The organism is Enterovibrio sp. FF113, from assembly GCF_041439165.1.
Classification (GTDB): domain Bacteria; phylum Pseudomonadota; class Gammaproteobacteria; order Enterobacterales; family Vibrionaceae; genus Enterovibrio; species Enterovibrio norvegicus_A.
Window position 1 is genome coordinate 1 of sequence record NZ_JBGONO010000009.1, and the last position, 57,671, is coordinate 57,671.

The following is a 57,671-nucleotide window of genomic DNA, read 5'->3' on the forward strand; positions in this document are numbered from 1 at the left end:
AAAACGCCACCCTTGATAGGGCCAAACACGATGCCCGCAACAATGGTGAAAGCACTACCCGGCAACAGGAATACACAGGCAAACACGAATGCACCGACAAACACGACGTAACCCATTGCACCAAAGCCCGCGATCCAATCTTGCAGGCTCTTGATGTCAGTGATGATTTCAAGAATGCCTGTTTGCTTTGCCACGAAAATAATCGCTGCGATCGCCAGCGCGAACAAACCAATTTTTACAAATTTCATTATATGTTACCCAATAAAAACGAATTCGACAGTGTCTTGCCAAAGAAGGCAAAACCTTGGCTAGATCAAGCTTCTCGCCAACATCATCAACACGCGGGGGAACGCAAAGTGATTGATGATGTTAACGCGCTAGACTGGCCAATAATTAACGTGACTGATAGTTACAGTGACACGCACTTGATCAGCGCCGCTTTGGACTTATAACGGTTGAACCATGCTTTCACTGGGCTTGCCAATACGTTGACAGGTGCGGGTGAGTCTTTCATCACAACAGGACCAAACATCAGATCCAGAATGTGCCATGAGTTTTGACCAACACCCATCATGGATGCGCGACATGCTGCGCAGTAAACCACAACGTGATCGCTTTGGAACTCATCAACACGGCGCTGAACAACGCGGTTCGCCACGCCTGGGTTCGCTGGAACCACCATGCCACCGAAACCACAGCAACGTGTGTTTTCGCGAGTGAATTCAGGTTCAACAGTTTTATAGCCCAGCTCGTTCAGGATCCAACGGATACCGTCTTGAAGTTCGCTTTCGTAACGGGTAGAGCAAGAGTCGTGAATGGTAAATACCACATCACTGTCGTTTGCTTTACCAACCAACTCAGGTGGAAGACCGATTTCTGGTAGCAGTTTCCAAAGCGACAATGGCTTTTGCTTGCCACCCGATTTTTTGATCATGCCGTAGCAGCTCTGGCACGCCACGATAACTTGTTCTGCTTCAAGTTTGTCAAAGTCAGCCTGTAGCTGACCGTAACGCTCTTTGAACTTGTCAGCCTGACCAATTGCCGCAGTAGGTTTACCGCAACATTTCTGCACGGCACCCATTTCTGGGAATACATTTTTCAGGTGTGCAGCAATCGCAGCAACGCCTTCTGGTGAGTAGGATGGCAGGCTGCATCCTGGCATAAATACTTTATTGGTCATTTTGTCGTTACCGCGCGTTTAGCCATAGTGAAGAGTTTCGAGAAGCCCAGCTTCTGGTGCATGTTGATCGCCTTGTGGCCTTTCATTGGTGATTCGCCATTGTTCGCATTCACGAAATCAACACGCGCACCAAGGAAGATTTCCTTCATTGGGTAATCTTTCGGGCAGACGATGGTGCACTGGTCGCAAGCGTTACAAGAGTAAGCCAGCAGCGGATCCATCTCTTTCTTGTTAACGAAGTCACCGAACAGCGTCTTCGGACAATCACCGAAGTCGTTCATCATGACGCACTCGCTCATACACAGTTTGCAACTACATTGCAGACAGCGCGTAGACTCTTGCTTCACTTGCTCTTGGGTAAAGCCGAAGTCAACTTGTGCGAAGTCGCGTTTGCGTTCTTCCGCATCGCGCAGTTCGCCATGCAGACGTGGAACATCTACAGTGCCTTTTGGTAGTGGAACGTCCAGACGAGATGCGTAGCTGTACTCATCTTGGAAATCACGACCTTCTTCTAAAGGACGACCTGCGAATTGGCGCTCAATGCTCATTGCCGCTTTACGGCCCAGCGCCATCGCTTCAATCACGATGTTACCGCCACAGGCATCGCCCGCTACATACACACCCGCCACTGAGGTTGCCATCGTATTCTTATTAACCACGTAACGACCGCCACGGGTTTGCTCAAGCGCACCATCAGTGATGTCGGCAACAATTTGACCGGTTGCGAATAACACGGTGTCGACGTCAATAACACGGGTTTCGTCTGCGTAGCTCGGTGCAAAATTACCGTTTGCGTCGAGAATAGAAAGTACACGCTTCAGTGTGATAGAGAACACTTTGCCGTCTTTCTCTTCGATAGAGATTGGGCCCCAACCTGCGTTGAATGACACGCCTTCTTCCAGCGATTCTTCAATTTCAACGTGGCTTGCTGGCAGGTTTTCCATACTCTCCAGTGAACACTGGTGCACTTCATCTGCACCGATGCGCCATGAAGAGCGCGCACAGTCCATCGCAACGTCGCCGCCACCAATCACCATTACACGCTTACCAGCACGCGGGAACGCACGGGTTTCAGAGACCTCTTTCAAGTATTCAACCGCTGAGAACACACCTTCTGCTTTGTGACCCGGCAGAGGAATGATTGAACCAATGTGCGCGCCGTGCGCCAGAACAACGGCATCATGGGTATTGCGCAGTTCTTCGAAAGTGATGTCTTTGCCGATTTCCACACCGAATTTGGTTTCAATGCCCAGCATATCTAGGTAGCTGTATTCGAAATCGATCACATTACGTGGCAGACGGTATTCTGGGATACCGACACGCATCATGCCGCCGTATACGCTCAGTTTTTCAAAAATGGTGACACTGTGACCTTTACGACGCAGCTCGATTGCCGCTTGTGCGCCCGCAGGGCCCGCACCGATGATCGCGATTTTCTTACCCGTTGGGTTAAGAACGGCAAGATCCCAGTTTTCTTTGTTATCCATTTTTTCAGCAACGAAGCGCTTAATGCCCGCCACGCTGATTGCTTGACCGTATTCTGTGTTACGACGACATGCCGCTTCACATGGGTGCGCACAAATGCGGCCCAGTGTTTGTGGCAAAAACAATTTTCCGCGAATGGTATCAAGTGCTTCTTGATACTTACCTTCACCGGCCAGACGCACATACTGTTTAACATCAGTGTGCATTGGACATGCTGTTTGACATGCTGGATCTGCATCGCCCATACAGCCATCTACTACGCGTTGTGCCGCGTCATAGAGTTTTTGGCTAAAGATTACATTGCTCATTATTTTTATGCTTCCAGTAGAAGTTGAATTCTTTTTGTATCCGTTACATGACGCAGGGGTCAGCAACACACCGACCCACCGTCTTACTCATTCGCAATTAGCTTTTGCCGTTTTGTACCGGCACGTCAGCGCGTGATTGCTCGTAGTGGGCGTAGCTGTATTCAATCCAAGAACCGTCGTAGTTGTAGATACCTTCTGCACCCAGTACTTCTTCCAGTACCATTTGAGTGTGTGCAGAACGAACACCAGACTGGCAGTAAGCAATGACTTTCTTGCCTTTGATCACGTCGCCATAAAGTGCTGTTAGCTCTTCAGCGCTTTTCAGCGTGCTGTCTTCGTTCAGGGCTTTGGTCCAGTTGATATGAACACTGCCAGGAATCGTGCCAGGACCGAATGCACCCGATACGGTGGTAGAACCATCAAATTCTTGAGCGCCGCGCGTATCTAGGATCACCCAGTCTTCAGAAGATTGTGCATCGATCACCATCTCTAGTGTGGCTAATCCGTTCTCTACTGCTTGCGGTGCAGGCGCTTCGTAATTGCTTGCCGTCACGGTCGGGTTAGCATTGCCCGTTGGGTAGCCTTCGCCAATCCATGCGTTCAAACCACCGTCTAGATAGCGAACATCGTCATGGCCTAGATTTTTGATTTGCCAGAAAAGGCGAGCAGCATCGTGGTGAGAGTTAGCAGCGTAAACAATGATGGTTGAAGAAGGCGTCGCGCCGTACTGGCTTAGCAGCGTTTCCATTTCATCGACAGAATTGCGCATGCCGTCAAATGCATAGGCGCCGTCTGCTGCAGAGTAGTCATTACGCCACATAGAGAAAGAGCCTTCGATTGGCGCATCAGGTTTCATTGGGTTAAGTGCACCAATGACCACAACATCTGCACCCGTGCCCATGATGCTTTTCAGATCTTGCGCAGAAATAAAGGCTTCAGGGTTAGCATACGCATTGAATTTTTCGTTCAATACGTCTGCACTTACGGTGACGGCTTGTGCGCCGAACATTGAGGTATATCCTACGTAGCCTGCTGCCATTGCAGTAGCGAGCACACCCATTGCAATTGTCGATTTCTTCATCACATCATTCCAATATTGTTTAAATTTTTTCGCTCATCACTGAGCAGATTGAAATCGGTGACATGAAGCTTTACTGGGAGGCTGAGTTATTGTTTTTTAGTGCCACACGTTGAAAAGCATCACGCTATAAATTATTTAGTTGGCCGCTAAGAGCCAGTAGCACGGATTGTGCGTTTTTGAAGGGCTGACGGATATTGTGGTAAACCACAATATCGACACTAATTTGATCTAAAACAACATAAAGAAAGCGGTTATTTCAGGTATCATCCCCGCCAATCGAGTTTGCCCTTTAACGGTCCTCCCTTTTGTCTGGATATTTAGTGCGCCTGATGCCCCTGTTTAGCATCAAGGCCGTTTTACTTTTCGTCGTCAGTTTTAGCTGTTTTTGCGCCTGTCCGGTGCGAGCTAATGTTATTCAGCATTATGATGTTGGCGTACTTGCGTTGCGTGGAGACGACCATGCCAAAGCCGCGTGGCTTCCAACGTTGAAATGGCTCGAATCTCAAATTCCAAATACAACATTTGATATCCACACGTACGATTTCGACCAGTTAGATGATGCTTTTCGACACAATCAACTCGACTTTCTGCTGACCAGCCCAGGACAGGCGACCAAGATTGCCCGCCAATATCCGCTTAACTGGCTCGCCACGCAGAAAACTGCCTACAGCAGTAATGCAACCCATTCCATCGCCTCGGTGGTCGTCGTGCACGACGACTCGCCTTATAAAACATTGAGGGATATTGAGCATGCGTCAGTCGCAGCAGTCTCTGAAAAAGCATTTGGCGGATTTTTGGCACTGCGGTATGAGCTGGATAAAAGAGGTTTGTTCAGTCGGGCTTTCTACAAAAACATCACGTTTACGGGGCCACCAACAGACAAACTGCTGCTCGATGTGCTGGATAAGAAACTGGATGTGGCGATTGTGCCTGCCTGTACGCTGGAAAGTATGGCCAAAGAAGGCTTACTAAAACGTCATCAACTTCGTGTGCTGGACCGTAAACACCCTCATGATTCGGTATGCGCTGTCACAACGGCGCTTTATCCAAACTGGACACTGACCAAAACGGAACGCGCATCGAACGAGATCGGTAAAAAAGTCACTCAGGCCTTATTGTCACTCCCTGAATATTCAAAAGCGGCAGCCGCGGCAGGTAACATTGGCTGGACACTGCCCGCCAGTTCGATGCGCGTAGACAAAGTGTTTCAACACCTTGACATGCACCCGCTGCAAGAAAGCTGGCAACAGGGCCTATTCAAGTGGCTGACCAAAAACCAACTCATCACCTTTGCCATCGTGATTTTTCTTGTTCTGCTCAACGTGTACCACTTCTGGCTTGAATACCATTTCAACCGCAGCAAGAAGGACTTGGAACGCACATTGTTTGATCTCAAAGAAAAGAACACCATGCTGGAACATGCCCAGCGCACCATGATTGTCGGCGAGCTAGGCAGCAGCATTGCACACGAAATTAATCAGCCATTAAGTACCATCAAGAACTATTCCGAAGGCATTCAACGGCGGTTAGATCAAGGTATGACCGCGGAAGAGCTCGCGCCATTTCTGGGCAAGATCCACCAGCAAGTGGGCGTGGCCAGTGACATTGTTCAGCGCTTAAGAAGCTTAATAAAACGCACTCCGAGCGAGCGGGTTATCTGTGACCCAGCAGCCTTTATCAGTGAATCGTTAGAGCTTATCGAGTTTGATTTTCAAGCACTGAAAATTGGCTTGAAGTTCACGGTTGAAGGCACGCCAATACAAGGCGAATTTGATTACATTGGCATGCAACAAGTCATGCTCAATGTACTACGAAATGCCAAAGAAGCGTGTCTTGCTAATCTGGATTGGGAACAGCGGCCAATGGTCAGCGTCGAGCTTCTCTATGGCGAAAATGACATTGTTATTCGCGTTGAAGATAATGGCGTGGGCCTGGAAGCCTGTGAGAAAACGGTAAAAGAACCCTTCTTCACCACCAAGCAGGACGGTCTTGGACTTGGACTGGCAATCTGCCGTGATGTCATTGAATCACACCATGGGCATTTGATGATCCAACCTGCCCGCCCGAATGGCTGCGAAGTCACCGTGGTCATCCCCCTCAAGAGAGAACAAGCATGATGAATTCCAACACCGGCCCCGTTTATGTAGTGGATGACGAAAACGCGGTACGAGAGTCGCTGGTTTTTATGTTGGAAACTTACGGCTTAACGATTCAAGATTTCAGCTCAGGGCAAGCCTTTCTCGAACAGGTTGATATTCATCAGCCCGGTTGCATTGTGCTGGACAGCCGCATGCCTGAAATGCGCGGGCAAGAACTGCAAACCTTATTGAACGAGGCACGAAGTCCGCTTTCCATCATCTTCTTAACGGGACATGGCGATGTACCGATGGCAGTCGATGCACTCAAAGATGGCGCGGTCGATTTCTTTCAAAAACCCGTCGATGGCGACAAACTGGCCAAAGCCATCGACAAGGCGCTGACACACTCGTTTAAGCGCGAAGGTCACGTTAACGTTGAGAAGAAATACAACAGCCTGACTGAGCGCGAAAAACAGGTGCTGAAAGAGGTGCTAAAAGGCCAAACCAACCAGCAAATGGCGAAGACGCTGTGCGTTTCACTGCGCACCATTGAGGTTCACCGCGCCAACATGATGAAGAAATTCGAAGCCTCCAATGTCGCTGATTTGGTGCTGAGGCTGAGTACGCTTATTCAGCAGAGCAAGCTGTAACCACAGCTAAATGATTGTCGCTCACTGAAGCAATCAAAACATCATCAATGCTTAGTGTTCATCAGTCGAAAAAGCACGTCATTCCTCCCAACACTAATGGCAGATTTTCCAGTAAATAAAAATGAACGAACCGAGAGGAAACTATGGATGGCATTTGTATTAACCAATTCCCCTGAAAACCCACTCCCATATTGAGAATATTGTTAATAAAGAAAATCTCTGAAATATCACACTAAAAACGACGACTAATAAAAATCAATTCAGACTGAGTAAACGTTATTCACGTTGCACACCCCGCAAAACAAGCATTATTATTGACTAGTTACTATGCTATTAATAGAATTCAAGCTTGAAACATCATCTAAACATTCTTTGAGAATAAAATGAACGAAATTATAAAAACAATGATTCAGTACCGAACCGTACTGGCTATTGCTTTGTCTACGTTGGTTACTCTGTTCACTCTTTATTACAAAAGAGAGGCATTCGCGCTTTGGCTTAAGTCTCTTTGGTACAGACTCCCTCTTATCGGAGTAAATAATAGATTATCAAAACGACTAGGATTGAATGACCAGAATTGGTTCAATTCAGAAACTGAAGTATGCAGCGCATTTCTAAAGAATTATGTTGAAAATGAGGCTGATGAAGAGCACTACCAGCAAGCAAGTGTCTATCTAGATAAAGTTGGAGACAAAGGCGTCAACCCATTAAAATGGTACCACTGGTTGGGTCTGTCCATACTCGTATTGATCGAAGCTGCAGGTTTTGCTTATGTACTAGCAGGATTTACTCTTCAAGATGCGAGCGAATCTCTTCAAAAAGAAGCTGCTGTAGCCATTGCACTTATCATCAGTGCTCTGCTTGTTGCTCTCACCCATACTATGGGCGGCGAAATTTATCGTAACCAACAAATCGATAAGGTTCGTTTACGCTGGCAAAATTCTGAAAACAAAACAAACATTATCGAACCAGATAATACTGTAAGCCTTAAATCTCGCCGCAATCATATTGATGACAACGAGCCAGGCTGGCAACAAATGGCAAACCGATTAGACAAAGTAAATGCTCAATTTTCTAAATCTTGGGCATTAACTATTATCACGTTGTCCTTTATCGCTATCGTCGCTGTTGGTGCAACTTATGTTCGTGGTCAAGTTCTCGAGAAGCTTGCTATTGAAGAAGTTCAAGGTGCTTCTGAGAACACAGATATTGCAGTGTTTGACAATCCGTTTGCTGCAGTACCAAAAGAAGGAAGAGATGCAAATGAAGAAGCATCTAAGATTGCAGAAGACGAAAAGCGCGATGCACATAAAAAAGCCGGGTGGACTACTTTTGTCATCCTAGCCGTTATTTTCGTTGCTATGCAGTTCTACAGTATCTACCTAGGTTTCAAAACGACATTTTCAGGAAGGGAATCAAAGGAAGCTTACAACTACATTAATGAGTTCGACAATGTTACTAACTTCATTAATTACTATGCTGCTCGTCAAGAAGCTGTAGCAAGAGCGGCTCAACGTGTCTTGTCAGATCTCCAAGCAAAGATAGCGAATTTTTCCCAGAAAAACTCAGGGGAACAACGTGTACTTTCTGCTGCCACTAATTCTACCAATAGAAACTTCACAAGTTTCTTACGCCTAGAAGCAGAACAAACCAAGGTTCAACCCCAGCCTGCAGTGAAAACTCAAACACCACAAGCTTCTTCGCAGATTCAAGCACAGTCATTAACATCATCTGCAGTGCTCACTGATGAAATCATTCAACGAGTGAAGCAGGGAGATATTTTAGGTTTAGATGACGCAACCGTTGTAGCTGCAATGAAAGCAATCAAGGAACAAGCGTCTGAGGAAACTTCAGAGCAACGCTTAGCCCGACTGCAAGCATCGCTAGGACAGTAATATGGTAATCAAAACGCTATTGATTGCTGCAAGTTTGATGTCATCGGCGGCCTTAGCCTTCACAGATAGGAATGATATTCCTAGCTGCAGCCAAGGCCTACCTGATGATCTAGTCACTACCACGGCTGAACGTGAGTTATTTGTGATTATAGATAGAACGATGTCAGCCAGTCTGAATGACCGAATCATGCAAGAAACCTATGGGCAGATTTCTCGTTTTATCCGACCAGGCGACAGCATTCAGATTATTCAGTTTTCGTCCTACAACAAAGATGGATTTACCAGTATTGCTCTTAAAGGCAAAACTGATATGCCTTTGTCTAAAGACAGTCGCGACGAAGTCCGAAAATCCCAATTAGCTAAGTTTGACAAGTGCTTGAAAGATCAAAAACGTTATTTCCTAGCTAAGACTGGTTTTGCACTCAAAGATTCTTTTTCAGCGCAAGAAAATACTGATTTTACTGAAGTGCTTGCTGCACTTAGAGACATCAGCACCCAGATTGTCAAAAACTCTAACGCAAAAGACAAAGTAGTCTTACTCATTAGCGATATGCTTGAAAACTCCGCGTCAACATCTTTTTACCAACGCGGAAGTGTTAGAACAATTGACCCTAAAAAAGAAATTGACCAAGTTATTGATCGAAGTGAGCTGGGCGATTTCGCTGGAGCTCGAGTTTACGTCATGGGTGCAGGCTTACTTCCGGGAGGACAAAGCTATGTCTCCTCTACAAAGATGAACGCCATCGAAAGATTTTGGAGCGGCTACTTTTCTGAAAGTAATTCTGATCTAAGAGGCTTCGGTAAGCCTTTACTTCTGACACAATTTCAATAGCTACAAAGAAGCCTACGCCTGTAGGCTTCTTTAATTTTCTCTACCTAAGAAATTCACAAGCTACATTTTGGGATTCAACATGCTTTCAATGAAAAGATCGATAGTTCTAGCCTTGTTTTCCATCCTCTCCGTTGGTTGTGCAGGGACACCAGGCGAAGGAGAAGCGTCAAAAAATACTGGTTCATCATATTCTAACGAACAGATCTTCTTTGCTTATCAAAACACACTTGATCTAAAGCAGGAAAAATTATACGTAGAAGAAAATGGAACAAAACGCTTCGTCGGAACAAGAACAACAGCCCACTCGATCTTCAAGCCAAGCAGTACTGATCTTAAAAACAAAGACAGCGTACAGAGCTTTTTCTACCATAGAGGCCTAAATGCTAGGTCTGCAACTACATGGCTAACCGTTGTAGGACATACTGACTCTAGCGGCAATTCAGAAACCAATTTCAAGCTTTCCAAAAAACGAGCATTCGAAATTGCGTCACTGACTATCCAAGCGGGGCCAAATCTAAAGCACTACTATCAATTTGGGGATTATCTTCCAGCCTACCCGAACAATACTAAGCAAGGGCGTGCAAAAAACCGCAGGATCGAACTGCTTGAGTTTAACAGTGAAGATGACCTAAACCTCTACATGAACCAGTATTACTTTGCACCTTTCGATACAGAATTAGCTGCAAGAAAAAAACAAGTGGAGAAGCAAGATGCAGCGAAAGCGTCTTCATCTAAATCAAGTGAAGACAAAAATCTGAACAAAAAAGTAAAACGAAGAACCGGCCAATTTATTAATTTTGCGGGCACACCTTTTGGCTCAAGCAGCAACGACATTATTGCTGTACTTCAACCATTGCAAAAGTCTTCATTCAACATATTCAAAAAGGCGGTCGCTGCGGACGTGTCAAACGCTTGTTTAAACGATACCCCACCTAGTGAAACGAAAGATATAATATTGAAGACCAGTGAGTATTACCCTCTGATGAACAGAACATCATGGTGGGCAATAGTCAATGGTCATGGTGTATTGGTCACTCCCGTTGGAGTAGCAAAAGACGACGCTGAACCTGTCTCTTCGCCTACTATTTATGTATATAAAGACTACCAACCAGACGCCAAACCCACACACAAGTACCCTGCCGATGTGGTCGTTTATGAAGGTAAGGACCATCTTCTATATCGTGTCTTTCCAAGAGACATTTCTCAATCAATGCAATGTATTGATATTTTGTTATCCAAAAAAGCCATGGCGCAGCCTCCTCAAGCTACTCGAGGAAAAATCTACTACGACACGAAAACTGGAATACGCGTAGCCAACTACTTACCAATCAAAGGGTGATTTCGGCAGGAATGAAAAATTCGAAGCCTCCAATGTCGCTGATTTGGTGCTGAGGCTGAGTACGCTTATTCAGCAGAGCAAGCTGTAAGGGGGAAGACGAAGCCTGTCACCCCCCGTGCATGTCAGGTAATTAATGGCATCTGCTGCCATGTTCTTTCATGCAGCAATTCGCAGCCCGTTTCGGTGATCACAATATTGTCTTCATGCACCATCATTCGGTTCGGCGCAAACGCCATGCCCGGTTCGAGCGTGAGTACCATTCCCGGTTTTAGCACCACATCACCATTGGGCACATGGGACGGCCATTCCGTGAGTTGCATGCCCAAACCGTGCCCCATTCGTCCAACATCGTTTCCGAGCGCGCCTGCTTTTTCAAGCTCCGACCACATGGCTTGCCATACATCGCCGGTGGTCGACCCTGGCGCAGCGGCACGTAACCCCGCTTCCGTTGCGGCATACACCGCATCGTAAGCTTGCACCGTATCGTCGGCGACATACCCGAACGCATAGTTTCGGTCAAAATCACTGAAGTAACCGTCAAAGTTTGCACCCGTATCAATGATCAACACATCACCGTCGACCAACGCGCGATCGGTTGGCCCCATGATGATATTGTCATACCCGCCCTGCCCTGATGCCGAAATCAAATAGGGGCAATTGTCAGCGCCCAAACGCAGCATTTCTAGATGCATGGCTTTGCACGCCTGCCGCTCCGTCATGCCAATAGCAAGATGGTGACGCAAGTAGTCAAACCCTGCAGCAGCTACCCGACACGCAAAGCGGATTTTATCTATCTCTGCCAATGATTTGATACTGCGGATCTCTCGCACCATTAAGGATGCGTCCACCAACTCATGATGCGCCAACACCTTCTGTAACATCGCGAAATTCGCCGCGGGCATACGCAGAGATGTTTCGGGGCCTAACATCGCGCCAATACGGCGATAACGCGTACTGACTTCAACCAAGGTCGCTGCAAGTAATGAAATTCCATCATCTTCAGGTCTTGGTGAAGGCCAACTGCGCACGTCATCAATCCACGTTAAATCAAACCCTGCCACGCCTATCTCCGGCACAACCGCAATAGGTTTGCCCTCGGCTGGCACGACAAGAAACCACGGGCGGGTTGGGCTTTCCCAAAACTGCGATTTAAAGCCGCTGAAATAGCGAAACTCCGGCTCAGTGGTAAAGAACACCGCGTCTATTTGCTGCAATCGCATATGTTGCTGCAATTGCTGCGTGCGGTATTCGTATTCCGCCAACGTAAACCCGCGTGCAGGCGCAACCAATGGCAGTGTGGTCATGTTAATCATCCTTTATCAACACTCGGTGCCAACTGGCTATGGCACGTCAAAAACAGCTTCATCAAATAAGATTCCGTTAAAAGAAAACACCATCATGGAAATAATATGTCTCTTGGCATTAACGCAATGCCCGGGAAGAAAATCAGCAGCGCTGACATAAACAACAAGATCACGAAGAACGGCAAGGCACCTCTGATCACGTCCAAGTAAGGTCGTTCAAAAATAGCGATGGCGGTGAAGATGTCACAGCCAAACGGCGGTGTTGCCGAGCCAATGGCCATTTGCAAGGTGATCAACACACCAACAAGGATAGGATCAAGCCCTGCCGCATAAACGATAGGCATAAAGATCGGCGTCAAAATCAGTAACACCACAAGCGAATCGACAAACATGCAACCGACGAAGAAGGCCAACGCAATCACAAACAGGATGTACTCCGGCGATGCGTTATCTAGATCCAACGGTGCCAAAAGCTCTTGAGGGATTTGTTCAAAGGAAATGTACCAAGAGAACGCTTGACCAACACCCACCAGCACAAACACCACCGCAGTAATCAGCCCAGTGCTCAGCGCGGCATCGCAAATATCTTTCACGCCCAATTTTCGATAGAACACGCATTCCACAATAATGGCGTAAAGCACGGCAAAAGACGCCGCTTCAGTGGGAGTGACGATGCCTGAGTAAATACCACCAATGATGAGTGCGGGAAAACCCAGCGGCAATATGGCTTTTTTGATCGCTACGATTTTTTCTGCGTAATTGGTTTCTTCAACCAAACTGATGCTGTCGCTGTGCTTCACACTGTATACGTAACTGTAGATGGCAAAGAAACAGGTCAACACGACACCGGGCCCAATCCCCGCAATGAATAATTCACCGACACTCGCGTTAGCCAATGTGCCATAAAGGATTAAGCCAATGCTCGGTGGAATTAAAAACGCGATGTCACTGGCATTGATGATCAGCGCCATCACAAAGCTGTCTTTATAGCCCGCTTGCAGCAGTTTCGGGCGCATGATTTGCCCAACAGACACCACGGTAGCTTGGGTTGAACCTGAGACTGAACCAAACAAGGTACAGCTGATACAGGTTGTGATCGGTAAGCCGCCACGAAGGTGCCCAACAAACGCTTGAATCAACCCTAAAAGATTATGCGCTGTATGGCCTCGCGTCATAATATCCGCGGCCAAAATGAACATGGGGACAGCGATTAAGGCGTTGGGAGAAATGCCCGTGACCATTTGTTGGATGAGCACTTCTGGGTCGACTTGAGAGAAATGAATCAAGCCAATCAAGGCACCGACCGCCAAAGGTACAACCATCGGAAAACTGAGGAATAACAAAATGATCATCACGGAAACGAGGGTAAACGTGATCACATAGATATCGAGTTCACCCGCGATAATGTCTGAAAAAAATTGCATCACATCATTCATCACAACACCCCTGATAGGTCTTTTTGATCTTCGGTGACATCAAAGGAAAGATAGATTTCTTTGTGGAGCAAGTTCATCACGAAGCTCATCGCATACTGCAACCCCGCCATGGCAAAGCCAACCGGAATAATGGCGTAGATATAGTAAACGGGCATTTGAAGCGCGGGACTCAGCCGGTTAATACTTTTCAATTCGAGGACATAAAACACCGAAAGATAGGCGAGATAGAAAAGCAACAGTGACGTACAAAAGGCAATCACTGTGGTGAGGACTTTCTGTACCGGTCGGCTCAGCGAATCATAAATTGCGGTCATCCGGATATTGCGCCCTTTGCGAACGGCATAGGCAAAACCAATGAAGGTGACGCCAACAATCAAGAATTGGTTTAGTTCTTCAGAAAAGAAGATACTCTTATTGAATGCATAACGGCCAATGGCATTCGCCGTTGAATTCACCATCATGGCGAGAATGCCTGTCATGATCAAAAAGCGCTCAAGCTTCTCAGTCATCTCGCTGATCTTCTTCAACAGGTTTTTCATAGAATGTCCTACAAACGAGTTAGCAAGTCTGTTCAGCAATCTGTAGTGAAGGCTAAACGCTCCTTTTACTAACAACGCTAGTTACATGACTGACCCACCAGACGATGCGAACAACCTGCCGCATCGTCTGATGGAGAGATGGCACTATTGCGCTGCTGACGCTGCTTTCACTTCGCTCAGTAAGCTTTGCAGAATATTCTCCGCACCTTCGCGCGCGGCGGCTTTTTGATCGTCAGGATACGCATTCGCCACCACGTCATAGTACGTCGCATGCAGATTCTCACTCAGTGCTTTAAAACGATTACGTTCTTCGTCAGTCAACACCACCACTTGCATTTCAGGACGTTCTTTGAGGATTTTTTCCATGTTTTCGCTGTTGATGCGAATTTGGTATTCATAAGCGGCTTGATCGGCGGCCTTAATCGCTTTTCTCACCATGGCTTGTTTTTCAGCAGACAATTCACTGAACCATTTGCTGTTTGTCGACACCGTGCTGACGTAAGGTTGCTGCCCTGGGAACATCAAATAATCTTGCACTTCATGCCATTTGGCGTTGTAGATGAAGTAAATAGGGTTAACCATGCCATCAATGGTTTTGAGCTGAAGCGAACCGTACACTTCACCCCACGACAAAGGCGTCGGGGTGGCACCAAACGTCTTGTAGGTTTCAACAGGAATTGTCGATGTGAACGTTCGGATTTTCTGATCAGAGAAATCTTCGGGTGAACGAATCGCTTTGTTAGCCCCCCAGACCATTTCCCCTTCAGACATCATCGATAGCAGCTTCAAATTAACCTTTTCAAACTTAGGGGCCAATTCGTTGTAGATCGTTGGGCTTTCAGTCAGCACTTTGTGTGTCACTTTTTCGTCTGTACCCAACACATATGGCAAGCTTACCGCCTGCACTTCGGGCACGTAAGAACCCAAGTGACCAGACCCTACAGACACAAACTGAATAGTGCCTTTTGCTGCTAGCTCAACAATATCGTTTTCTGTGCCAAGCTGACCGTAATAGTAAATACGCACGCGGATATCGCCATCCGACTCTTTTTTCATCACCTCGGCAAATTTTTGCGCATAGATATCTTGCACGTCAGTTTTGTCTTCTTCCGACGCAAACTTCCATGTCTCAGCCTGTGCACCGAACATCATTCCTAAACTTAATAGTGCTACGCCAAATCGCTTCATTACTTCCATCCTTCTATGTCGCTATCCGAGAAACACCTTAATACCGGACGCCGTCATGGCATTCACTCAAGTACTTAGGTGGTGAACTTGCACTGTGTCAGACACAGCCTGTTGCCTGATTCAATCGACCGTGAGTTGGGTTAAACGATCGTTAACCAGTTGGATCCAATATCGTGCTCCCAATGCCAGAATGCGGTCATTGAAATCGTATTTGGGATTATGCAGCGCACACCCACCGACCGATTCAACGCCATTACCGAGCAATACATAACAGCCAGGTTTAACGCGAAGCATGCTTGAGAAATCTTCCGAAATAGTCAGCGGTTCACATTCGCCGTTGACCTTGTCATCACCCAACACTTTCTGCGCAGCTTTCACGGCATAAGCAGTTTGCTGTGGTGCATTTACTGTGGGGTAAAAGGTATTAATGAACTCAAATGAATACGTCGCACCTGCCGCCAAACAAATGCCGTCAACAATACGCGCCATGCTCTGTTCGATGCGTGCCAACGTGGCTTCCGTAAAACATCGGCAATCCCCTTTGATAGTCACTTGGGAAGGGATCACGTTGACCGTGCCATCCGTCACGAACTCGGTGGCAGACACCACGGCGGTTTCGTTAATGGCGCTGAGATTGCGCGAGACGATGGTTTGAAGCCCCATGATCACTTGTGCGCCGACCACAATCGGATCAATGCCTTGATGTGGCAAAGCGGCATGACCGCCGACCCCATGGATCGTAATTTCAAAGCTGCTTTCGCTCGCCATTAACGAGCCTGCACGCACCATTAACTCGCCTTCCGCTAAACCGGGGAAGTTATGAATGCCGTACACTTCATCAATGGAGAAACGTTCAAAAAGACCATCATCAATCATGGCTTGTGCACCACGACCATGCTCTTCATCAGGCTGAAAAATGAAGTACACCGTGCCATCAAACGTTAGGTTCTGAGCAAGATAAGCGGCGGCTCCCAATAGCATGGCAGAGTGCCCGTCATGACCACATGCATGCATCTTCCCTTCATGTTGGGAGCAATGCGAAAAGGTATTTTGTTCATGAATATGCAGCGCATCCATGTCTGCGCGGAGCCCGATACTGGCTGCGCTGCTTCCACTGCGCAACATGCCCACCAGCCCGCTTTGACCAATATTTCGCACCACCTCAATGCCAAAGCTGTCTAATTTGTCTGCAATGAAATCAGCCGTGAGATTGACGTCAAAACCACACTCGGGAAACCGGTGAAGGTGCTGCCGCCACGTCGTCATGTCAGCAACAAGCTGCTCGGATAACGATAATGAAGAAACCGATGGTGAAGAAAGCAATGACATTGTGAGCACTCCGTAGCCAGTCATTAAAAAAGCGTTGTCCCTTTAGACAATAGAAACAGATGCACTATTGGGCGAGATGCTGCTCAAGGAGCACACCAAATCCTGTGATCGGTCGGGGGTAGTTCACCAACCGAAGGGAATGCCACACCAATACCTGATTACTGCTGAGGACAGGCTTGTCTAGCGCCAACTCTAAACGCGACACAACATTCGACGCGCGCAACGCAGTACAAGAAATAAAGAGGAGATCAGCATCAGGGTGGCAGGTTGAAATGGCCGCTTGCGCAATGTCCTCCCGCGAAATGTACGTCATCGCCGTATCATCTTCGAAGCCAAATCCCGCAATATTGAGTACGTCATAACCTTGCTCGATGAACAATGCCGCCATTTCTCGGTTCACCGCGTCAGTATAGGGAGTCAAAATGGAGATTCGCTTTGCGCCCAACGCTTCAAACGCACAAAGGGCGGCGGTCACAGGGTTAGTGACTTGAGCGCCTGGTCGTGCGCGTTGAACCAATTCAGTGACACGGTCACTACCAATGGCGACAGTGCCAGACGTACAAGCGTAGATGATCACGTCCAAGTCCGTGCCGGGTAAAATGCAATCTGCCGCGACGCTGATGCCCGGTGCCATGCTGCGCAGGTTTTCGACCGTCAACGGGTTGACGTTTCTCACGCGACTGGTAAATGCACGCACATCATCGGGATACAGATGGCTAAAATCGTGCTCGATATTGAAATCCGTCGCCAATGCGATAACACCGATGCGTCCTGCTGGTGCTAAGTGCTCAAGTTCGCATCCAAGAGCAACAGTTTCGCTGTTTATCTTTTCCATCTCTGACCATTCCATCAAGCTTGTTGTTACATTTCGTTCACAAGATCCATAATCCCCCGAAGGGTTTAAAGAAAATCCCAATAAACATCTTTTGGAATGAAGAAATTCCGCATTTTTTATGCGCTATAGTGGGTTTTTAGTACCAAGATAAAATAAACACTGACATGGCTTTCTCGCCTTGTTTTTGTCTCAAAAATGGACAGAAACACCACCACTATTTTGACGTCACCATTCAAAGGACCGAACGGGTATGCCGAATTCATCAACACCTTCTATTGATAACTTTGATCGCAAGATCCTCAATATCGTGCAAGCGTCAAATCGTACGACATCCGATCAAATCGCAGAACAAGTGGGACTCTCTCCCGCCGCCGTACAGCGACGTTTAAAACGCCTTCGAGAGCAAAAAATCATTCATGCCGATGTGTCTGTGATTGACCCTAAAGCGGTAGGAAATGCGATGACGTTTGTGGTGCAAGTGACCCTTGAGCGCGAGCGCGTCGATTTGATGCATAATTTCAAAAAGGAAATGAAAACGAACCGCTCTGTACAGCAATGTTATTACGTGACAGGGAGTTCGGATTTCATTTTAATAGTGACAGCGGCAGATATGGCGGGATATGACACGTTCACACGAGAGACATTCTTCGACAATGCGAACATCAAAAACTTTCAAACCAATGTGGTGATGGATCCGGTTAAAACTGGGTTAACGGTGCCTATTGATGAAGTGGCGGAATAAAACGTCTGCCAAGAAAAATGGCAGTGTGTGTATTTATCACACTGCCCATTTATGATGTCGGCTAGCAAACGAGACGATTAGCCGACTAGCTCACGATAGAGTTCGGGGTCAGTGGCACCTTCGGTGCCAAAAACAAGCACGCGGCTGGTTTCATCTAGCCCCAACGCTGACGATAATTCGGCTTGAGTTCGCGCCAATAGCAACGCCGACAAGCCCGGCACACCGGACTCTCCTGCTTCAATTGCAGGGTCGTTTTGATAACCCGCCGCAAGCAATCTCATTGTTTCAGGTATTGCGCCTTCGCTGATTGTCATAAAATCATCGGCACCATTAGCCAAAATTGACCACGCAAGGCTCGAAACTTCGCCACACGCCAACCCTGCCATTAAGGTATCGAGATCACCATGAACAACAACAGGCTCGCCGGCTTGCGCACTTTGCTGAAGGCAATTCGCTTGCTCTGGTTCAACAATGACAAATCGCGGGCGTGCATCACCCCACCAGTCCCAAAAATAGCCGCACACCGCGGATGCCAAGCCGCCCACACCACCTTGTACAAATACATGGGTTGGAATATCACCTTTAAGCTGCTCAACGATTTCCGCCAGCATGACGGTGTAGCCCAGCGCCACGTCTTTCGGGATTTCCATGTACCCCTCATACGAGGTATCAGACACAATCACGCGATCATGTTTTTTAGCTTCAGAATCTGCCATGCGAACAGATTCATCATAATTTCCGCTGATCCGAATCACGTTCGCACCAAAGGCTTCCATCGCCTGCTTGCGTCCTTCAGACACATCACGGTGGACATAAATGACGCAGCCACAACCAAACATCTGCGCCCCCCAAGAAACCGAGCGCCCATGGTTTCCATCAGTCGCGCAACTCACCACGATCTCAGAGACCTCTGATTGCCATTTACCGGCCAATAAGTCCGCAATCGCTGGCGTTTTGCCAAAGCGCTCACTCAACACCCACTGCAACTGACGCGCAACGGCATATGCCCCACCCAACGCCTTAAAGCTTTTTAGCCCAAAACGTTGTGACTCGTCTTTGTACCAAAGCTGACTCACCCCAGCCGATGCTGCCATGTCGCTCAATGCATGAAGCGGTGTCACCTGATAACCGGGCCATTGCGAAATCGAGGCAATGGCTTGTTCTGCATTCTTCACACTCAAAATACCCCGTTGGGCATCGCTGTATGGCGTTTCTACATGCGATTGAGGGTTACGAAAATGCGTCAGGTTGCCAGTGAGAAGCTGCATAGAAAATCATCCTTGTATTGGTTCGCCTATGGCTCGGGGTTTCAGCGTGTATTCCGTGAAGCACACGTTCAATGTCGATAATAAAAGTTTACCAACACGGCCTGCTGCGGTTGTGCCTTGTTACGTTCAAAAATGCGGGTTTTACACAAAATGGCGATGATCTACGCGTAAATTCCGCATAGTCAAAATCAAGCATCGTTGATGATCACACATTCCAACGCTCCTTCAATCTCGCCAATATCAGTGGGCACGCCATGTTAACTCGAACAATACCAACTCAATATTTTCACTCTAAATTAATGATTTAAAGCTTATTTTTCAGCCAGCATGTAGCACGACAAAACCCGCATTATTGAAGCAGGATCAACATTTCAAAAACAATCTCTGCACCAAGATCAATGAATTGCATATTCACCCATCATCATTATTGATAAATCCATCAGAATCCCGTCCGTAAACACATAATTCTAAGAACATTTTTCTGGGACAAACCATGAAACTAAAGCTGTTGCCATTGCTCATTGGAAGCGCACTTGTCAGCCTGCCTACACTGGCAGAAACCAACACACTCACTGCGATGGGTGAACAAACTCGTGCATCGCTGGAACAGATGCAGCAACTCGCACTAGACCCCGCCAACATTGTTGAGCGCGACGGTCGTCGCTTTTTGCAGTACCAAGGCAAAGAATATTGGGTGAACCACGAAAACTACCCAATGTTTCCGCTAAGCGATAAAAATGGTGAATACAGTACGGCCTTCCCGTTTGTCGACACCGATTGGGAATACGTCGCTTACAATGGCGGCTTCTATTTGATGCATCGCGAATTCGGTGTCATGACATCGGATGATACGGGTTGCTACGTAGAATACATTCCCGCAGCGCGTGGCTCACAACATGATGACGGCAGCTATATTTGGCAAAGCGACATGGTATTGCGCACCGTCACGTCTGACTGCGGCACGCTGACTCTGCCAGAGATCACTGAGCTGCAGGCAGCATCTGTGTCTGACATCGGCGTAGAGCTGGCTTGGGTCGCAACAAGTGATGATGCTGACTACTCCATTGCACTGACCGCTCGCCACGAAGGTCAATCACCGATCACTTATAACTATTCTGCCAAAGGCAAGAGTTTCTATATTGGCGATCTCGAACCAGAAACCACCTATGAAGTCGAGCTCAAAGGCTGTAATGCACTAAGTTGCGACACTGAAACGTTTAGCTTTACCACTTTGCCAACCCGCCTTAGCTACAACGACAGCCGCAATGCGCAAAATCACTTACTTGGTAACCTTCGTGCCCACGTTAATTTTGCACAGACACACACCAGTGTGATGCCAAATGGCAACGAGGTGTTGGGTCACCCTAATCTTGTTATGTCACGTAACGCGCAGTTGTTGGTGACTCCCTCTCAGCGTGGTGTAAACCAACTGTGGGTCGACGTTGAACTTGACGGCGTCAGCATGGGTCGTTTCCCAATGCAGCCACCGAGCGCATTGGCGAAAACCGATCAGCCAAACAATGGCCGAAGCAAAGTGGTGTACTCCCACCACGCGTGGAGTTTCCCCCTGAGCTGGGAATGGATGAAACCCGGTCTATCACTGCGCTTTAGTGACAATCGAGGCCGTGAAGGCGATCTCAACAGCGACATGCTGGTATTCGGCGGCGCACCAGAAATGGTGATTCAAAACATTGATATCGGCATGTTGGTTGAGCCGCGTGATCGCTATGACATGATTAAGCAAATGCCAAATCTGGCGACCGATTACTTCCAGAAGATCCCAGTATCTAAACTGGTAATGGCAGATTACACGCCCGTGCATTTACGAAAAGTGACACTGCCAAATGGCAAGGTGTACACCAAGGCCAGCGAGTTTGAAACACCAGGATGGCACGGTGGTGACATGCGTGAGTTCATCGGTAAGCGCTTGTTCTCCATTGGTATTAATAACGCCAACTTCGGCATCACAGATACCGCTGGCGGCGATGCTAGCTGGGCTCGCCCATTTAGCCATATCACGGCACACAACAGCCGTGGTCGCTATTTGGCGAAAAACGCGGAGACAGGCGTTGTCACGTCTACCGTCGTGGTGCATGGCGGCAGCGGCGGCGGTGGCATTGTGACGCTAGACGATACCCGTGGCAACGAGTGGTCACACGAACTTGGCCACAACTTCGGTCGTGGTCACCACCCACAAAACTCGTCGATTCATGACATGGAATCTGGCTGGGGTTGGGATGCACGCTACAATCGCTTCATCGGCAACATCCATTGGTCTGCTGCACCAGAGACAATGGAAAACCCTAGCAGTGGTGAAATTGTGCCGCCGTTCGCAGGTGAATTCCGCTTTCTTCGTGAAGCCATGGGGGGTGGCGAGTATCCGCTGACTGGCCTTATCAGTCATTACACACTGGAGCACCCTATCCAATCTCGCATTACACAAGATTGGTTTAACCGTTCGAACAATTTGGACATGAATAGCACCACGGGCTTCTCGCAGTGGGATCACTATGCACAGCAATATGTTGAAGCTGATTCAAACTATTCAAAACCAACATCGAAAGGCGTGCCAGTTATTACTGTGTTGGGTATTTACGACCCTTCAGAGAATAACCCAAGCCAGATTTATCCCTTGGTGTATTCCAACTACGGCAACCTATTTGATCTTCCTGCGCCAAGTGCCATCGACCTGCAACTCGAAGGCTGGCAAGACGTCGTTTCCATCACCAGCGCTGATCGCGTGAACACCCAATGGCAGACGATCAAAGAAAACAATGAATGGCTACCGCTTTGTCAGTTCAGCTATACCAATGCGAATGGTGAACAAGCCAACTTCGTCGGTTATGAAGATACAGCAAACGCCGTATGCCGCTCATCATCAGACATGTATTGGGCCGTGAATGGCGAACGCGAAATGCCAGAATCCGTGCCGATGGAATACCAACTGCTGGCAAGCAAGGGCGAACTATTGGGCAAAGTAACCTATTCGCCAACCGCGGCGCTGGGTGAGCAAACCCTTTGTAGCCTTGATAAATCAGGCACATCACACGACGGTGCAGGCTTTCTTGCTAACGGAAAATGTACGCAGTTTGACGGTGTTAAACACGTCAACGGCGCAAACTGGGCTTATGCAGCCCATCAAGGCGGTATCATGCAGTACAGCCTGACTTCACAAAAGCAATGTGAGCTAGTTGTTGATGGCGAAAACGGTTCAGTGCAGCGCATTGCGCTGGCAGGTGGTCGTTACAACAGCGGTGAAAGTAACAAGTTCCACATCAACTTGCCTGCAGATGTGCACCCTGAGCGAATCTCTCTGAGCTGTTCTACAGGCGTAGATTCTTACAGTGTGCTCGATTCGGTTGAAACGCCACGCAACCCTGCGGTTCACGATCTGATTGGCCCTGTCATCATTGGTCAAGAACACGGTTATGAAGCACTGGATTCCGCATTGCCATCAGGCTGGTTTAGCCACACCGACACCTTCGACCCTGCGGCATTGACTGAAAAAGAGCGTCAAAACCTTGCAACCCTGCGTCTAGGCAATGACTACCCGAACATCTGTCGCTTCCCAATGACAGTAAACGGCGTAGAAAAAACCCTGCACGGTTACGTGGATAACCTTGGCAACGGCGATTTCCAATGCACAGGTGGCAGTGAAATCACATTGCGTGATGCAGAAGGCGAACGCCCTGTTTTATCAGCGCTGAACCAATTTGAATGGCTGTCTTTGATTAGCCGAGAAGACATCGGAGAACGCATCAAAGCGACGGAAAACGGCGATGCTAGCCTGTGTAGCTTGAATCGCGGCGGTGATTTTTACGGCGCAGGATTTGTGAATAGCGGTGGCCAATGTGTGCAAGAGCCTGAAGTGTATTGGTCAAATGGCAATCATTGGACGTTCTCTAATGGTCATGGCGCGTATAGCTTTCGTTAATGATGGCTTCGTTTAACGACAGTTTTCGTTAAATTAATCATGTCTAACCTTTCCCGCCAACACCGCGCTTTTCGCAGTGTGTTGGCGGGATGTTTTCTGTTTGCATTCCACCTGAAACACCGCTCAGCCCCCCACCCGTTATTTCATTAACCTCTTTAACTCTATCTGTCGCGTAAGTCCGTGCACAAGACTCGCGATGTTCATAACGTAAATTTATTCATTCGATAATAATCGATAATTTTACGCGCACACTATGAGCGCTTATTCTCGACCCCAAGCAAAGCCAACGTTTAGCGCGGCATGTAAAAGAGAACATCATTTTTATCAATAGCTCTGGCGCCTAAACGATTGCGCTGAATGAGATAAGCGAATACGAGGAAATCGACATGAAAGACGCATTGTTCCAACCTATTAAACTGGGTTCTCTTTCACTTCAAAACCGCATTGTCATGCCGCCGATGACACGATCTCGTGCCACCCAGCCCGGCAATAGCGCCAATGACATGATGGCGACTTACTATGCACAACGAGCCAGTGCTGGCTTGATCGTGGCTGAAGGCACGCAGATCTCGGCATTAGGCCAAGGCTATGCATGGACACCGGGTATTTATAGCGAAGAGCAAATCACGGGCTGGCGTAAAGTGACCGACGCTGTTCACGAAAAAGATGGCGTGATTTTCGCACAGCTTTGGCACGTAGGTCGTGTGACGCATACGGCTAACACAGGCGGTGAACAACCTATTTCATCGTCTGCACTTAAAGCCGAAAACGTCAAAGTATTCATCGATAACGGGACCGATGAACCAGGATTTGTCGACGTGGTTGAACCGCGTGAAATGACAAAAGAAGACATCAAAAACGTGGTGGCGGAATATCGTCAAGCGGCTTTGAATGCCATTGAAGCGGGTTTCGACGGCGTTGAACTGCATGCTGCCAATGGCTACTTGGTGAACCAGTTTATTGATTCAGAAGCCAACAAACGTAACGACGAATACGGCGGCGCTATCGAGAACCGTCTGCGTTTCCTCGGTGAAGTGATTGAAGCCATGACTGACGCCATTGGCGCAGATCGCGTCGGCGTGCGTCTCGCGCCGTTCACGTCATTGAACGGCACCGTGGATAAAACCCCCGTAGAAACCTACACCGCTGCTGCTGTGTTGTTAAACAAACTGAATGTGGTTTACCTGCACATTGCGGAAGTGGATTGGGACGATGCCCCAGACACCCCAACCGTGTTCAAACATAATGTGCGTGAAGTGTACCAAGGCGTGATCATTTACGCGGGTAAATACGACGGCGACAAAGCCGAACAAGCAGTCAAAGACGGTCTTGCTGACATGATTGGTTTTGGCCGCCCATTCGTTGCCAACCCCGATCTGCCAAACAGACTTCGCAACGGCTACCCGCTGGCACAGCACGATCCCAACACCCTGTTTGGTGGCGGTGAAAAAGGCTTGACGGATTACCCTGAATATCACGCTGATTGATTTTCAGCGACATAGTTTCGGATATAAAAGCCCGGCCTTTCGTTCAACGACAGGCCGGGCTTTCTCGTTTTTCGACGCATTTTCATTTGCGCTGACAATAGAAGATTCAATAAAAAAGAGCCCGAAAAGCATCACGTTTACACTCCCACTAATCACCAAGATTACAATTGGTTATCTTAGAAGTTCACACAGAGAAACTCACTTTAATTGCTTCATTTACACAATCGGTATTTAATAGCCTCAGTGAATTGAGAGGTAGAAAATGGCAACGATCAAGGACGTGGCGAAAGAGGCGGGAGTCTCTGTCGCAACCGTTTCTCGCGTGATTAACAAATCGCCAAAAACGAGTGAATCATCCATCGCATCTGTCACCAACGCGATGAGTAAACTCGGCTATCGTCCCAACGCGGCAGCGCGAGCCTTAGTCAGTCAAAGTACCAACACAGTTGGCGTGCTTGTGGGCGATGTGTCTGACCCCTTTTTTGGCACCATGGTGAAGGCGGTGGACAACGTTGCCCATGAGCACGGCAAACACATATTGATCAGCAATGGCTATCACCGCCCTGAAGAGGAGCGCAATGCGATTGAGCTTCTGATCAACAACCGATGTAATGCCTTGGTTATCCACGCAAAGGGATTGTCAGATGAAGAGTTGATCGGCTATGCCAAAGAAGTGAAAGGCATGGTGATCATTAATCGTCACATTCCTGATCTGGCAGAGCGCTGCATCTCGCTTGATAACCGCAAAGGCGCGTATCTGGCGACCGAATACCTCATCAATCACGGTCATACTAAAATTGCCTGTATCGCATCGTCACAAAACATTGAAGATGCTTCTCAGCGTGTTGAGGGTTACCTTGCCGCACTGAAAGACAACAATATTACGCTGTCAAAAAGCCATATCGAGTATGCTGAACCCAATAGTGATGGCGGTGAAATCGCGATGACGAACCTGCTCAACAAGTCACTTGAGATAACTGGAGTGGTGGCCTACAACGATTACATGGCATCAGGCGCGTTATCTGTTTTGGATGAAAACAGCATCAAAGTGCCTGAGCAAGTGTCCATGATGGGGTTTGATGATGGTTTAATCGCCCGTTATGTCTACCCTCGCCTCACCACAGTGCGTTATCCAATTGAGATGATGGCCGACAAAGCCGCGCGGTTAGCACTCGCATTAGCGCGTGAGGATCACGTAGAAAATGAGACCATCGTTTTTTCACCCACCGTTGTACGTCGAAACTCCGTAGTGCGTGTGTCGGAGAGATAAGCCAGAGTCACCAAATCAGACAAATAAAAAAGAGCGCGAATATGCTGATATTCGTGCTCTTTTTTGTTTTTACGCCCGACGCTAACATTCACGCAGGACAGCAACTCTCTCGTTGTACTGATTAAAAATCAAAAGCATAAACGGTGTGGTAGCGATACGTTTGATCTGGTTCAAGCACACAACTTGGCTGGTCCCACTCAGGGTGATGAGGAGAATCTGGCAAGAACTGCGTTTCCAGCGCGACGCCTGCATAGTCGGCATATTCACCACCGCTGCGATTTGGCGTACCAGCCAGCCAATTCCCCGAATACAGCTGCATTGCAGGCTTGTCGGTAAACACCGACATTTTAACTTTCTGATCGTGACTGCTTAACGCCGCAACCGCCATTGAAGTCTCTCGGCTGGGATCAAACCAATAGCTGTGATCGTAACCTTTGGCGCCTTCTTGCTGGCTATCCGCGAAGAAATCCTGACGAATAACTTTAGGCTGCCTGAAATCAAACCCCGTCCCACCGACTGATGCCAACTCCCCCAAAGGTATACCCAAATCTGTCGTCGGCAAGTAATGGTCCGCATTCACTTGTAACCTTTGGTCACGACAATCTGCACCCGATTCCGCCCCATCGAGATTAAAATAAGCATGATTGGTCAGGTTAACGGGTGTCGCTTTGTCTGTGTTCGCTAAATAGCAGATCTCAATGCGATTATCCTCGGTGAGCTGATACGTCACCATCACAGTAAGGTTGCCCGGAAAGCCTTGATCGCCATCTGGAGACTCATGTGAAAAAACCACTTTTGCTGACGTCTGCTTGCGAATACGCCAGCGCACTTTATCAAAGCCGAATGCGCCGCCATGCAAGGTGTTACCCACTTGATTAGTCGTCAGCTGATAAGCATGGTCGTGTATGTTGAAACGTCCATTGGCGATGCGGTTGGCATAGCGCCCAACCGTCACGCCCATGTAACTTTGCTGACGCTCAAAATCAGCCAATCTAGCCACGCCCAGTATGATTTCTCGGCGCTCCTCATCAGCTATCGGCAATCGACAACTTAGCCAGGTTGCGCCAATATCCATCAACACAACGCTGACTCCCGCCGCATTGCTCAATTCCACCAGCTGTGCCGGCTTACCATCATAAGCAGACTGTTGCGTCATTGATTGAAACAGAGGATGCGTCATCACACTCCCTTACAACGCTTCTACTAGACCTGCGCCGTCATGCACCTGACACACGTAGATGGATTCTTTCAAGCCTGTCTGCGCTTCATAGTTTACTTCGACTGCGGCCTTCACCTCATCGACCAATGCAGGAGGCACAAGGGCAACAATACAGCCACCAAAGCCACCGCCCGTCATGCGAACGCCACCTCGATCGCCAATCACTTCCTGCACGATGTCTACCAGTGCATTGACTTCTTTGACGGTGATTTCAAAATCATCACGCATTGAGGCATGGGATTCGGCCATCAGCTCGCCCATACGCTTCATGTCACCCGCGCGAAGGGCGTCTGCGGCAGCAAGAGTGCGGTCGTTTTCGGTGATCACATGGCGAGCACGTTTGGCGACTAACTCTGACAAATCGCTAACTCGGTCATTGAATTGCTCAATGGTCACGTCACGCAAGGCTTTCACGCCAAATATACGCGCCGCTTCTTCGCACTGAACACGACGCGTGTTGTATTCGCTGTCGACCAAGCCGCGTTTTTTGTTGGAGTTGATGATCACCACCGCCATACCTTTTGGCATGGATACCGCTTGGGTTTCCAAGCTGCGACAATCCAACAACATGGCATGGTTTGCGCGGCCTTCGGCGGAGATCATCTGATCCATGATGCCGCAGTTACACCCGACGAACTCGTTTTCGGCTTGCTGACCATTGAGGGCAATATCAGCTTGAGAGATATCGAGCTGATACAGTTCTTTAAACGTTTGACCAATCACCACTTCCAACGCGGCTGACGAGCTTAACCCCGCCCCCTGCGGCACGTTCCCGCTGACCGAAATATCTGCTCCATTGAACGCCAAGCCACGCTCAAGCAAGCATTTGACGACGCCACGTATGTAATTCGCCCACATCTTGTCTTGTTGGAAGGTCATGCCTTCGCTGATATCAAATTCATCGATCACATTGTCATAATCAACCGACACCACGCGAACGATGTTGTCTTCACGTTTCGCCGCTGCCACCATGGTTTGATAGTTAATCGCGCAGGGCAGCACAAAACCATCGTTGTAATCCGTATGTTCACCAATCAAATTGACACGTCCTGGCGCCTGCACGATGTGGGTTGGCAGGTAGTGAAAAATCTTCTCAAAAGACGCTTTCACATTTTGGATCAGATCAGACATATCTATCGCTCTTATAAAATTTCAAACTGGGTGAAGGCACACCAAATCGAGCAAGCCCTCTGAATTCATTTTTTTCACTGTTCTTTAATCATTGTTGTTCTTTGTAGTGAACGTCGCTGACATCACGAAGACGCTGCGCTGCTTGCTCTGCCGTCAGGTCACGCTGACTTTCTGCGAGCATCTCGTAGCCGACCATGAACTTGCGCACCGATGCACTTCTCAGCAATGGCGGATAGAACAACGCATGCAATTGCCAATGGTCAATATCCGTGCCCTCATGAAAGAATGGCGCGTAATGCCACCCCATCGAATAGGGAAAAGAACACTTGAACAAGTTGTCATAACGGCTAGTGAGTTTTTTGATCGCCACCGCTAAATCATCACGCTGCTCATCACTCAATTCGTTCATGCGACGAATAGACGTTTTCGGCAACAACATGGTTTCAAAAGGCCATGCTGCCCAATACGGTACCAGTGCAACCCAATGCTCGGTTTCAACGACCACACGCGAGCGATCTTTCAGCTCAGCGTTCACATAGTCCATCAACAGGTTAGACCCGTGCTCTCGATAGTAGGCATTTAAGTGGTGTTCTTTGCGTTCGATCTCGTTCGGCAAAAAGCTATTTGCCCAGATTTGACCATGAGGATGTGGCTGAGAGCAGCCCATGGTTTCGCCTTTGTTCTCAAACGCTTGTACCCACAGGTAATCTTTACCGAGTTCTTCGATTTGATCGTTCCACGTATCAATCACGCGGCGAATGCTTTCAAGCGGAAGCTCAGGCAGCGTTTTACTGTGATCGGGCGAGAAACAAATCACGCGGCTCAACCCACGAACGCCTTGCGTTTTGAACAATAGATTGTCCGATTCGGGCGCATCCGGTGATTCCACCATCAAGGCTGCAAAGTCATTATTGAATACATACGTGCCCGTATAATCGGGGTTTTTGTCACCAGACACGCGCTCATTGGTTGGGCACAGGAAGCACGTTTTTTCATAGCTCGGCAGCGTGTCATTCGACGGTTTTTCATCTTGACCGCTCCATGGACGTTTTGCTCGATGAGGAGACACAAGGATCCATTGCCCTGTCAGCGGGTTATAGCGGCGGTGTGCGTGATCAACAGGGTTAAATTCAACATTCGACATCTTCGTTACTCATTAATCTTAAAGCGCATGTAAACGTTTCCATAAGATAATAGAATAATACAGATTGAAAGAGAATGCAGAAAACCGCCCTGATCTTTTTATTGACTACATTGCGGCCACATCACGCGACACATTGGCTTTAAAGTGAAAGATATAGAATAAACAATCGTCGAAAATAGGAACTGATGTACAGTGACGCATGGACCACTCTCTAGCATGGTTGCTTAGTGTGTGTTTTACGTGAAATATGATGAGGGGGGAGTGATGAAAATACTATTTACCCATTTCTTATTAGCAGGGGGTCAGAGCTTTTACTCTGCCCCTAGCCTTTAAATTGGTTATTTCGACGAGCTATTCGCCAACACCTCTTCTAGCTTCAGCCCCGTCAAATCATGAATCGTTCGCCACAGGTAATAGAATACCCCCATCATCATGATGGTGGATGGCAGTGCAATCATTGGGTAGCTGTATAGCGTGAGTTGACCAAGTTGTTCATTAAACTCAGGGGTTCCTGCAGGGCTAGTGACAATCCACTTGGCGAGGATGAAGTTCATGGTTGCCGAAAAAGCAAAAGAGCCCGCGACAAGGTAGGTGGCTTTCATCAATCGGCTTTCAAAGGCTTCCATGCTGTTACGCATTTGCAGGCGTTGATTGATCTTCTCAACATCCATCACCGTTGGGTTAAAAAGCAACGCTTTGACTAACGGGGAAGAGGTAAAAGTAGAGACCAAAACAGCAATACCTATCGCCGCGGGAATAGCGGCTTCTTTAATGGCCAACCATTTGGTGTCCAACTCAAGTAAACCAATGCCACCCGTGAGTAGAACGTTGGCGAGGCCCAACAAGGCAATGAAGTTGAATTTTCTGTATTTAATGAGTTCAAACAAGCCCCAACCGAGCGGGAAGCTCAAGGCGACAATCAAACCGCCGCTCGCACCTAGATCATCTTCACCACTTAATTTCATGAGAACAAAAGCAGGGATGACGATGCTGACCAGAAGGTCAATCATCGGGCGTGGTTTATGTGTAGGTGCACTATTCATGTTTTGTTGTTCCAGACTAAGTATGAAGGCTTATATACCATCGCTAATACTATCGAATGGAAAATTCGTTGGATAGTTTTCTGTCTGCCCTTTTTTGTTCGATTTAGTGTCTGACGTATCAATATCAATCGAAGCAACCTTGTATCACGCGACTAAGCACTCATGATGTCTATATCCATCCATGAATGAGCGCGAAAACACGCGCACTGGTTGATTTCCTATTAGAGAAAGTGCCGTTTACGTTTCATCGTGAATAGTGTTGAGGTATCTACCCCTTTTTCAATTGCGTATTCCATTTGCGAAAAAGCCCTGCTAACTCGCATTTTCACAAGCGAAAACCAATCCCACAAAAAATACCAAGTCAAACAGCATATTATGATTTCTTTCAGATTCAGTTAGACGATAAAAAGACCAAGTAGACAGATATTGGTGCTGATAGTGAGACTCACCCTATGGAGTATGCCAATGAATACACAAAGAAAGAGAAACTCGTAAGGTTCTCCCTGCTTGCTCTCTTTGGAATAGTTGCGGTTGTTGCGAATAATGTATGGCTACAGCCCTTACTCACTGATTTTGATGAGCATCCGCATTGTTATGAATTATTTGGGCTTAATGGTGCGGATACTATCTGGCACTTATTGTTTGTTGGCCTACCTGTATCATTATTCCTAATAACAAGCTTTATGCTGCCAACAGGTATAGCAGGTCTCAAAGAAGGTCGTTATCCTCCCCGTGCCATGAAGGTATACAAGCCAACGGTGGTTAAAACTGGGGTGACGGCATACTTGCGGTCAAGCGTTTTACTCCTGCTTCCTCTTTTCGTTTTATTAGTCGCGGTTTGGGGCTCTCAGCAAGTTGATAAGATGCCCGTTATTGATAAAGAAAGGCTTGGCGTACACTTGTGTTCAAAGACGTAGAAAAATTTAGAGGGTTTTAAGTACACGGGGCATTTTCAGCTTGTGTTGATCTGCATAATTTAAAGACGAAAAAACCCGCGCGATCTTCATTGATGATCTGGCATGCACACTCCGCAAAAAACCCTTAGTTGATATTGATCTTCAAACGCTCATCCACTTCCAAACGCAATGCGACTGAACGTTCTTTACCCACTTTCAGAGACTTCCCATTGCCCATGCGGCGCATATTTAAGCCCAGTGAACGGAGCATTCTTTCGCAGCCGACAGTGGTAACAAGAACATAAGCGCGAATGTCATTTTCTTGTGCGAAATCGTAGAACGAGCGGATAAGTGTGAGCGCATTATTGCCGAACCAGCCGTTGGTGTTCTCGTAGCTTTCTTTTGATGTGGTGAAGCGAGATATTTCCCATACGCCTTCTTCCATTGGCGCATCCTCGCCTTGAAGAAGCTGAGGGAACACATCTTTCAACATGTACTCGCCTTGCGTTGGCATGGCACGCCAGCAACCAATCACTTCTTGGTTGTCTTCTGTCAGTGCCACATAGCTCGTTTCATTCATCTCATCAAAATTATCAGATTCCATATCTTGCGTTGATTCTACTTCCCACCCTAAACGCTCCAAAAAACTGCGGTGACGCAAACGAAAGATATTATTCAGAACAGCAGGATTGTGAAACTTAGATTCAGGTGTCAGGGTAATTAGCTGGCTCATGGTTATTCCTTCAACTTGTCAGTAGTCATCGTTTAGGGCGATTGCTTGAGAACGAGTTAAAGGCTATTGCAACCCCTTCAATCCAGTAAGCTGTCTGAAATTACAGCGTCCAGCATCTAATTTTTAAACCTCTAATTTAAATAGATAAAACAGCAATACAGAGGCTTCCCTATCACTTATGACAGGGTGTGTTTCTGCAGCAATTCCCTATTGTTGCACTATGCAATTAAGCGGATACCACTTTTCTATTAAACGCATACAGCAATTAAGCAGACGGGACATGGCTATTAAGCACAGAGAACGTTGCAATTCAGGGGAAAAAACATGGCGATTAAGGGCATAGAACACTTTGGCTAACCAATATAAAAACAAAGCCGTGGCGCAGCGAAAATATGCTCCATCATTAGAAGAAAATGGGATACCTGACGAATTGGTCATGGCGCTTAATAAAGCAAAATCGCTGTCTAGTCGCAACGGTGTCGCATGGTTGCTGTTTGAAGATAATCAGATGGTTGCGAGTTATTGTGGTCTTGCGGGTGATCCGATGTTTACTTCATTGAAATACCCGCCACCATCAAATCGACAGCGTCGGCTCTATCTTTCCACACCGCCACATCGATACTCTTTTCTAAGCGATGAACTCATCGATATCGCTGAAAAATGGTCATTGAACACCATTTGTTACCCCACACTTTCCGACGACATGAGCAACGCGCTTGCCGTCGAAATCCTCAATACCGACAACCTGTGTACCGAGGGATTAACGCTGCATACGCCCAATATTGGCGAGAGCAACGAGTCGCTGTTTTTTGGCCCTGCCACGTTGAAAAAACACCAACGCCCTTGGACCATTTGCTTTATTTCCATGAACAGCCAGGGGCAAGCGGTGACGTACGATCATTTCTTCTCGGGATTTGGTGCAGAGAGCACGTTTCATCATTCATTGACTAAACACACCATCGTGGCGGTTGAGAAAGGGTTAAGCCAAAGCGACCCGCAATTAATGGCCATAAAAGAAAAGTGCTGCGCCATAGAGATAGAAAATGCCGAAGCCTTAGCACAGCTTCAAGCCAAACTCGCGCAGGGAGGTCAAAACACACTGGTCACGCTGTGTGGCAATGGCTTCTTTTATGAATTGGCGAACGCCAACAAGGTCGATGAATGCAGAACGTATGTCGCGCTGACGGATTTGCCACACTTCAAACCGTTATCCGCATCGAACAACCAGAAGACACAAGCGGTTCCAAACCTGTTTGGGTGGAAAGTGACCTCAACACACAGTTTCGAGTCAGGTGTGCTCATTCAGATAAGACGTGAAAACCAAACCTTTGATCATGAAATTTAAGGTTCTTTAAGAAAAACAGCAGACTCAAACAACATGTAATGCCATACCGAAACATGCTAAAAATTGACAAAACGGTCATATTTAATGATTCGCTAATATTACATATTAAAAATTGAATATCACTGTCACCTTTACGTAAAAGTATCTGAAAACATTTTATTCAACCCTGTTGTCAGCACTAAAAAATGAAACGCTTTACTTTCTTTTCTCGATTTAGATTCAACGGGGTTAAATTAATACACCATGCCTATCATTCTCGCTCAGCATTTGACCCTTTCTTGATCTCGGTGCTAAGATCTAACGCACCAAAGCCATTCATAGCAACAGATTCAGAAAATCATTTCATGTGAACAGTGATAGCTGACTTTGCAGCATGCCTATCCCGGTTGTGCCTAGTTTGTCTAACCTTCGTTAATACACCAAGGATGAAAGTTGTACTTATGGATACCGACCAGCTTTTTGCCATTGTTGGAAATCTCACTAACGTAAATAATAGAGAACAGCTTGAAGAGGTTTGTGAGAGTTTTTGCCAACTTGTCGGGCTTCCTTATTATTTATTCGGCGTCATTGAACAAGACTCACTATATTCCCCCATCATTCATGCTTACAGTAATTACCCAACGCCTTGGTTAGAAAGATATTTCGAGCAAAACAAACAACGCGTCGATCCCGTGGTGAGCTACATCATGACGCAGCAGTCTCCCATTCGCTGGGATTCCCTCGTGCAGCGTGAAGAATTTCAATCTCCGCAACAGCAAGAGCTCATGGCAACCGCCAAGCAGTATGGGCTGAGCAATGGTTTCACCGTACCTATAAAATCGGCGTCGGGTGATTTCGTTTTATTCAGCATGGCCATTGGGGATGTGGACGATCAGTGCGAAAAGTTGAACGCCGCCATTCCTTTCGCTCATACCCTCGCGACCCATCTTCTTGAGTGTTACCTCACCATGAAGGTTAAAGCCAAAGGCAGCGATAATATCTCGCTCACTCAACGTGAAACTGACTGTCTGTTTTGGGCTAGCGAAGGAAAAACCGCGTGGGAGATATCAAAAATCATCAATGTCTCTGAACGTACCGTGCTGTTTCACCTCAATAACTGCACCAAAAAGCTTGCTGCCTCTAACCGACAACACGCTGTGGCGCTGGCGATTAAAAAAGGGTTACTCAAGCCCAATCTCTAAGCGGCACGTTTTTGTGCACGCCAGTTCGTGTCCATGCGAAGCCGCAACATAAACTCACAATACATAGCACGAAAAATAGAACGAAAAATAGAACGCGGAGCCAGATGGCTCCGCATTTGCGTTGAAAAGCGTTGTTTCTGTCCAATCAGCAATAAACACTCGTTGAATCAAACACAAGCGCTAGCTTGCTCGACGCAATGTATTGCTCTCCGTGCCGCCTGGCGATTCTGTGGCCACCCCTTCATCCATCGGCCTATACCTTCGCTTCATCTCTTCGATAGAATCTTGCCTACCCACTTGCTTCACCCCCCTTGGCGTGACCATGAATTCTGCGGGAAAGCCATGACCAATAAACAAACCTGGAGAACTGGTGACCGCATACGCGCCCACTTGATGCACAACCAGATAATCACCAACCGCCAACGGTTCAGAGTCGAATTTATCAGCAATAATGTCTGAGGGTGTGCATAGCGGGCCAACCAAGGTATATCGAGTATATTCACCCTCTATTGCACGTTCATTACGCGTTTCCATGCGCTCCGGCAAGCCAGATTGAGCAATCACCTTAAGGCTATGTCCTTGCGCTTTTCCAATAAAATAGGGTTTTCGCATCAAGTTCGCGAAAGCCGTTGCGCCGTGAAAAAGGTTATAGCCGCCATCACACACTACAAAGGTTTTTCCGCCCGATTGCTTGATGGATTTCACCTGTACTACCGCTTTGCCGTTTTCTCCCACAATGAAGCGGCCACTTTCAAAAAACAGCCGTGTTGCGCCTGTTTTCTCGATCAGGTTTTGCTGTAACTCCAGTAATGCCTCTTGCATACATTCCACCGACAAAGAGGCTTCGCCTTTGTAATAGGGAATACCAAATCCACCACCGAGATTCAGCCAATGTAATGGCAACACAAAACGCGTTTGAAGTTGGATCAGGTAGTCACACAAGGTCGAAAAATTAGTCATAAAACTGGCAGGGTCGAGCACGCGTGTGGTGGCATAAATGTGTACCCCAGAAATGGCGATCTGGTTTATTTCGGCAAGGGCAAGCAGCGAAGGCAGTTCCTCTTCTGTGATACCAAACTGGGAAGCTGCACCACCCATTTTCATTGAACCACCGGAAATTTCTATGTTTGGATTTAGCCGTAAAAGGATCGCGGTATCGGCGTCATAGCGCTGTTTGAGTGCCCCTAACTCAATCAACTCGTCGGTACTTTCGACGGCGACAAAAGCAATGTTATTACGCACGCACTCGGTCAATAATCGTGTCGATTTATATGGGCCTACACATCCAATGTTTTTCGGGTCGACGCCGCTAGAAAGTGCCACGTCTAATTCGAATGCACTGCTCACATCGCAGCCCAATCCTTGTTTAACGATGGTATCAACCAGAGAAGGATTGGGGTTGGCCTTGAGTGAATACAACACGGTGGCGACATCAGGTAACGTCACCGCTTTTAAGCGATCACATTGCTGCTGAACGCCCGCTTGGTCATAGACATAAAACGGCGTGGGTGGAAGTGAGCGACTCGGCGCATCACCATGGATTCGATCAGGCGTTGACGTCTCTTTCATCGAAGTCTCTGTTACTAAAGTCTCTAACATCGTTGAATGCCTCACTATGGATTCTTAAATTCTTTGTATGTCAGGCAGCGTTTCGCGGGTGCGTGATGCACCATGTCTACCGACTCCAATTCATCGCTATGGGTATTAATTGTGATAAGGCTCAACACGTTATGGCATGCTTTCTCTGCGCGTAAACTCATGTACACGAAATACTCCAGATACTCTTGGTTTCGCTCCTCCCGCAAAAACGTGAAGTAATTAATTTCATCACTTTCTTCAAACACCCATGGGCTGCCAGACAGCTCATGACCGTTCAACATGGTTCGCAGTTCGCTTTGATCGAAGGTCGATTTTGCATTCACGAATGGGGCCACCAGCAGTAGCGCCAACAGACAATTTTTCTTCATTCCGGTTTTGAGCATTGACCTAAACATGGTTTCTCCTTGGTTGCGTACATCGTGCTTATACACATCTTGGTGTTACACAATCACACAATGTCACACAAGGAGATGCCCGCTAACTGTCAGAACTGACAGCTGTGTCAATAACAAATAACCAACAACAATGGATGTCATACGTTCGCAAGTGGAATGACACGATGACCCAACTGAATTACTGGTCGGACACAGCAAAGAACAGAGAACCTGTTGAAACGACCCTGTCCAACCTTGGCTACGACGCGGGCTATGTCGGTATTATTAAGAAGATATTTCGCATCGCCCAAACACCAGTGTCCAAGCTGTCACCGCAGCAATACCTGCTACAAGACGCATTCTGTCAGCGAGCAGAGCTACAAGCGTCAGACGCACTCACTTATACCCACACCGGGCAGGAAGTGTATCCGTTTGGGCAATCTTGTTTGCGGTCGATAAACCGCTCAAGCCGAGGCAATGGCGTGTTGTTTGGGTCAACGGCAAGCAACTGTGCCTCCACGTTTAAAGTGATTGACCTCTACCGCAGACGCGAACGAACCCGTGTCTTGGGCGCCAAACGCCACGTGATCGTCACCTGCGACACCGGCTTCACACCAATTTTGAAAGACATCCCCGGTTCAACCGTCACGGGCGATGCACGCAGTACCATTTGTTTAGACGATGGCGCGGCAGGCGATTATCAATTGGTGAGCTATGACTGCCAGATTTACCCCGCCCATTTTGGCGGTGCGTGGGAAGAAGCCGAAAAACACGCGATCTACGAAAAAACCTATAAAGACCGAATTGTTGCGTTGATCGAGCAATCGCTCTCGGTGCTTGCGCGTGAACACAAGCTCGATGCAGACAGCCGCATCGCCATCGTGCCCCATAACGTGAATGTCTACACCTGGAAGGCCATCGAAAAGAAACTCAACAACCCGCAACTCTCATTTTTCACCGACGGCGTGGCTGACCACGGACACTGCTATGGCAGCGATGCCTTCATCAATCTTCAATTGCTTGAACGGCGCCATGCCGAGCCGGTTGATGATGCCCAGGTCACCTCTCACCCAACACCGGACTATTACCTCTGTGTCACTGCGGGCGTGGGTGGCTTTTTCTCAAGCGTGACGCTGACACGAACCGACACGAAGAAGGACCCGTCTTATGACTAAATCCACCTTGAGTGAGCGTAATTTCACGCCCACGTCACTCCATCGAACTATCACGACAAACATCGATCAGTTTGGCGATATAACTGCCGTGCGCCATCGCGACACCACCTATAGCTATCGCGACTTGTTGGTGCTTTCAAGCCAACTGCGCGAACTGATACAAGCCAACGGCGGCATTCAAGATAACGTGCCCGTTCTTACTTGTTCCCGATCCCCCCTGTTCGCCAATTTGTTCAATTTACTGCTTGGAATTGAAGGCATCACCTATGAGCCGCTGTCTCTGAATGAGCCGTTCGACCGCGCCATCGCGAAAGCGAGTAAATGGCAACATTTCATTTTGCTGACAGACACCCAAACCGAGGCTGACCTTAGCGCCATCTCCACGCGAGCGAGCCTGACGTTAATTGCGGATGAAGACTTGTCTTACCGTGCCCATTCACGCCCTGAAAATGCGGGCGAGAACCACTTATCCCTCAATGAATGCGTCTACATACTTTCTACTTCTGGCTCGACCGGTGTGCCGAAATCCGTGCCGATCAAACGCCACAATCTCGACGCTTACTTATCTGCCGCCACCGGATTTTTTGACGTTAAACACGATGAACATTTCTCCGTGATCCACGATGTGTGTTTCGACTTCAACATCCATGAGTTGTATTTGCCCATTCACAATCACGGTTGCCTCTGTATTGCGGATAAATCGGACTTACTCAGCCCGGCCACGGTCAGCAAATTTATTGAACGCCACGGCATCACATTCTGGTCTTGTGTCCCCTCTTTCATCAACCATCTAGACCACTTACGCAAATACAACAGCCACACCTTCAACCGCATTCGCAAAACCATGATTTGTGGTGAAGCGCTAACCTTGGTGATCCAACAAGCATGGCGAGCACTCGCCCCAAACAGCCAAATATTCAACCTCTACGGGCCCACAGAGTGCACGGTTTCTGTATCAGGAAAAGACGTCACACACCCGCAAGAGGGGGATGTCCGTCATGGCGTGCTCACCATTGGTGACGCCTGGGATAACACGCAATTCTATGTGCTCAATGAAGGCCACATCAGCCAAAAAGGTCAAGGAGAACTCTTGGTCGGCGGGCCGCAAGTCTTTGACGGGTATTTCCGTGAAGGGCGTGTGTGCCGAGAAAAACTCGTTGAAGAACCGCAAACGGGGCTATTGCTCTATCGCACCGGTGACAACGTCGAACTCTCGCCCACCAAACCCAATCATTATTTGGGGCGCGGCGACGATCAGCTGCAAATACGCGGACACCGGACCCAAAAGAACGAAATCTTGCACCTCATTTGTCAAACCATTCCCTGCTCTAACCTTGCGGTGGTAGAGAAAAACTCCCGCAATGGCACCACGGTCGGCATCGTGCTGTTTATCTGTGGTGAAAACTTGCAAGAAGTGGACATTCGCCGTCGCTTGGCGGCCACCCTGCCAAGCTACGCCTTGCCATTAAAAATCAATATCGGCCCCCTGCCGATGAACAAGAACATGAAAATTGACCACAAGAAGCTTTACGCGCACGTGAACCCAGAGGCGGAAACCTCATGAGGATGGAAAGTAACGAAAACATCGCGCTGTCTATTGATGCCATTTGCGTCGTCAGGCCCAAGCAAAAACTGGTGTTAGTGGACCACCATGACGCCGTGCATTGCACCTCGTTCAACGCGCATATCTTGAAAAAAATGATGGGGATAGAAACCGTCAATGTGTTGCCAGATGGCGAACCGCACGAATCACTGATGATGCCTTTGGTCTCGCTGTCTTCAGGCGAAGACGAAGACCACCTCGTGGAGTTACGCAGTGCCAATACGGGCGCAATGCGTGCGCAGTTTGGTCAATCAATCGACCGTTCTTTGGCGAGAATACACAACCTGATCCCGTTAGGCGTGAGCAACGCAAATCGCTGTGTTTCCTTGTTTAAGCAACTCGATATGATCTCGCGCTCCGCCCCTGCGCTCAGGCACTATTGCATCCACAATGGTGAACTGGCATTCAGCAAAGAAATGCGCATTACCCGAGGCTTGTCGGTGCAAGGTGACAGTAACACCAGCTTGCGGTTAAGCCACACGGATTCGCCAAAGGTTCAGGTCAGCAGCGTGCATTTGCACTACGACCGCCGTTTTGCCCGTGGCATCTGGGGTGACAACATCGAAACCAAAGCCTACGAAGACAATTATCGCCAAAACATGCATCAGGTGATCCATCGTGCTTTAGACAAAGCTGGCGTCACCCTGTCACAAATTGACCACCTGCTCCCGCACAACATCAATATCAAATCGTGGCGTTTTCTTTGCCAATCGCTCGATGTGCCTGAATCACGCCTGTTTTCGCGCAACATTCAAAGTGAAGGCCACTGTTTTTGCAATGACATGGTGATCAACCTCAGCGATGCACTGGACACATTCACTCAAAAAGACAACCCACCCACCGCAGAAAACCCCTTACGTTTTCTTGCCGTGGCGGCGGGCGCGGGCGGAATGTTCGGCGCCTGTGTGCTTGATGTTATTCAGCTAGAAGGATTACGAAATGAGAGACACGCTATATAACATCATGGTTGAGGCAGGCGATCGCATTGCTGTTCTCGATCAAGATAAAAGTTACCGCTACCAAGACGTCTTGAGTGATGCTGCCTTGCTGCACGAAAAGCTCAGCCTCGCCGCAGAGGGGAAGCCCAGTGGCACACACATTCTGATGTCAGCGCAGCGCTCTTACACCAGTGTGGTCATGTATGTGTTCAGCGTGGTGTATGGCTACACCTTGGTACCTGTGACGGCTGAAATCGACAATCGCTCACTTGAAAGGCTGATTAACGAACTGCCTGTGGCCTTCTTTTTTACAGATGTTTCCACATCACGCCTGCTGACGGTGGCGACACACTCTGATTGCCCGACATTAGTGGCACAATGCGGCGGCTCGCTCCATCAAGGCGTGTTTACCCAATCCGTATCAGCCTTTTCCTTTACGAAAGCAAAAGTGGCCGCTACATCATCACACGCGTCGCCCAGCCAAGATAACCCTGATCTGTATTTGATTTTTACGTCTGGCAGCACGGGTAACCCAAAAGGCGTGAGCGTGGAAACCCGCAATCTGCTCAATTACCTTGAAGCCACGCGGGACGAATTTGGCATTTGCGCTGACGATGTTCTGAGCCATATTTCCCCGCTCAGTTTTGATTTCAGTATTCACGAAATTTTCATTGCGCTGTTTAATCAAGCCGCCATTGCCGTACTGCGAGAAAACGACAAATTCAATTTCTCAGGCTACTTACTGCGACACGCCGTGAGTGTGTGGGCTTCTGTGCCCTCCACCTTGGCGTACTTAAACAAAACCCGGCAGTTGAACCCAAACCAATACCCCGCGCTGCGTTTGGCCTTTGTCGGGGGCGAGCCTGTGCATCCCTCTTTACTGTATACCCTGTCATTAGCCGCACCGAACTGCACCGTTTACAGTTACTACGGCCCGACTGAATGCACGGTGGCGATGATGGCGTATCGGTATGACCCGACTCAAGAATACGCCCAGCACATGCCGCTAGGTCGTCCTTTTGGCGGACACCGCGTGTTTATTCAAACCGAGAAAGATGGCGCGTTTCATGCCACTGGCACAGGGGAAGCCTACATTGCAGGGCCACAGGTATTAAAAGCCTATTGGAAGAACCCTGAACAAACCGCCCTTCGCTTTTCATACCACCCCGAACACGGCTATATGTTCCGCACGGGCGATATGATTCGCATCGAAGACGACGGCAATCATGTTTTCATCGCCCGCCAAGATGACGACATCAAGATTGGTGGATACCGTTTCAATACCGCGGCCTGCCGCACCTTTGTTGAGGAGGTATCAGAAGCCGAAGACGTCGTTGTCACCCCGTTTTCTCATAGCACCGAAGGCACGTTTGATCGCCTCTTGGTGGTGACGGTGAACGCCAAAATCACAGAAGCTGCCTTGGCGCGTATTTTCCGAGACCAATACGATAACTATGTGCAGCCTCATTTCATCAACGTGTCGGAATTGCCACGAAACCGAAACGGCAAGCTAGACAAAAAAGCCTTGATGGAAAAGGTGGCCTGCCATGTTTGAACAAAGCCTGCATTTACGCCCATTGACGCCAAGAGAAGCGCCAGCAGAACAAGCAACATCGCTTTATGATGCCAATTTCTTCGCCAACGAATCGCCGCCGTACGAGCCAAACATTGTGGTGTTCAATCGTTTGATCCCCATTGACGGCAAGCCCACCAATGTCGCCATTTGGGCCCCCATGGCGGATCTGGCTGACACCCAAGAAACAGATTCACGAGCAATCAGTGGAACTGCACGCAACCCCATGCGCTATTACCTTACGCACCAGGGCGATGCGGTAAAAGCGCGGCACATTCACGCAAAGCCAGATGTTCAGTTCAACAAGCTGTGTCTGATTTTCCCCGGTTTCAATGGCGGCCCATTCGATCAGTTTCACCTTGCGGAAGCACTCGCAAAATCAGGCTATTGGGTCATGTCTGTGGGCTGCTATATCAACCCCGAACTCACGCCGAGAGCCGACCCAGACAAGATCGCCCTCGCGCTGAAAGAGGCTTATGCCACCTACCCTTCAGTGTTGGCGGCCTTCACGCAGCTCACCGGCATGCCTGTTTCGCCCGATACGCTAACAAAGATTCGATACCTCTCTTTTTCAGCTGGAATCTATCCCTTGTTGCGTGCGATAAGCGAAAACAATTGTCCGCAGTGGCAACATCAGATGTTGCTGATCGCCCCTGGGTTGTCCGCCACTTCAGGGCTGGAAGATCTATTGGCTGACGCCCCCGTTTCTGGCGTGGATGTAATTCATTCCGCGCAAGATACCCACCCAACCTTTGGCGATCCCTTACGGTATTTAACCCTGTTTGGTGACTCACTCACGCAGCTTCACTTGCTCCCTCACGGTGAGCACTACGATTTCATTCATCTGCCTTTATCTATTCAGAAGTCAGCACAAAAAACCCGCGCCAGCACCTCTGCCCAATCTCAACACGAGCACGCCGTGAAACAGGAATGTTTGGCGATCCTCAGCAACCTGATTCAAGGAGAAACACAATGAGCACAAACATCGCCACATCTAGCATGATGAATATCGCCCATGTCTATTCCACACCGACGCCGTACACCGCGTTTGAGGATTGGCAACAGTTCCACCCCGCTTACGGCGACGATATTTTATCTGATCCGCAGAGCGCGATTGATCTCGCCAATGAATTGGTGGCCCATTACAACCATTCAGAGTTTCACAAAATGGCACCGGAGCGAGCCGACGATCTCGAACTGCGTTCGGTCAAGGAAATCATTGCTCGCTACCACGAACTTAACCCTGGCTCCTCTGCGCCTGTCACGCCGGTAGGTGGTCGCTGCCGAGACCTCGCGTTGCTGGTGTGCAGCCAATTTCGCGCCCAAGGTGTGCCCGCTCGCCTTCGCTTTGGTTTTACGCACATGTATTACGACACCAAGCGCGCGCTAGCGGACCATGTGGTGGTGGAATACTTTGATGAAGGGCGTTGGAAAATTCTTGAACCACGTGGCAGTTCTCGCTTAATGGATCATCAAGACCTGGGGATTAATCCGATCGATGTTGACCCGAAGAAGTTCATCAATGGCCCACGCGCTTGGCATAAAATCCGAAACAAAACCCTGCGTGCTGAATGGTTCAGTGGCACAACGCCAAATGCGCAAATGGGCTTGTGGTATGTGCGAAAAATCATGCTGTTTGATTTGGCGAGCCTGTGTCGTTACGAAGCAGATGTGTTCGATTTGTGGGGCTATTTGACCGATTCAAAACCCGGTGTGATGCCAAAATTCAAACCGCATCTAGAAGCGCTAGACAGCATTGCCGCCACGGATTTTTTGGATGAACAGGCCTTTTCAGAGTGCTATCAACTCTTGGTGCAAGATGACCGCTTTTTACCGGATGGTGAAATCAGTGTGTCACCCACACTTGGGAAACGTTCCACGCTGTCAGTAAGGAAAGATGACTATGTTCTATATTAGTCGCAACATCACCGCTGACGCGCCGCGCGTACTGAATGTGATGGAGGATCATGACGCGTTATTCTTGAGTGCGTCATCCGCCAAAGTGTTTAGTCAATGGTACGGATTTCATGAGCTTCCTTACTACGACAATACGCCGTGCACTCAATATTATCAGCAAGCGCTACAAACCTTTGTTGACGCCGACAACAGCGCACCCGCTCACTATGACGCCGTGGTACATAATCACACCGGGGCGCTATGCGGTGTGTTTGGCGAACGGGTCATGCTGCGAAGCACCCGCGCCACGCTGGCGAAAAACGACACCGACGAGAACAACTGGCTGCCCTTTTCTTCCTCGGCCACCAAATGCGCCACCCCCATGCAGCTGATGAAATACTTCGAACGCAACCGCACACTGAATAACGTTCTTTTAGTCACAGGAGACATTGCCGACAACGTTGACCTTCGCGTTAATCCCGTTGCACTCAGTTCAGACACCATCAACATGGTACGGCTCACTCGCACGCCGAGTGATATCTCGGTGCTTTCAGTTGCGACCTTGTTTGACGGACAATTTTCAGGAGGGATCTACCTACAATCCAACGATGGCATGCAGCAAAAGTACAACGAGTTTTATCAGATCAACGTGGAAAAAGTGGTCGAGCGCTGCCTAGCAGACGCTAACCTCACGCGTGACGACATTGATGTGATATTACCGCACAACGTCAACGTGCAAACGTGGAAGAAATTGACAACAAAATTGGGCATCAGTATGGACAAGGTTTACACCAAGAACATTGCCCGATATGGTCACTGCTTCGGTGGTGATCTCTTCGTCAATCTCAACGATGTGTATAACGAATTAGATAGCCAAGCATCTGTGACTTGCCTTGCTGTTGCAGCAGGGATCGGCGCGTCATTTGGTGCAACCCTATTTGGCATATCTAAAGGAAAGGAAACGGAATGAGAGGTCGATGGAAGAAGATGAGTATTTTTCTGATTTCCACAATCGTCGTGCTGAGCATCATCGTGCTGACGATATTTTTATTACAACGCCCACCCTTAGACCCCGCGCTAGAGAAAGGTTTGCAGGTGTCAACGTTCATGGTGGAAGACACAACCGGTCAAACCCAGCTGGAAGCAAAAGTCTGGCAGTTACCGCCTGAGAACGAAACACAGCCCAAAGGCGTGATCTTGGTTTCACACGGGTTCTCCGCCACCGCGGGCACCATGCGTGTTTATGCGGCACAACTGGCACGCGCAGGTTATGTGGTTGCCGCCGTCACGCATGATGATCTCAAAGGTTTACGCAGTGGGTTGGTTGAAAACGACCCCATGATAGCCAGACAACGACACTTGCAACTGCTGCTAGAACAGCTTTACGCCAACGATGCGCAGAACACGCTTCGCGCGTTACCTGTCGGCATGTTGGGCTATTCACTGGGCGGTTACGCGGCACTCACCAGCACGGCTTTTCCTGCACAACTGGACAAACAAGCAGCTTTTTGCGAAACCCAGCCACGCGGTGAAAACATCTTGCTGTGTAACCCGCGCTTTGGGCAACGCATTCAGGCGATTCTCTCTCAAGAATCGACGGCTTCTACACCAAGCCTGATCCCCGCTTCCGCGATTGCGGTGTTTGCCCCAGCCTACACCCAACTCATTGACATGACAGACCAAGAAAACGCGCCCCCCATCTTTCTGGCTAACGGCCAGTTGGATGAGTACATCAGCCCAACCGACATGGAATCACTGGCGCAATCGCACCGTTACATCAAAGCACATAAAGAATTGGAAGATGCTGGCCACTATGTCTACCTGCCGTCATGCCCTTGGCCGCTTTCCATTTTTATGGAAAATTGCAAAGACCCGAAACCGATTGAACGCGCCCCCAAGCAAACCGCGCTGGCAAACGATGTGGTCGCATTTTTTGATGAGAACTTGGTGACGCAATAGCGGGATGGTTTGACTCCCCCTGCTGAGAAGCGGGGGGCTTTGGAATGGGGATTGCGCCATTGCAGCTTAGAGTAAAAGCCCATCAAAATTCCGCGCCACTGAACCTACCCTATCTAAGCGAATGACCGATTGCGTATTTGTAGTGATTAAAGTACTGGTTACTTAACCGGGTTGCCTCATTAGGCAGGGAAGTGGAATTTTTGGTTTTGGGTTAGTCGCTTTTGGCGGCTAAGTTGGTTCTTGCCTTGTAGCTTAGCTCAGAAAACCAGTTAGAAATAGCAGTTCTTTCTCAATTAAATCATTTGCTTGAGATGAAAAATAACAAATAATTCAACAGTGATTCGTAACGCTTGGCGCTCTCACTTCGGGTTAAATTTAGTGTTTACGGCGCAGTGCTCAAATTCAGTGTTTGCGCTGCTCACACGTTATTTGGGCGCTAACTGCTTCTCGGTTTAAATTAATTCACCGATACTAGCTCTAATGTCTGCAATTGTAATAAACAGTTTGTTATCAGCGTTTTTGAATGCGGTAAAACCGTATTTTTCATAGAAATATTCAGCGCCATCTTTTGCATCAACAATGACGACAGGGAAGGCGACGGTTTCACTTGCCATTAATAGCTTTCTAAGCGCATCAATCAATAGCCACTCACCGAAACCTTGACCTTTGTATCTATGGTCAACGGCTAAGCGGGCAATCAAACCACCAGAAGTTACAGAGTGATGTTTCTTCTGTAATTTAGGAGGTAAATCCTGAATATCAATGGGTGTCATCGTTAATGTGTAATAACCAATAATATGCTCAGGACATTGCTTATCTTCAAGAACAAAGGTACGAGTATTGTCTTTCTTAGCTTGTTGGCTTGCCATAACTTTCAAGTAATTATTGAGTGCGGTAATGCCACAATCAAAACGATTTCGGTCATGTTTAGCCTTTTCTAATTGGACAGTATTCATTATTGAGTTTTATCCATATAACGTGAAGCTGCTTTTTGTAACTTGCTATTTGGTTTAGCTGGTTGGTCTAACGCAGTCATTAAAGTCATAGCATCTTGCTGACTTAGTTGTAGGGCACGTTCACGTTCCATAATAGTTTTAGCTTTTTCTACAGCCGCACTAAGCACAAATGAGTTAATGCTAGACATACCAGCAATAGCCGCAGCTTGAGACAGTAGTTCTTGTGTATCAATATCTACACGTGCTGTGATACGAGGTAATGTAGTCGCCATAATAATCTCCATTCAGTGTCAAAGTGGCACAAGTGAATTGTAGTTGAATTATTATACGCTGACAAATTTTGTGTCACTTTGGCACGCAGTTGATCGGGTAACCGGAGGTATCTAACCTCCAGCCCCCACACCACCCTGCATGCGGCTCCGCACAGGAACCATGGGACAGACATTCCAAGAGGAAGGGGCGATAAATGCTGGCTCTGTATGGCTTAGAGCACCAACTCCAAGCCATTCCTGTCCAATACCGAACCAACACATCCCTTAGCGTTCACTATCCCCCATTCCCATACGCGCCCGCTCCCCTGTCACAAGTGACAGCTCTGCTCGCTCGCCATACATGCCTTTGCACGAACCCTAAACTTACATATTTAAAATCAAGCAATTAGATCTACACACCTCTTCTTTCCTCTCCTTAAAAAAACGCACTGTCAAAAGTGTCAGGTTATCAAATCTCCTTCTCAGGCTTAGTTTGTATTCATGGATTTCGAGCAACACACAAACAACCTAACCGAGTAAATGGAGTTAATTATGCAAAGAGAAAACGCGTATCAAAATATGGTGGCCATTCTGAAATCAACCATCACGATTCCGGAAGATGTGGAACTGGCCGAGAACACCAGCCTGCGTGATGACCTGGGGATGGATTCATTAGGATCTCTGACTTTCTTGATGGAACTTGAAGAGTCTATTGATGGGTTTTCTATTGACCCTGAAAGCCTCGAAGAGCGTCATTTCAGCTCGATTGGCGCCATGGTTGATTACATTGTTGAAAATGTCGAACTCGCGCCGGCAGCCTAATTATGTACATCAACTATTGCCAATATTTCCCACTGGATGAAAGGAGCCTACGACAGGAACCTCGGGATCGGTATACCACCTACTTCAAGGACTTATACCGCATTTCCGACAAAGACCTGTCGCACGAAACCTTTTTGGCGGGTGACCAATATAGCTATACCAACATCATTGATTCAGTGTTAGACGGCAACTTACCGTTCGCGGCCTACCCCGAGATCTCTGATGTGGCTTTTAGCTATTGGACACCCGAGTGGGACCCTGAGTACTCGGCGTTCGCGACTTACTTCCTTTGGAAAAGCGACGTAGACGCTGAGATTATCGATGTGTGCGATGTAGGTTCTATTGCCACCACTACCGCACTTCACATCCTGTTCAATACAGACAGCCTTGAGGATCCTCGCACCAAGATATTGGTGGGTATGGAGCAAAACTCTGTGCCTCGCTACTTGCCAGACAACAACATGATGCCCACCCATTCCAGCGGCTCGGCATTGTTTGTTAGCCAAGCCAACAGTGAAGGGGCGCTTTTCAAACTTGAAGATTCGCTCTTCTTGAATGAAAACAAAATTTATTCGTCGAACTTTGTGTTGGCTGAGGAATTACAAGCCTTGCTCGATAAACACAAACTCGGCGCTGGCGATTGCTCTCTATTACTTCAAAGAAATACCGCAGCATTTAAGCAATTGGATTATTTGTCGGACAAGGGAGAAATCCCTGCCGATTTATTAAGAAATGCGCACTATTTGCCTGCCCATTATTCGGTGAATACCTTGCCGAAGTTCTTAGGGGAATATCAGAACAATCCCGATTCATTCCGCAGTGGCATTTGGGTTTTCATTGACGAAGACGCCGAATCGCTAAATACAACCATCAGTTTGTTGAGGGCGTTGTAATGTATCGTCTCGATTTCGAAAACCAGTGCAGCATCATTGCTGACCCGCAAGAAGAACAGATACAAGGCACCTTGGTTTCTGCTTTTCACGGCGCAAATAGCAGTGTTGTGATGATAGATCGCCGAGCCCGCTCAGATGGCCCATCTGTCACCCTTGATCGTGTTGATGCCGAAAACCTTATTGCACTTCCAAATACCTATTTGGTGAAGGTGTCGTCACGCACAAGGACAACCTTGCCAACCCCACGGTTTCACGAGCAGCCATTGAGCAATGTGCTGCCCACATGGGAGGGGTTTGTTCAGCAGTCACTTTCTTGTTTTCACGCAGAGATGTCGGTGTTTTTTCGCCACGTCGTAGCACGGCTGAAAACCAAAAAGGTGGGAGAGAACACGCTGATCGACATTGAAAACGTCGCCCTTTCTGTCACGGATTATCACCGTTTTCTGTTCCACGTTGAGTTGGCGTCCCAAACGCTACCGGAGACGTTAACGCCGCTGTCTGAGCGTGTGCTGTTGGCCTCAAATACTCTCTCGAACTTGCAAGGCGGCATTTCCATTCTGGCCGGAAGCGGTGTCGAACATCACCTGCAATATGCCCTTTTACTCAACGATTTGGAGCAATGGCGATGATTAATTTAGACCGATATGCCGCGACGTATGGCGAAAAATACGGGGAGCACATTGAATGGCTGCGCGAAGTCGCCACGGCGGTAGACAGCTATCAAGACATTCACAGCAACACGGATTTTCGCAACGCGCAATTGGATGCGCTGCTGCTGAGCAGCTTTTCCATGACCACGGAAGAACGTGTTCGCATGTTTGAACAACTTTCTTACGGCGACCCAGGCGCATTGCTATTTTCACCCGGTCCCAGTTTGTCTGGGGTGATCTTGAATGAAGCAGGCTCAGAGGCGCAAAAAGCGCAGTTTTACGATTACCTGAAGGAACACAATTGCCGCACTTTTTTTGCGGTAACCGAGCCGAACAAAGGCAGCGATGCCGGACGGTTGGAATCACGCTACACCGATGGCACGTTAAGTGGCGAAAAATGGCTGATTGGCAACGGGACACGCGGCGACATGGGTGTGGTGCTGTTCAAAACAGGCAATAGCCCGCTCGCGACCCGCGCTGCATTGCTCACCAAGGAGATGATTGACTCGCCACAGATAGAACGCCGTTTATTGAAGCAACACTGTTTGCGTGGCGCGCGTTTGTCTTATTTGAAATTTGATGCGCTGCCTATCCCGCAAGAGCAGTTGCTGGGCGAGCACCTTCACCCTTGTGAGCGCGGCTTATTTTCAATGATCCGCACCTTCAACAAAATGCGCCCTTGTGTGGTGGGGTTGAGCATTGGCTATGCACAAGCCGCTGTCGACCTTTTATTGGAACACGGCAAAGACGCGGGCATTCCGCAAGAGACCTGTCGCCACTTCAACACCATTCTCGCCACCATTCGAGAGGTGAATCTGGTGGCAGCGAAAACCGCGGATAAAGAGCCTGACAACATGGCCTATTCCTCGCTGGCGAAAATCGAATTGGATGATTTAGTGAAACAAATTCGTCCGTTCTTATTCCAGCACTTCAGCAAGCTGCAATCTGACCACTTCGTCCATGTTCGCAAGTTTATGCGTGATAGCTATGCCTTTGATTTTATGGAAGGTACGCACGTTATTCAGAAGCATAACTTGGTCAACATCCTGAAGCGGAACGATTACGTGAGCCCATGGAGCGGACAATGAAAAATATCGCCTCTACCTTATCTTCGGTTGCGTCGACGCTGTCCATTTTTGCCTCTTCGTCGTCGACATTCGTCACGCAGTTGCTGGCGGTGTGGATCATTAGCCAAGAAGACCAACGGGCGCTTCTGATCCTTACGGTGTTCATGCCCTTTGGTTTCACGCTATCAGCATTGTCTGATGCGTTACGAGCGGGCGCATTGCCCATCGTATCGAGCCATGACGATGCGGGATCACATGAGATTCACAGCGCCATTGCTACCTTGTTTGGTATGGCATTGGTGTTGTTTGGTGGGTTAGGCGCGATGGCGTGGGGGCTGATGCCCCTTCTCCAATCTTATTTTCATTTGCCTATCGTCGCCTATCTCGATTTCTCAGATCTGCTGCTCGCCATGACCTTGGTGTTCCTGCCTATCACTGTCTCTTCGGTGTTGACGACGTGTCTGTTCGCGAAAGAGAAAAACGCGCTAGCCACCAGCATTGTGGTGGTCGCCAATGTGCTGCAACTGAGCCTGATCTACATGTTTGCCAAACAAGGTCACGGCGTAATGGCGATGCCGTATGCGGCCGCGTGTTCAACACTGGTTGCCATTACCATGGGACTGACATTGTCGCCCACGCTACGCCAGATAATCGCACCTCGCGCATTGGCGTATTTTTCCGCCATGCAAACGCAATGTAAGCAGCTGTTGTCCATTATTGTGCCTATTTTTTCCAGCTACTTATTGCTCATTGCCTGGTTGTTCTACATCACGTACATCTTGCTGCAATACAGTGAAGCGGCAGCGTCTGCCTTCCCGCTTTATGCGCGAATTCAGAACCTGATCATCATGTTGTCAATTGCGGTCGGTGTCAGCCAAGCCATTCGCTTCAATAAGCACTCGGCCGACTACGACTACAGCATGCTTAAAAACAGCGTGACCCAGTTTGTGGTTCAATCATTCGCCTATCAAATCCCAATGCTGTTGGCAGTATTTATCTTCAGTGAAAACATTGCGTTATGGTTGGTGAGCGACCCCACCATTGCGGCGGAATGTGCGCAATACCTTCGCATTATTTCTCCTGCTCTACTGGTGCTTTCTACCTATGTCGGTATGACGGTGTACATGGAACAAACCTTCCGTTCTCGTCGCGCCTTTATCTACAACTTTCTCTATCTGGGCTGTGAAGTCGCGCTGATTGAGATCGTTCGCCCATATTGCACCACCAGCACCGAACTCTACACCTTACTTGCCGTGGCCTTTTTTGCTTCTGCCATTTTCATCCTGTTTGAAATTGGCCGTTCACGCTACGAATACCACCTGATGCAAAAAATGCAGTCTGTGACCCTATAAAGGAATATTCCCCTATGAAAACGACACTTTATGACCAGTTGCTACACATTCAACAGCAACACCCAACCAAGGTATGTCTGCGTGATGCGAAGAACGATTGGACGTTCTCAGACCTGCTGGACAAAACCAACCGCCATGCAGAAGCCTTAACACAAGAAGGTCTCGGCCTTGGCGACCGTTTGTTGTATATCGCAGGCCGTGGCATGAACACGCTGCCGCTGCTGCTCGCCGCGAGCAAACTTGGGGTGCTATTTGCCACCATTGATGCCCGTGCTGACCAAACCAAGAACCAAGCCATCATCGATCAGTTTGAAGCGGATATTTTGCTGATTGCCCCAGAGCATGCCAGCAAAGCCATGTACCAATTGAGCTATTACCGCGAGCTAGGCTGCACCGTTAATAGCAACGCTGATAATAGCAACGCTGATACTAGCAACACCGAACAGCGTCACGCGTTTGGCGCACCGGGCTGGCTTCGCAATGACCGCGCAACAGGCGTGTGTGATACAGCCGTCGCGACCCAGCAGCGCAGCCGCAAGCCCGTCGCCAGTGACATCGGCTTGGTGTTCTTTACCTCGGGTTCAACGGGCCGTTCAAAAGGCGTAGCACTGAGCCATTCGAATGTCCTGTTTGCCGCGCAATCCATTATCGAGTACTTGGAAATTGATGCCGATGACGTGATTTACAACGCGCTGCCGCTGAACTTCGATTATGGCTTCTATCAAATCTTGTTCCCCCTGTTCACGGGCTGCCAAACCTTCCTAACCCACTCTTTTATGATCCCGCAGAAGAACTTGATGGAAGTGCAGAAAATCAACGCAACCCACTTCCCTATCGTGCCGTCGATGGCGCGTTTGATTAAGCAGTTTGGTGCGGCCAAGGCGCTTGAGTCTGTCACCACGATCACCAACACAGGCGAAGCGATTCACCGTGGCGAAGTGGAATACATGCAGAACATTTTTCCTCACTGTCGTTTCTTCTCCATGTACGGGTTAACCGAGTGCAAGCGCACCACATGGCTTCACCCTGACGAGTACGCCAAGAAACCTGACAGTGTGGGGATCGCGATTCCGGGCACGCGCATCGAAATCTTGGATGAGAACAACCAGCCGGTTCCTGCGGGCACAGAAGGACAAATCGTGGTGTCTGGCCCACATGTGATGACCGAGTATTTAGATAACCCAGAAGCAACCAGAAAAGCACTTTTCTTTGATGAAAATGACCGCCAGAAAAAACTCGCAACGGGTGATTTTGGCCGCATGGACAGCGAAGGGTATCTCTACCTCAGTGGTCGCAAAGACGAAGTGTTCAAAATTGATGGCTTGAAGTATTCCTGCAAGGAGCACGAACAGTGGTTGAAATCTCAACCTGAGGTTCGCGACGCCTGCATTTTGGTCAACCCTGACACCTTGGAAATCACCGCTTTCATCGTGGAAGAGATAGGCGAACGCATGACCGAAGGCATGATTCGCGAACGCCGATTGAAAACCTGTGCCCTCTCGTCTCACCTGCCAAAGCATGTAGAGCGCTTAACTGACATTCCAATTAACGATAACGGCAAGCACAACAAGCAGCGCCTGAAGCAGGGCTTGCAACAAGGCGACCTCGCACAATGGCAGTTACCTGACTCATTGACCCATGTTCAACCAAGACAGTTAGCAGAAACATTATGAACAATAAACTCGCGCTTCTTATCCCGATTTTCGCTGTGGCACTGAGTGCTTCACTTTTCTCCTTCGCAGGCGTAAAGAAAACAACGTCGGATAACGATATTCCGGCGGGCCTTCAAATGAAAACGGTTGAAAGCCTGTTGATGCAGACAGAACGTCGCAACAAGGTCTATCAGTCGGCTTGCATGATCACGCCACAGAACATTTACCATCTCGCCCCCAAGGTGGACGGCGAAGTGGTTTATGTCCGTAAAGGCGGTCATCAGGTGAAGAAGGGCGAGTTATTGCTCGAAATCGAAAACGAATCCGTGCGCTATCACTATCAAGTGGCACAAAACAACTTACGTTTGAATGCACTGAACCTGCAACGCTACCGCTCACTGCGCGTCAAAAACTCGAAACAGGAAATCGATGAACTGCAGTTGAAAGTCGATAACTTGCGGGCAGAAGTGGCGTATCAACGTGCGTTATTCGAATCTTTCAAATTCTACGCACCGGAAGATGGCGTATTCGAAACACCTACCGTTAAACAATATGACCGCGTAAATCCGGGTGTTTCGGTGCTCACGTTTTATGGAAATCAAACCTTCGAATTCACGTCCAAAATACCGCTCCACATCTTCTCGTCTATCGCGTTGAGAGACAAAATCGCGTTGCGCTCTGTCGATAACGGCGATGTGATTGCCACGGCGCAATACAGCCGTCACGAGCCCGAAGACAACGGCGAGTTCGTTAAGCTTTATGGCACACTCAGCCCGGATGATGTGATGATGGAAAGCACAGGCCAACCTGCAGACTTGGTTAACCATTCCCTCTTCGAACGCTGCACATCTAACTTGCCGCTTCAACAGGCTGACCAAGGCATGTTCCTTGAAAACAAGTATGTACACTTGGATTACAAAGGGTTCTACGTGTTCAAACTCGATGGGCGTCGCGTGAAGAAGCAGTATGTGCAAGTGAGCTGGTATGACGATGGCGTGCTCGCACTTGAAAGCGGTGTGACGCCAGGCGATGTCATTGTCACGGCGGGTTCATTCAAATTGCTGGATAACGAATTGGTTCGCGTAAAACGCCCCCGAACCAATAACCCAGCGCCTGTTGAGCCGGCTTCGGACACCACGCAACAATTAGTAGGGATGGTACGATGAAAAGCGCAATTAACGGGTCGTCACTGCTCGGTCGCTACTTCGAATCGCGTATGGGTTACATTATTTTGATGTTGCTCATTACCCTCTGCGGATTGGCAGCCCTCAAGTTCGTGACACTGACCTCATTCCCTTATTCGCGCAGCAGCACGATTTTTGTTTCCGCCCAATTTTACGATAAGCCCGCCAAGTACATTGCGACGCACGTTGCAAGCGACATCGAAGACATTTTCGCGGAGCAAGATGGATTGGAGTATACCCGGCTGACCGTGGGTAATAACTCACTTCGCGTGACCGGTAAGTTCGACAAAAGCGTCGACATTGATGCGGTGGCGCGTGATATCAGTAACCAGCTCACCAATCGCCCTATGGTGCAAAATAACCTTGATGAACTGACATCAGGCTTAGACAAAGGCGACTTTGCACCAGACTTGGGGTACGTGTTCACCTCTAACGCGCGCTCTGACTCTCTGGTCAGCCGATTGCTGGAAAGCGAAGTCACGCCAATTCTGCGCAGCTTACCCGGCATTCAATCTGTGGCGCTATATGGCCCTAGCGATGCCATTTATATCGATGTCGATCAAGACCGCCTAAACGCCGCAGGGCTTGCGCTCAACCAAGTGTATGACTCGGTGCAATCCGCTTTTTCTCAACCCGCCAGCTACTTGGTGGACGGCGAAAACTATGAGATTTATCACCATAAGTCGGTCGACAACGGCATTCAGAAAATGGCGACATTGCGCCTTGAAGATGATGGCACGCAAGGCGTTCACAGCCTGTCTGATATCGCAACGTTTCGCGTAGCCAACGAATACACCCGCGTGAAAGCCAAGTTCAATGACAAAGATGGGGTGGTAATGCTGGCGACCTTCGATGGCCGCGCCAACCCACTGTCGGTTTCGACCGAGGTGAAAGCGATGATTGCTGAGTTCTTAATCGGCGAGCCCGATATTCAAGCGCAAGAAATCATGGACAGCACGGTGATGTTGTATGGCTCGATCAAAGAAACCATATTATCGATTTTGCTTTCCATCGCAGTCACCTGCTTGATCGTGTATTTCACCACACGATCACTGGCCTCAGCGTTCGCGATTTCGCTTTCTATCCCCCTTTCTTTGCTGCTGGCTTTTGCGTTTTACTCGGTCTCGCTCGACTCCATCAACCTGATCACAATAACGGCCTTAATCATCGCCATCGGCTTAGTGGTAGATGATTCCATTGTGGTGACAGATTACTTAAACGGACACCATCAGCCCGCTCAGCCAGGGCTCACCCAAAGCGGTAACCAATTGATGCGATTACGCGCCATCTTGATGGTATTGGTGGCGATCACGCTGACACTGGTGGTGGTGTATTTGCCGTATATTTTCTCAAGCGCCGATTACAGCGTGGTGAGCAAAGAATTTGGTATCGCCATTTCCATTGCCCTGTTGTGTTCTTTGTTTGTTTCTGTGTTGATCACGCCTAAGCTATTGCCAACATCACGCAAAAACGCGCTGGCGTCGAAGGCCAACGCTTCAACCTCTGATGCCACACCCTATCAAAACCCCGTGCTACGCGCCTATCACCAATCACTGTGCGTATTCGCGGAGAGCCGTGTCATACGTACTTTCACCGCAGCGGCAATCATGGGTGTGCTCGTCGTGGGTTTTTTTGCATGGCAAAACAGCGACAACGAAGTCGCACCGCCAGAAGACAAACGCCTATTGTTGGTACTGAGCGAAGTCAGCCCGAACGCAACATCGGCAGATGTTCAGCATCAAGCCAGCACCTTAACGCAACGCATTCTTGCGCTGCCTTGGGTTGATTCCACCAACTATGTCACGGGCCTGCCTGACAGCAATATGATCACGCACTATGTACGCCTGAAGGCACCTGAATTTGCCGATAACAACGAAAGCGAAAACGACAAGCAAGATACAGTGTGGTGGCAAGAAATCACCCAACCCATTCAGCATATCGCACAGCAGTTCATTGATAACCCACAGAAAAACAACCTATTGGTGAAACAATCTGAGCGGTTAGCGTCGATGCTGGCACAAGAAACCTTGAGCCGTTCTTTTGTGATTTTACCGACGGATATTCCCGGCGCGTCCACCTTCCCTATCGACATGGCGATCATGGGAAGCGACACCGAGGAAGTGCTGGAAAAAGTAGAAGCCGCACTGCGAGAAGCGCGCGCCTCGGGGATGTTTGAGTTTTTGGTGCATGATGCGAAATACGTGTCGAATCAATTCAATATCGACACGTTAGTCGACACCACGACGTATGGCAGTGCGGAACGCCGCTATTTTGCCTCGCTGATCGCGGCTTTTTCTCAACCGAATTACATCGGTAAAACGCCCCATGCAAACGACAATGTCAAAGTGTACCTTGGCGTTTCACCGTCCGAGCAACGCATTAGCAACACACAAAACACCACGGTCATCGATGACTATGCTCTGTATGATGATGGATCACGAAAAATCATGAAGAGTGCTGTTCAGCACGTCGAGCCGTCTTTCGAGCCATTGAATATCAACAAAACCAACGGCCTGCCGAGCGTGCAAATTCGGGGGATTACGCTGTCTGGTGTGAACAAATACGATGCGATACACGCGCTGAAAGACATTCTGATCTCAAAAGGCATTGCGGAGCACAACATCACGTTCATTGGTTCTAGCCGTTCGATCTCTTCGTCGGTCACCGAACACATCAACATTACGGTATTCTCGTTGCTTCTGATCTTCTTGCTGCTGACAGTGCTGTTTGATTCTGTTGTCGCGCCGCTCATCATCGTGCTATCGACCGTGCCTGTCACTTACTTCTCGGGATATATCGCCCTCGATTTATTTGGCTTGTCAGATAACATTTATACCCGATTGTCGATTCTAACT

General features: G+C 48.4%; 47 protein-coding genes and 1 pseudogene (1 of these 48 running past the window's edge). 28 read left to right on the forward strand and 20 right to left on the reverse strand.

Features of this window, described 5'->3' with window-relative positions:
• From ACED36_RS08690 to ACED36_RS08705, 4 genes and pseudogenes are all read right to left on the reverse strand, one after another.
• Positions 1-248: pseudogene (locus ACED36_RS08690) on the reverse strand (TVP38/TMEM64 family protein); the annotation flags it as partial.
• A gap of 161 nt (positions 249-409) precedes the next feature.
• The gene (locus ACED36_RS08695) at positions 410-1,180 is read right to left on the reverse strand and encodes a (Fe-S)-binding protein (RefSeq protein ID WP_017004181.1); all 771 of its coding nucleotides are present in this window, start codon (positions 1,178-1,180) and stop codon (positions 410-412) included.
• Entirely contained in the window at positions 1,177-2,973 is a 1,797-nt protein-coding gene (locus tag ACED36_RS08700) for an FAD-dependent oxidoreductase (protein ID WP_371733124.1), read from the reverse strand. Before ACED36_RS08700 ends, ACED36_RS08695 begins: the two co-directional genes overlap by 4 nt.
• 97 nt (positions 2,974-3,070) lie before the next feature.
• Complete coding sequence (locus ACED36_RS08705) at positions 3,071-4,054, reverse strand: sulfurtransferase (RefSeq protein WP_017004183.1); 984 nt, start codon at positions 4,052-4,054, stop codon at positions 3,071-3,073.
• 329 nt (positions 4,055-4,383) lie between these two features.
• Between ACED36_RS08705 and ACED36_RS08710 the strand changes: the two genes are divergently transcribed.
• The 5 genes from ACED36_RS08710 to ACED36_RS08730 all read left to right on the forward strand — a co-directional run bounded on the left by ACED36_RS08710 (position 4,384) and on the right by ACED36_RS08730 (position 10,848).
• Positions 4,384-6,171 carry a PhnD/SsuA/transferrin family substrate-binding protein gene (locus tag ACED36_RS08710; RefSeq protein ID WP_371733154.1) on the forward strand — a complete coding sequence of 596 codons (1,788 nt, stop codon included), beginning with the start codon at positions 4,384-4,386 and terminating at the stop codon, positions 6,169-6,171.
• Positions 6,171-6,782, forward strand: coding sequence for a response regulator transcription factor (locus ACED36_RS08715; protein WP_026023961.1), 612 nt, complete (start codon positions 6,171-6,173; stop codon positions 6,780-6,782). The genes ACED36_RS08710 and ACED36_RS08715 overlap by 1 nt, the downstream gene beginning before the upstream one ends.
• Positions 6,783-7,165: 383 nt before the next feature.
• Positions 7,166-8,677 (forward strand): hypothetical protein, encoded by a 1,512-nt coding sequence (locus tag ACED36_RS08720; RefSeq protein WP_371733125.1) that lies wholly within the window; start codon positions 7,166-7,168, stop codon positions 8,675-8,677.
• A 1-nt stretch (position 8,678) separates the two neighbouring features.
• Entirely contained in the window at positions 8,679-9,509 is an 831-nt protein-coding gene (locus ACED36_RS08725) for a hypothetical protein (RefSeq protein ID WP_016961233.1), read from the forward strand.
• Between the two features lie 79 nt (positions 9,510-9,588).
• Positions 9,589-10,848: an OmpA family protein gene (locus tag ACED36_RS08730; protein ID WP_016961232.1), complete on the forward strand. Its 1,260-nt coding sequence runs from the start codon at positions 9,589-9,591 to the stop codon at positions 10,846-10,848.
• A 122-nt stretch (positions 10,849-10,970) separates the two neighbouring features.
• On the opposite strand, the gene ACED36_RS08735 is transcribed toward ACED36_RS08730, so the two are convergent.
• The 6 genes from ACED36_RS08735 to ACED36_RS08760 form a co-directional block, all read right to left on the reverse strand.
• A complete protein-coding gene (locus ACED36_RS08735) occupies positions 10,971-12,152 on the reverse strand; it encodes a M24 family metallopeptidase (protein WP_371733126.1) in 1,182 nt (393 codons plus the stop codon).
• A gap of 92 nt (positions 12,153-12,244) precedes the next feature.
• On the reverse strand, positions 12,245-13,588 hold the full coding sequence (locus ACED36_RS08740) for a TRAP transporter large permease (protein ID WP_371733127.1): 1,344 nt from the start codon (positions 13,586-13,588) through the stop codon (positions 12,245-12,247).
• Complete coding sequence (locus tag ACED36_RS08745; protein ID WP_016961229.1) at positions 13,588-14,127, reverse strand: TRAP transporter small permease; 540 nt, start codon at positions 14,125-14,127, stop codon at positions 13,588-13,590. Before ACED36_RS08745 ends, ACED36_RS08740 begins: the two co-directional genes overlap by 1 nt.
• A gap of 144 nt (positions 14,128-14,271) precedes the next feature.
• Complete coding sequence (gene dctP / locus ACED36_RS08750) at positions 14,272-15,315, reverse strand: TRAP transporter substrate-binding protein DctP (RefSeq protein WP_016961228.1); 1,044 nt, start codon at positions 15,313-15,315, stop codon at positions 14,272-14,274.
• Positions 15,316-15,435: 120 nt separating this feature from the next.
• Positions 15,436-16,644: a M20 aminoacylase family protein gene (locus ACED36_RS08755; RefSeq protein ID WP_371733128.1), complete on the reverse strand. Its 1,209-nt coding sequence runs from the start codon at positions 16,642-16,644 to the stop codon at positions 15,436-15,438.
• A 64-nt stretch (positions 16,645-16,708) separates the two neighbouring features.
• Positions 16,709-17,479 carry an Asp/Glu racemase gene (locus ACED36_RS08760; protein WP_371733129.1) on the reverse strand — a complete coding sequence of 257 codons (771 nt, stop codon included), beginning with the start codon at positions 17,477-17,479 and terminating at the stop codon, positions 16,709-16,711.
• 250 nt (positions 17,480-17,729) lie between these two features.
• Between ACED36_RS08760 and ACED36_RS08765 the strand changes: the two genes are divergently transcribed.
• Entirely contained in the window at positions 17,730-18,221 is a 492-nt protein-coding gene (locus ACED36_RS08765; RefSeq protein WP_016961225.1) for an Lrp/AsnC family transcriptional regulator, read from the forward strand.
• 77 nt (positions 18,222-18,298) lie between these two features.
• Here ACED36_RS08765 and ACED36_RS08770 read toward each other — a convergent pair whose 3' ends face one another.
• Positions 18,299-19,489 carry a diaminopropionate ammonia-lyase gene (locus ACED36_RS08770; protein WP_371733130.1) on the reverse strand — a complete coding sequence of 397 codons (1,191 nt, stop codon included), beginning with the start codon at positions 19,487-19,489 and terminating at the stop codon, positions 18,299-18,301.
• Positions 19,490-19,982: 493 nt separating this feature from the next.
• Here ACED36_RS08770 and ACED36_RS08775 point away from each other — a divergent pair, with 493 nt between their 5' ends.
• The 3 genes from ACED36_RS08775 (at position 19,983) to ACED36_RS08785 (ending at position 26,180) form a co-directional block, all read left to right on the forward strand.
• Positions 19,983-23,423 (forward strand): M66 family metalloprotease, encoded by a 3,441-nt coding sequence (locus ACED36_RS08775; RefSeq protein ID WP_371733131.1) that lies wholly within the window; start codon positions 19,983-19,985, stop codon positions 23,421-23,423.
• 386 nt (positions 23,424-23,809) lie between these two features.
• Positions 23,810-24,910 carry an alkene reductase gene (locus tag ACED36_RS08780; protein ID WP_371733132.1) on the forward strand — a complete coding sequence of 367 codons (1,101 nt, stop codon included), beginning with the start codon at positions 23,810-23,812 and terminating at the stop codon, positions 24,908-24,910.
• A 262-nt stretch (positions 24,911-25,172) separates the two neighbouring features.
• Complete coding sequence (locus ACED36_RS08785) at positions 25,173-26,180, forward strand: substrate-binding domain-containing protein (protein ID WP_016961220.1); 1,008 nt, start codon at positions 25,173-25,175, stop codon at positions 26,178-26,180.
• A gap of 121 nt (positions 26,181-26,301) precedes the next feature.
• Here ACED36_RS08785 and galM read toward each other — a convergent pair whose 3' ends face one another.
• The 4 genes from galM to ACED36_RS08805 form a co-directional block, all read right to left on the reverse strand.
• The gene (galM, locus tag ACED36_RS08790) at positions 26,302-27,360 is read right to left on the reverse strand and encodes a galactose-1-epimerase (protein ID WP_016961219.1); all 1,059 of its coding nucleotides are present in this window, start codon (positions 27,358-27,360) and stop codon (positions 26,302-26,304) included.
• A gap of 9 nt (positions 27,361-27,369) precedes the next feature.
• Complete coding sequence (galK, locus tag ACED36_RS08795; protein WP_016961218.1) at positions 27,370-28,530, reverse strand: galactokinase; 1,161 nt, start codon at positions 28,528-28,530, stop codon at positions 27,370-27,372.
• An 88-nt stretch (positions 28,531-28,618) separates the two neighbouring features.
• Complete coding sequence (locus ACED36_RS08800) at positions 28,619-29,674, reverse strand: UDP-glucose--hexose-1-phosphate uridylyltransferase (protein ID WP_016961217.1); 1,056 nt, start codon at positions 29,672-29,674, stop codon at positions 28,619-28,621.
• Positions 29,675-30,012: 338 nt separating this feature from the next.
• A complete protein-coding gene (locus tag ACED36_RS08805; RefSeq protein WP_016961216.1) occupies positions 30,013-30,717 on the reverse strand; it encodes a VC0807 family protein in 705 nt (234 codons plus the stop codon).
• A gap of 452 nt (positions 30,718-31,169) precedes the next feature.
• Between ACED36_RS08805 and ACED36_RS08810 the strand changes: the two genes are divergently transcribed.
• Positions 31,170-31,634, forward strand: a complete 465-nt coding sequence (locus ACED36_RS08810) for a hypothetical protein (protein ID WP_371733133.1) — start codon at positions 31,170-31,172, stop codon at positions 31,632-31,634.
• A 124-nt stretch (positions 31,635-31,758) separates the two neighbouring features.
• On the opposite strand, the gene ACED36_RS08815 is transcribed toward ACED36_RS08810, so the two are convergent.
• Positions 31,759-32,346 carry an acyl-homoserine-lactone synthase gene (locus ACED36_RS08815; RefSeq protein ID WP_016961214.1) on the reverse strand — a complete coding sequence of 196 codons (588 nt, stop codon included), beginning with the start codon at positions 32,344-32,346 and terminating at the stop codon, positions 31,759-31,761.
• Positions 32,347-32,695: 349 nt separating this feature from the next.
• On the opposite strand from ACED36_RS08815, the gene ACED36_RS08820 reads away from it, so the two are divergent.
• A complete protein-coding gene (locus ACED36_RS08820) occupies positions 32,696-33,691 on the forward strand; it encodes a hypothetical protein (RefSeq protein ID WP_016961213.1) in 996 nt (331 codons plus the stop codon).
• A 425-nt stretch (positions 33,692-34,116) separates the two neighbouring features.
• Positions 34,117-34,872 (forward strand): LuxR family transcriptional regulator, encoded by a 756-nt coding sequence (locus tag ACED36_RS08825; RefSeq protein WP_241823370.1) that lies wholly within the window; start codon positions 34,117-34,119, stop codon positions 34,870-34,872.
• Positions 34,873-35,052: 180 nt separating this feature from the next.
• Here the strand turns inward: ACED36_RS08825 and ACED36_RS08830 are convergent, their stop codons facing one another.
• Both ACED36_RS08830 and ACED36_RS08835 read right to left on the reverse strand, forming a co-directional pair.
• Positions 35,053-36,441 (reverse strand): hypothetical protein, encoded by a 1,389-nt coding sequence (locus ACED36_RS08830; protein WP_016961211.1) that lies wholly within the window; start codon positions 36,439-36,441, stop codon positions 35,053-35,055.
• A 44-nt stretch (positions 36,442-36,485) separates the two neighbouring features.
• On the reverse strand, positions 36,486-36,854 hold the full coding sequence (locus tag ACED36_RS08835) for a hypothetical protein (RefSeq protein ID WP_016961210.1): 369 nt from the start codon (positions 36,852-36,854) through the stop codon (positions 36,486-36,488).
• 176 nt (positions 36,855-37,030) lie between these two features.
• Between ACED36_RS08835 and ACED36_RS08840 the strand changes: the two genes are divergently transcribed.
• The 8 genes from ACED36_RS08840 to ACED36_RS08875 are packed head-to-tail and all read left to right on the forward strand — an operon-like array spanning position 37,031 to position 45,989.
• A complete protein-coding gene (locus ACED36_RS08840) occupies positions 37,031-38,020 on the forward strand; it encodes a hypothetical protein (protein WP_371733134.1) in 990 nt (329 codons plus the stop codon).
• Positions 38,013-39,584, forward strand: a complete 1,572-nt coding sequence (locus ACED36_RS08845) for an AMP-binding protein (protein ID WP_371733135.1) — start codon at positions 38,013-38,015, stop codon at positions 39,582-39,584. Before ACED36_RS08840 ends, ACED36_RS08845 begins: the two co-directional genes overlap by 8 nt.
• Positions 39,581-40,582 (forward strand): 3-oxoacyl-[acyl-carrier-protein] synthase III C-terminal domain-containing protein, encoded by a 1,002-nt coding sequence (locus ACED36_RS08850; RefSeq protein ID WP_371733136.1) that lies wholly within the window; start codon positions 39,581-39,583, stop codon positions 40,580-40,582. The genes ACED36_RS08845 and ACED36_RS08850 overlap by 4 nt, the downstream gene beginning before the upstream one ends.
• Entirely contained in the window at positions 40,563-42,116 is a 1,554-nt protein-coding gene (locus tag ACED36_RS08855) for an AMP-binding protein (protein WP_371733137.1), read from the forward strand. The genes ACED36_RS08850 and ACED36_RS08855 overlap by 20 nt, the downstream gene beginning before the upstream one ends.
• Positions 42,109-43,110 carry an alpha/beta hydrolase gene (locus tag ACED36_RS08860; RefSeq protein WP_371733138.1) on the forward strand — a complete coding sequence of 334 codons (1,002 nt, stop codon included), beginning with the start codon at positions 42,109-42,111 and terminating at the stop codon, positions 43,108-43,110. Before ACED36_RS08855 ends, ACED36_RS08860 begins: the two co-directional genes overlap by 8 nt.
• Entirely contained in the window at positions 43,107-44,051 is a 945-nt protein-coding gene (locus ACED36_RS08865; protein ID WP_371733139.1) for a transglutaminase domain-containing protein, read from the forward strand. The genes ACED36_RS08860 and ACED36_RS08865 overlap by 4 nt, the downstream gene beginning before the upstream one ends.
• A complete protein-coding gene (locus tag ACED36_RS08870; protein WP_371733140.1) occupies positions 44,038-45,000 on the forward strand; it encodes a 3-oxoacyl-[acyl-carrier-protein] synthase III C-terminal domain-containing protein in 963 nt (320 codons plus the stop codon). The genes ACED36_RS08865 and ACED36_RS08870 overlap by 14 nt, the downstream gene beginning before the upstream one ends.
• 17 nt (positions 45,001-45,017) lie before the next feature.
• A complete protein-coding gene (locus ACED36_RS08875; protein WP_371733141.1) occupies positions 45,018-45,989 on the forward strand; it encodes an alpha/beta hydrolase family protein in 972 nt (323 codons plus the stop codon).
• A gap of 452 nt (positions 45,990-46,441) precedes the next feature.
• Here ACED36_RS08875 and ACED36_RS08880 read toward each other — a convergent pair whose 3' ends face one another.
• Together ACED36_RS08880 and ACED36_RS08885 are read right to left on the reverse strand one after the other, a co-directional pair.
• Positions 46,442-46,948: a GNAT family N-acetyltransferase gene (locus tag ACED36_RS08880; protein ID WP_026024330.1), complete on the reverse strand. Its 507-nt coding sequence runs from the start codon at positions 46,946-46,948 to the stop codon at positions 46,442-46,444.
• Positions 46,945-47,217 carry a DUF1778 domain-containing protein gene (locus ACED36_RS08885; RefSeq protein ID WP_016961200.1) on the reverse strand — a complete coding sequence of 91 codons (273 nt, stop codon included), beginning with the start codon at positions 47,215-47,217 and terminating at the stop codon, positions 46,945-46,947. The genes ACED36_RS08880 and ACED36_RS08885 overlap by 4 nt, the downstream gene beginning before the upstream one ends.
• Before the next feature lie 531 nt (positions 47,218-47,748).
• Here ACED36_RS08885 and ACED36_RS08890 point away from each other — a divergent pair.
• The 8 genes in view from ACED36_RS08890 to ACED36_RS08925 are tightly spaced (at most 14 nt apart) and all read left to right on the forward strand, a layout consistent with a single transcriptional unit that may run on beyond the window.
• Complete coding sequence (locus ACED36_RS08890; protein ID WP_017004210.1) at positions 47,749-48,018, forward strand: acyl carrier protein; 270 nt, start codon at positions 47,749-47,751, stop codon at positions 48,016-48,018.
• A gap of 2 nt (positions 48,019-48,020) precedes the next feature.
• A complete protein-coding gene (locus ACED36_RS08895; RefSeq protein ID WP_241823368.1) occupies positions 48,021-48,911 on the forward strand; it encodes a hypothetical protein in 891 nt (296 codons plus the stop codon).
• Positions 48,911-49,540 carry a hypothetical protein gene (locus ACED36_RS08900; RefSeq protein WP_016961196.1) on the forward strand — a complete coding sequence of 210 codons (630 nt, stop codon included), beginning with the start codon at positions 48,911-48,913 and terminating at the stop codon, positions 49,538-49,540. The genes ACED36_RS08895 and ACED36_RS08900 overlap by 1 nt, the downstream gene beginning before the upstream one ends.
• Positions 49,537-50,649 carry an acyl-CoA dehydrogenase family protein gene (locus ACED36_RS08905; RefSeq protein WP_016961195.1) on the forward strand — a complete coding sequence of 371 codons (1,113 nt, stop codon included), beginning with the start codon at positions 49,537-49,539 and terminating at the stop codon, positions 50,647-50,649. Before ACED36_RS08900 ends, ACED36_RS08905 begins: the two co-directional genes overlap by 4 nt.
• Positions 50,646-51,980, forward strand: a complete 1,335-nt coding sequence (locus ACED36_RS08910) for an MATE family efflux transporter (RefSeq protein WP_371733142.1) — start codon at positions 50,646-50,648, stop codon at positions 51,978-51,980. The genes ACED36_RS08905 and ACED36_RS08910 overlap by 4 nt, the downstream gene beginning before the upstream one ends.
• A 14-nt stretch (positions 51,981-51,994) precedes the next feature.
• A complete protein-coding gene (locus tag ACED36_RS08915; protein ID WP_016961193.1) occupies positions 51,995-53,653 on the forward strand; it encodes a class I adenylate-forming enzyme family protein in 1,659 nt (552 codons plus the stop codon).
• Positions 53,650-54,798 (forward strand): efflux RND transporter periplasmic adaptor subunit, encoded by a 1,149-nt coding sequence (locus tag ACED36_RS08920; protein ID WP_017004215.1) that lies wholly within the window; start codon positions 53,650-53,652, stop codon positions 54,796-54,798. Before ACED36_RS08915 ends, ACED36_RS08920 begins: the two co-directional genes overlap by 4 nt.
• A protein-coding gene (locus ACED36_RS08925; RefSeq protein WP_371733143.1) for an efflux RND transporter permease subunit crosses the window boundary here: on the forward strand, positions 54,795-57,671 show its 5' portion. The gene runs 378 nt beyond the window's last position; only the first 2,877 of its 3,255 coding nucleotides appear in the window; its start codon is at positions 54,795-54,797; its stop codon lies off the right edge, out of view. Before ACED36_RS08920 ends, ACED36_RS08925 begins: the two co-directional genes overlap by 4 nt.

What these genes read in the sequence shown, in the direction of transcription:
- ACED36_RS08695 (WP_017004181.1), bottom strand. Translation starts at nt 1,180, where the DNA reads ATGACCAATAAAGTATTTATGCCAGGATGCAGCCTGCCATCCTACTCA.
- ACED36_RS08700 (WP_371733124.1), bottom strand. Translation starts at nt 2,973, where the DNA reads ATGAGCAATGTAATCTTTAGCCAAAAACTCTATGACGCGGCACAACGC.
- ACED36_RS08705 (WP_017004183.1), bottom strand. Translation starts at nt 4,054, where the DNA reads ATGAAGAAATCGACAATTGCAATGGGTGTGCTCGCTACTGCAATGGCA.
- ACED36_RS08710 (WP_371733154.1), top strand. Translation starts at nt 4,384, where the DNA reads ATGCCCCTGTTTAGCATCAAGGCCGTTTTACTTTTCGTCGTCAGTTTT.
- ACED36_RS08715 (WP_026023961.1), top strand. Translation starts at nt 6,171, where the DNA reads ATGAATTCCAACACCGGCCCCGTTTATGTAGTGGATGACGAAAACGCG.
- ACED36_RS08720 (WP_371733125.1), top strand. Translation starts at nt 7,166, where the DNA reads ATGAACGAAATTATAAAAACAATGATTCAGTACCGAACCGTACTGGCT.
- ACED36_RS08725 (WP_016961233.1), top strand. Translation starts at nt 8,679, where the DNA reads ATGGTAATCAAAACGCTATTGATTGCTGCAAGTTTGATGTCATCGGCG.
- ACED36_RS08730 (WP_016961232.1), top strand. Translation starts at nt 9,589, where the DNA reads ATGCTTTCAATGAAAAGATCGATAGTTCTAGCCTTGTTTTCCATCCTC.
- ACED36_RS08735 (WP_371733126.1), bottom strand. Translation starts at nt 12,152, where the DNA reads ATGACCACACTGCCATTGGTTGCGCCTGCACGCGGGTTTACGTTGGCG.
- ACED36_RS08740 (WP_371733127.1), bottom strand. Translation starts at nt 13,588, where the DNA reads ATGAATGATGTGATGCAATTTTTTTCAGACATTATCGCGGGTGAACTC.
- ACED36_RS08745 (WP_016961229.1), bottom strand. Translation starts at nt 14,127, where the DNA reads ATGAAAAACCTGTTGAAGAAGATCAGCGAGATGACTGAGAAGCTTGAG.
- dctP (WP_016961228.1), bottom strand. Translation starts at nt 15,315, where the DNA reads ATGAAGCGATTTGGCGTAGCACTATTAAGTTTAGGAATGATGTTCGGT.
- ACED36_RS08755 (WP_371733128.1), bottom strand. Translation starts at nt 16,644, where the DNA reads ATGTCATTGCTTTCTTCACCATCGGTTTCTTCATTATCGTTATCCGAG.
- ACED36_RS08760 (WP_371733129.1), bottom strand. Translation starts at nt 17,479, where the DNA reads ATGGAAAAGATAAACAGCGAAACTGTTGCTCTTGGATGCGAACTTGAG.
- ACED36_RS08765 (WP_016961225.1), top strand. Translation starts at nt 17,730, where the DNA reads ATGCCGAATTCATCAACACCTTCTATTGATAACTTTGATCGCAAGATC.
- ACED36_RS08770 (WP_371733130.1), bottom strand. Translation starts at nt 19,489, where the DNA reads ATGCAGCTTCTCACTGGCAACCTGACGCATTTTCGTAACCCTCAATCG.
- ACED36_RS08775 (WP_371733131.1), top strand. Translation starts at nt 19,983, where the DNA reads ATGAAACTAAAGCTGTTGCCATTGCTCATTGGAAGCGCACTTGTCAGC.
- ACED36_RS08780 (WP_371733132.1), top strand. Translation starts at nt 23,810, where the DNA reads ATGAAAGACGCATTGTTCCAACCTATTAAACTGGGTTCTCTTTCACTT.
- ACED36_RS08785 (WP_016961220.1), top strand. Translation starts at nt 25,173, where the DNA reads ATGGCAACGATCAAGGACGTGGCGAAAGAGGCGGGAGTCTCTGTCGCA.
- galM (WP_016961219.1), bottom strand. Translation starts at nt 27,360, where the DNA reads ATGACGCATCCTCTGTTTCAATCAATGACGCAACAGTCTGCTTATGAT.
- galK (WP_016961218.1), bottom strand. Translation starts at nt 28,530, where the DNA reads ATGTCTGATCTGATCCAAAATGTGAAAGCGTCTTTTGAGAAGATTTTT.
- ACED36_RS08800 (WP_016961217.1), bottom strand. Translation starts at nt 29,674, where the DNA reads ATGTCGAATGTTGAATTTAACCCTGTTGATCACGCACACCGCCGCTAT.
- ACED36_RS08805 (WP_016961216.1), bottom strand. Translation starts at nt 30,717, where the DNA reads ATGAATAGTGCACCTACACATAAACCACGCCCGATGATTGACCTTCTG.
- ACED36_RS08810 (WP_371733133.1), top strand. Translation starts at nt 31,170, where the DNA reads ATGGAGTATGCCAATGAATACACAAAGAAAGAGAAACTCGTAAGGTTC.
- ACED36_RS08815 (WP_016961214.1), bottom strand. Translation starts at nt 32,346, where the DNA reads ATGAGCCAGCTAATTACCCTGACACCTGAATCTAAGTTTCACAATCCT.
- ACED36_RS08825 (WP_241823370.1), top strand. Translation starts at nt 34,117, where the DNA reads ATGAAAGTTGTACTTATGGATACCGACCAGCTTTTTGCCATTGTTGGA.
- ACED36_RS08830 (WP_016961211.1), bottom strand. Translation starts at nt 36,441, where the DNA reads ATGAAAGAGACGTCAACGCCTGATCGAATCCATGGTGATGCGCCGAGT.
- ACED36_RS08835 (WP_016961210.1), bottom strand. Translation starts at nt 36,854, where the DNA reads ATGCTCAAAACCGGAATGAAGAAAAATTGTCTGTTGGCGCTACTGCTG.
- ACED36_RS08840 (WP_371733134.1), top strand. Translation starts at nt 37,031, where the DNA reads ATGACCCAACTGAATTACTGGTCGGACACAGCAAAGAACAGAGAACCT.
- ACED36_RS08845 (WP_371733135.1), top strand. Translation starts at nt 38,013, where the DNA reads ATGACTAAATCCACCTTGAGTGAGCGTAATTTCACGCCCACGTCACTC.
- ACED36_RS08850 (WP_371733136.1), top strand. Translation starts at nt 39,581, where the DNA reads ATGAGGATGGAAAGTAACGAAAACATCGCGCTGTCTATTGATGCCATT.
- ACED36_RS08855 (WP_371733137.1), top strand. Translation starts at nt 40,563, where the DNA reads ATGAGAGACACGCTATATAACATCATGGTTGAGGCAGGCGATCGCATT.
- ACED36_RS08860 (WP_371733138.1), top strand. Translation starts at nt 42,109, where the DNA reads ATGTTTGAACAAAGCCTGCATTTACGCCCATTGACGCCAAGAGAAGCG.
- ACED36_RS08865 (WP_371733139.1), top strand. Translation starts at nt 43,107, where the DNA reads ATGAGCACAAACATCGCCACATCTAGCATGATGAATATCGCCCATGTC.
- ACED36_RS08870 (WP_371733140.1), top strand. Translation starts at nt 44,038, where the DNA reads ATGTTCTATATTAGTCGCAACATCACCGCTGACGCGCCGCGCGTACTG.
- ACED36_RS08875 (WP_371733141.1), top strand. Translation starts at nt 45,018, where the DNA reads ATGAGTATTTTTCTGATTTCCACAATCGTCGTGCTGAGCATCATCGTG.
- ACED36_RS08885 (WP_016961200.1), bottom strand. Translation starts at nt 47,217, where the DNA reads ATGGCGACTACATTACCTCGTATCACAGCACGTGTAGATATTGATACA.
- ACED36_RS08890 (WP_017004210.1), top strand. Translation starts at nt 47,749, where the DNA reads ATGCAAAGAGAAAACGCGTATCAAAATATGGTGGCCATTCTGAAATCA.
- ACED36_RS08895 (WP_241823368.1), top strand. Translation starts at nt 48,021, where the DNA reads ATGTACATCAACTATTGCCAATATTTCCCACTGGATGAAAGGAGCCTA.
- ACED36_RS08900 (WP_016961196.1), top strand. Translation starts at nt 48,911, where the DNA reads ATGTATCGTCTCGATTTCGAAAACCAGTGCAGCATCATTGCTGACCCG.
- ACED36_RS08905 (WP_016961195.1), top strand. Translation starts at nt 49,537, where the DNA reads ATGATTAATTTAGACCGATATGCCGCGACGTATGGCGAAAAATACGGG.
- ACED36_RS08910 (WP_371733142.1), top strand. Translation starts at nt 50,646, where the DNA reads ATGAAAAATATCGCCTCTACCTTATCTTCGGTTGCGTCGACGCTGTCC.
- ACED36_RS08915 (WP_016961193.1), top strand. Translation starts at nt 51,995, where the DNA reads ATGAAAACGACACTTTATGACCAGTTGCTACACATTCAACAGCAACAC.
- ACED36_RS08920 (WP_017004215.1), top strand. Translation starts at nt 53,650, where the DNA reads ATGAACAATAAACTCGCGCTTCTTATCCCGATTTTCGCTGTGGCACTG.